Source organism: Enterobacter sp. AN-K1 (genome assembly GCF_020971765.1).
Taxonomy (GTDB): Bacteria; Pseudomonadota; Gammaproteobacteria; order Enterobacterales; family Enterobacteriaceae; genus Enterobacter; species Enterobacter hormaechei_C.
On sequence record NZ_CP087390.1, the window covers coordinates 2632127 to 2689226 of the forward strand.

The 57100-nt window shown below is 55.8% G+C and carries 53 protein-coding genes, 2 tRNA genes and 3 rRNA genes (1 of these 58 only partly in view); 21 read left to right on the plus strand and 37 right to left on the minus strand.

The window, feature by feature from the left end; translation table 11 throughout:
- The 13 genes from phnM to LOC22_RS12645 all read right to left on the minus strand — a co-directional run.
- A protein-coding gene (phnM, locus tag LOC22_RS12585) for an alpha-D-ribose 1-methylphosphonate 5-triphosphate diphosphatase (protein WP_063931919.1) crosses the window boundary here: on the minus strand, positions 1–481 show its 5' end (the start). 656 nt of this gene lie to the left of the window's left edge; 481 of the gene's 1137 nt are visible here — the first part of the coding sequence; it begins with the start codon at positions 479–481; the stop codon falls past the left edge of the window.
- Complete coding sequence (phnL, locus tag LOC22_RS12590; protein WP_017382651.1) at positions 478–1158, minus strand: phosphonate C-P lyase system protein PhnL; 681 nt, start codon at positions 1156–1158, stop codon at positions 478–480. The genes phnM and phnL overlap by 4 nt, the downstream gene beginning before the upstream one ends.
- Positions 1159–1265: 107 nt before the next feature.
- Positions 1266–2021: a phosphonate C-P lyase system protein PhnK gene (gene phnK, locus LOC22_RS12595; RefSeq protein ID WP_015570221.1), complete on the minus strand. Its 756-nt coding sequence runs from the start codon at positions 2019–2021 to the stop codon at positions 1266–1268.
- On the minus strand, positions 2018–2863 hold the full coding sequence (phnJ, locus tag LOC22_RS12600; protein ID WP_006810438.1) for an alpha-D-ribose 1-methylphosphonate 5-phosphate C-P-lyase PhnJ: 846 nt from the start codon (positions 2861–2863) through the stop codon (positions 2018–2020). Before phnJ ends, phnK begins: the two co-directional genes overlap by 4 nt.
- Positions 2856–3920, minus strand: a complete 1065-nt coding sequence (locus tag LOC22_RS12605; RefSeq protein WP_230238940.1) for a carbon-phosphorus lyase complex subunit PhnI — start codon at positions 3918–3920, stop codon at positions 2856–2858. Before LOC22_RS12605 ends, phnJ begins: the two co-directional genes overlap by 8 nt.
- Positions 3920–4504: a phosphonate C-P lyase system protein PhnH gene (gene phnH, locus LOC22_RS12610; RefSeq protein WP_003860219.1), complete on the minus strand. Its 585-nt coding sequence runs from the start codon at positions 4502–4504 to the stop codon at positions 3920–3922. The genes LOC22_RS12605 and phnH overlap by 1 nt, the downstream gene beginning before the upstream one ends.
- On the minus strand, positions 4501–4953 hold the full coding sequence (phnG, locus tag LOC22_RS12615; RefSeq protein WP_230238941.1) for a phosphonate C-P lyase system protein PhnG: 453 nt from the start codon (positions 4951–4953) through the stop codon (positions 4501–4503). Before phnG ends, phnH begins: the two co-directional genes overlap by 4 nt.
- The gene (gene phnF, locus LOC22_RS12620) at positions 4954–5679 is read right to left on the minus strand and encodes a phosphonate metabolism transcriptional regulator PhnF (protein ID WP_006810434.1); all 726 of its coding nucleotides are present in this window, start codon (positions 5677–5679) and stop codon (positions 4954–4956) included.
- A gap of 20 nt (positions 5680–5699) precedes the next feature.
- The gene (gene phnE, locus LOC22_RS12625) at positions 5700–6479 is read right to left on the minus strand and encodes a phosphonate ABC transporter, permease protein PhnE (RefSeq protein ID WP_230238942.1); all 780 of its coding nucleotides are present in this window, start codon (positions 6477–6479) and stop codon (positions 5700–5702) included.
- 102 nt (positions 6480–6581) lie between these two features.
- Complete coding sequence (phnD, locus tag LOC22_RS12630) at positions 6582–7598, minus strand: phosphonate ABC transporter substrate-binding protein (RefSeq protein ID WP_230238943.1); 1017 nt, start codon at positions 7596–7598, stop codon at positions 6582–6584.
- A 23-nt stretch (positions 7599–7621) separates the two neighbouring features.
- A complete protein-coding gene (gene phnC, locus LOC22_RS12635) occupies positions 7622–8410 on the minus strand; it encodes a phosphonate ABC transporter ATP-binding protein (RefSeq protein ID WP_003860210.1) in 789 nt (262 codons plus the stop codon).
- A gap of 137 nt (positions 8411–8547) precedes the next feature.
- A complete protein-coding gene (gene yjdN, locus LOC22_RS12640) occupies positions 8548–8985 on the minus strand; it encodes a VOC family metalloprotein YjdN (protein ID WP_039271992.1) in 438 nt (145 codons plus the stop codon).
- An 80-nt stretch (positions 8986–9065) separates the two neighbouring features.
- Positions 9066–9401 carry a zinc ribbon domain-containing protein YjdM gene (locus tag LOC22_RS12645; protein WP_003860206.1) on the minus strand — a complete coding sequence of 112 codons (336 nt, stop codon included), beginning with the start codon at positions 9399–9401 and terminating at the stop codon, positions 9066–9068.
- Between the two features lie 591 nt (positions 9402–9992).
- Between LOC22_RS12645 and crfC the strand changes: the two genes are divergently transcribed.
- Positions 9993–12347, plus strand: coding sequence for a clamp-binding protein CrfC (gene crfC, locus LOC22_RS12650; RefSeq protein ID WP_230238944.1), 2355 nt, complete (start codon positions 9993–9995; stop codon positions 12345–12347).
- Entirely contained in the window at positions 12344–13222 is an 879-nt protein-coding gene (locus tag LOC22_RS12655; RefSeq protein ID WP_015570229.1) for a diguanylate cyclase regulator RdcB family protein, read from the plus strand. The genes crfC and LOC22_RS12655 overlap by 4 nt, the downstream gene beginning before the upstream one ends.
- A gap of 33 nt (positions 13223–13255) precedes the next feature.
- Here the strand turns inward: LOC22_RS12655 and kdgT are convergent, their stop codons facing one another.
- Positions 13256–14248: a 2-keto-3-deoxygluconate transporter gene (gene kdgT / locus LOC22_RS12660; RefSeq protein WP_230239552.1), complete on the minus strand. Its 993-nt coding sequence runs from the start codon at positions 14246–14248 to the stop codon at positions 13256–13258.
- Between the two features lie 646 nt (positions 14249–14894).
- On the opposite strand from kdgT, the gene proP reads away from it, so the two are divergent.
- Positions 14895–16397: a glycine betaine/L-proline transporter ProP gene (proP, locus tag LOC22_RS12665; RefSeq protein WP_015570231.1), complete on the plus strand. Its 1503-nt coding sequence runs from the start codon at positions 14895–14897 to the stop codon at positions 16395–16397.
- Between the two features lie 33 nt (positions 16398–16430).
- Here proP and LOC22_RS12670 read toward each other — a convergent pair whose 3' ends face one another.
- Entirely contained in the window at positions 16431–17384 is a 954-nt protein-coding gene (locus LOC22_RS12670) for a nickel/cobalt transporter (protein ID WP_047364502.1), read from the minus strand.
- A 484-nt stretch (positions 17385–17868) separates the two neighbouring features.
- Here LOC22_RS12670 and LOC22_RS12675 point away from each other — a divergent pair.
- The 4 genes from LOC22_RS12675 (at position 17869) to rrf (ending at position 22966) form a co-directional block, all read left to right on the plus strand.
- A 16S ribosomal RNA gene (locus LOC22_RS12675) occupies positions 17869–19410 on the plus strand.
- 84 nt (positions 19411–19494) lie between these two features.
- Positions 19495–19570 (plus strand) — tRNA-Glu (locus LOC22_RS12680).
- Positions 19571–19752: 182 nt separating this feature from the next.
- Positions 19753–22658: ribosomal RNA gene (locus tag LOC22_RS12685) — 23S ribosomal RNA — on the plus strand.
- Positions 22659–22850: 192 nt separating this feature from the next.
- Positions 22851–22966, plus strand: a 5S ribosomal RNA gene (rrf, locus tag LOC22_RS12690).
- Together the 16S, 23S and 5S rRNA genes with 1 tRNA gene alongside form the textbook arrangement of a ribosomal RNA operon.
- A 107-nt stretch (positions 22967–23073) precedes the next feature.
- On the opposite strand, the gene LOC22_RS12695 is transcribed toward rrf, so the two are convergent.
- Together LOC22_RS12695 and LOC22_RS12700 are read right to left on the minus strand one after the other, a co-directional pair.
- Entirely contained in the window at positions 23074–23691 is a 618-nt protein-coding gene (locus tag LOC22_RS12695) for a DUF2238 domain-containing protein (RefSeq protein ID WP_015572442.1), read from the minus strand.
- 113 nt (positions 23692–23804) lie between these two features.
- A tRNA-Phe gene (locus LOC22_RS12700) sits at positions 23805–23880 on the minus strand.
- A 169-nt stretch (positions 23881–24049) separates the two neighbouring features.
- Here LOC22_RS12700 and LOC22_RS12705 point away from each other — a divergent pair.
- Both LOC22_RS12705 and LOC22_RS12710 read left to right on the plus strand, forming a co-directional pair.
- Complete coding sequence (locus tag LOC22_RS12705; RefSeq protein ID WP_017383974.1) at positions 24050–24895, plus strand: AraC family transcriptional regulator; 846 nt, start codon at positions 24050–24052, stop codon at positions 24893–24895.
- 37 nt (positions 24896–24932) lie between these two features.
- Positions 24933–25523, plus strand: coding sequence for a LysE family translocator (locus tag LOC22_RS12710; RefSeq protein ID WP_032104115.1), 591 nt, complete (start codon positions 24933–24935; stop codon positions 25521–25523).
- Here the strand turns inward: LOC22_RS12710 and LOC22_RS12715 are convergent.
- The 5 genes from LOC22_RS12715 to aspA form a co-directional block, all read right to left on the minus strand.
- Positions 25520–26095, minus strand: coding sequence for a transcriptional regulator (locus tag LOC22_RS12715; protein ID WP_017383972.1), 576 nt, complete (start codon positions 26093–26095; stop codon positions 25520–25522). The two genes, LOC22_RS12710 and LOC22_RS12715, sit on opposite strands and share 4 nt — an antisense overlap.
- A gap of 49 nt (positions 26096–26144) precedes the next feature.
- The gene (locus LOC22_RS12720; RefSeq protein WP_230238945.1) at positions 26145–27836 is read right to left on the minus strand and encodes a protein-disulfide reductase DsbD; all 1692 of its coding nucleotides are present in this window, start codon (positions 27834–27836) and stop codon (positions 26145–26147) included.
- Positions 27812–28135, minus strand: a complete 324-nt coding sequence (cutA, locus tag LOC22_RS12725; RefSeq protein ID WP_003855908.1) for a divalent cation tolerance protein CutA — start codon at positions 28133–28135, stop codon at positions 27812–27814. The genes LOC22_RS12720 and cutA overlap by 25 nt, the downstream gene beginning before the upstream one ends.
- Before the next feature lie 113 nt (positions 28136–28248).
- A complete protein-coding gene (locus LOC22_RS12730) occupies positions 28249–29550 on the minus strand; it encodes an anaerobic C4-dicarboxylate transporter (protein ID WP_003855921.1) in 1302 nt (433 codons plus the stop codon).
- A gap of 116 nt (positions 29551–29666) precedes the next feature.
- Positions 29667–31103, minus strand: a complete 1437-nt coding sequence (gene aspA / locus LOC22_RS12735) for an aspartate ammonia-lyase (protein WP_015572444.1) — start codon at positions 31101–31103, stop codon at positions 29667–29669.
- 335 nt (positions 31104–31438) lie between these two features.
- Between aspA and LOC22_RS12740 the strand changes: the two genes are divergently transcribed.
- Positions 31439–31903 (plus strand): FxsA family protein, encoded by a 465-nt coding sequence (locus tag LOC22_RS12740; protein ID WP_003855925.1) that lies wholly within the window; start codon positions 31439–31441, stop codon positions 31901–31903.
- A 23-nt stretch (positions 31904–31926) separates the two neighbouring features.
- Here LOC22_RS12740 and yjeH read toward each other — a convergent pair whose 3' ends face one another.
- Positions 31927–33174 (minus strand): L-methionine/branched-chain amino acid transporter, encoded by a 1248-nt coding sequence (gene yjeH, locus LOC22_RS12745; RefSeq protein WP_032646955.1) that lies wholly within the window; start codon positions 33172–33174, stop codon positions 31927–31929.
- Between the two features lie 178 nt (positions 33175–33352).
- Here yjeH and LOC22_RS12750 point away from each other — a divergent pair, with 178 nt between their 5' ends.
- Complete coding sequence (locus LOC22_RS12750) at positions 33353–33646, plus strand: co-chaperone GroES (RefSeq protein WP_003855929.1); 294 nt, start codon at positions 33353–33355, stop codon at positions 33644–33646.
- Between the two features lie 39 nt (positions 33647–33685).
- On the plus strand, positions 33686–35332 hold the full coding sequence (gene groL, locus LOC22_RS12755; protein ID WP_015572446.1) for a chaperonin GroEL: 1647 nt from the start codon (positions 33686–33688) through the stop codon (positions 35330–35332).
- Between the two features lie 65 nt (positions 35333–35397).
- On the opposite strand, the gene iadA is transcribed toward groL, so the two are convergent.
- From iadA to LOC22_RS12770, 3 genes are read right to left on the minus strand one after another with little or no spacing between them, the layout of a single operon-like run.
- The gene (gene iadA / locus LOC22_RS12760; protein ID WP_015572447.1) at positions 35398–36561 is read right to left on the minus strand and encodes a beta-aspartyl-peptidase; all 1164 of its coding nucleotides are present in this window, start codon (positions 36559–36561) and stop codon (positions 35398–35400) included.
- A gap of 10 nt (positions 36562–36571) precedes the next feature.
- Positions 36572–37033, minus strand: coding sequence for a YjiG family protein (locus tag LOC22_RS12765; protein WP_015572448.1), 462 nt, complete (start codon positions 37031–37033; stop codon positions 36572–36574).
- The gene (locus tag LOC22_RS12770; protein ID WP_048974247.1) at positions 37030–37677 is read right to left on the minus strand and encodes a nucleoside recognition domain-containing protein; all 648 of its coding nucleotides are present in this window, start codon (positions 37675–37677) and stop codon (positions 37030–37032) included. The genes LOC22_RS12765 and LOC22_RS12770 overlap by 4 nt, the downstream gene beginning before the upstream one ends.
- 233 nt (positions 37678–37910) lie before the next feature.
- Here LOC22_RS12770 and LOC22_RS12775 point away from each other — a divergent pair, with 233 nt between their 5' ends.
- A complete protein-coding gene (locus LOC22_RS12775; protein ID WP_003855938.1) occupies positions 37911–38264 on the plus strand; it encodes a DUF4156 domain-containing protein in 354 nt (117 codons plus the stop codon).
- A gap of 65 nt (positions 38265–38329) precedes the next feature.
- On the opposite strand, the gene epmB is transcribed toward LOC22_RS12775, so the two are convergent.
- Positions 38330–39358, minus strand: coding sequence for an EF-P beta-lysylation protein EpmB (gene epmB / locus LOC22_RS12780; RefSeq protein WP_023295789.1), 1029 nt, complete (start codon positions 39356–39358; stop codon positions 38330–38332).
- A 40-nt stretch (positions 39359–39398) separates the two neighbouring features.
- On the opposite strand from epmB, the gene efp reads away from it, so the two are divergent.
- The 3 genes from efp (at position 39399) to ecnB (ending at position 40409) form a co-directional block, all read left to right on the plus strand.
- Positions 39399–39965, plus strand: coding sequence for an elongation factor P (gene efp, locus LOC22_RS12785; RefSeq protein WP_003855940.1), 567 nt, complete (start codon positions 39399–39401; stop codon positions 39963–39965).
- 57 nt (positions 39966–40022) lie between these two features.
- A complete protein-coding gene (locus LOC22_RS12790) occupies positions 40023–40154 on the plus strand; it encodes an entericidin A/B family lipoprotein (protein WP_015572451.1) in 132 nt (43 codons plus the stop codon).
- Positions 40155–40262: 108 nt separating this feature from the next.
- A complete protein-coding gene (gene ecnB, locus LOC22_RS12795) occupies positions 40263–40409 on the plus strand; it encodes a lipoprotein toxin entericidin B (protein WP_003855942.1) in 147 nt (48 codons plus the stop codon).
- 37 nt (positions 40410–40446) lie between these two features.
- Here ecnB and LOC22_RS12800 read toward each other — a convergent pair whose 3' ends face one another.
- Positions 40447–41046 (minus strand): helix-turn-helix transcriptional regulator, encoded by a 600-nt coding sequence (locus LOC22_RS12800; RefSeq protein WP_047716192.1) that lies wholly within the window; start codon positions 41044–41046, stop codon positions 40447–40449.
- Positions 41047–41308: 262 nt separating this feature from the next.
- Between LOC22_RS12800 and sugE the strand changes: the two genes are divergently transcribed.
- Positions 41309–41626 carry a quaternary ammonium compound efflux SMR transporter SugE gene (gene sugE / locus LOC22_RS12805; protein WP_015572453.1) on the plus strand — a complete coding sequence of 106 codons (318 nt, stop codon included), beginning with the start codon at positions 41309–41311 and terminating at the stop codon, positions 41624–41626.
- Here sugE and LOC22_RS12810 read toward each other — a convergent pair.
- Together LOC22_RS12810 and blaACT are read right to left on the minus strand one after the other, a co-directional pair.
- Positions 41623–42153 carry a lipocalin family protein gene (locus tag LOC22_RS12810; protein ID WP_045911896.1) on the minus strand — a complete coding sequence of 177 codons (531 nt, stop codon included), beginning with the start codon at positions 42151–42153 and terminating at the stop codon, positions 41623–41625. The genes sugE and LOC22_RS12810 overlap by 4 nt on opposite strands.
- A gap of 158 nt (positions 42154–42311) precedes the next feature.
- Complete coding sequence (blaACT, locus tag LOC22_RS12815; RefSeq protein WP_230238946.1) at positions 42312–43457, minus strand: ACT family cephalosporin-hydrolyzing class C beta-lactamase; 1146 nt, start codon at positions 43455–43457, stop codon at positions 42312–42314.
- A 132-nt stretch (positions 43458–43589) separates the two neighbouring features.
- Between blaACT and ampR the strand changes: the two genes are divergently transcribed.
- Positions 43590–44465: a LysR family transcriptional regulator AmpR gene (gene ampR, locus LOC22_RS12820; protein ID WP_003855952.1), complete on the plus strand. Its 876-nt coding sequence runs from the start codon at positions 43590–43592 to the stop codon at positions 44463–44465.
- A gap of 29 nt (positions 44466–44494) precedes the next feature.
- On the opposite strand, the gene frdD is transcribed toward ampR, so the two are convergent.
- The 4 genes from frdD to frdA are packed head-to-tail and all read right to left on the minus strand — an operon-like array spanning position 44495 to position 47788.
- Positions 44495–44854, minus strand: coding sequence for a fumarate reductase subunit FrdD (gene frdD, locus LOC22_RS12825; protein WP_000609653.1), 360 nt, complete (start codon positions 44852–44854; stop codon positions 44495–44497).
- Between the two features lie 10 nt (positions 44855–44864).
- Entirely contained in the window at positions 44865–45260 is a 396-nt protein-coding gene (frdC, locus tag LOC22_RS12830) for a fumarate reductase subunit FrdC (protein WP_017383964.1), read from the minus strand.
- A 10-nt stretch (positions 45261–45270) separates the two neighbouring features.
- Positions 45271–46005 carry a fumarate reductase iron-sulfur protein gene (frdB, locus tag LOC22_RS12835; RefSeq protein ID WP_006810403.1) on the minus strand — a complete coding sequence of 245 codons (735 nt, stop codon included), beginning with the start codon at positions 46003–46005 and terminating at the stop codon, positions 45271–45273.
- The gene (gene frdA, locus LOC22_RS12840; RefSeq protein WP_230238947.1) at positions 45998–47788 is read right to left on the minus strand and encodes a fumarate reductase (quinol) flavoprotein subunit; all 1791 of its coding nucleotides are present in this window, start codon (positions 47786–47788) and stop codon (positions 45998–46000) included. Before frdA ends, frdB begins: the two co-directional genes overlap by 8 nt.
- A gap of 310 nt (positions 47789–48098) precedes the next feature.
- On the opposite strand from frdA, the gene epmA reads away from it, so the two are divergent.
- Together epmA and yjeM are read left to right on the plus strand one after the other, a co-directional pair.
- On the plus strand, positions 48099–49076 hold the full coding sequence (gene epmA / locus LOC22_RS12845; protein WP_015572459.1) for an elongation factor P--(R)-beta-lysine ligase: 978 nt from the start codon (positions 48099–48101) through the stop codon (positions 49074–49076).
- 177 nt (positions 49077–49253) lie between these two features.
- Positions 49254–50753: a glutamate/gamma-aminobutyrate family transporter YjeM gene (gene yjeM, locus LOC22_RS12850; protein ID WP_032646974.1), complete on the plus strand. Its 1500-nt coding sequence runs from the start codon at positions 49254–49256 to the stop codon at positions 50751–50753.
- A gap of 36 nt (positions 50754–50789) precedes the next feature.
- On the opposite strand, the gene mscM is transcribed toward yjeM, so the two are convergent.
- From mscM to rsgA, 3 genes are all read right to left on the minus strand, one after another.
- Positions 50790–54113, minus strand: a complete 3324-nt coding sequence (mscM, locus tag LOC22_RS12855) for a miniconductance mechanosensitive channel MscM (protein WP_017694680.1) — start codon at positions 54111–54113, stop codon at positions 50790–50792.
- Positions 54114–54132: 19 nt separating this feature from the next.
- Positions 54133–55101 carry an archaetidylserine decarboxylase gene (asd, locus tag LOC22_RS12860; protein ID WP_026080660.1) on the minus strand — a complete coding sequence of 323 codons (969 nt, stop codon included), beginning with the start codon at positions 55099–55101 and terminating at the stop codon, positions 54133–54135.
- 97 nt (positions 55102–55198) lie between these two features.
- Positions 55199–56251: a small ribosomal subunit biogenesis GTPase RsgA gene (gene rsgA / locus LOC22_RS12865; RefSeq protein ID WP_003855964.1), complete on the minus strand. Its 1053-nt coding sequence runs from the start codon at positions 56249–56251 to the stop codon at positions 55199–55201.
- Positions 56252–56358: 107 nt separating this feature from the next.
- Here rsgA and orn point away from each other — a divergent pair, with 107 nt between their 5' ends.
- Entirely contained in the window at positions 56359–56904 is a 546-nt protein-coding gene (gene orn, locus LOC22_RS12870; protein ID WP_023295796.1) for an oligoribonuclease, read from the plus strand.
- The last annotated feature ends 196 nt before the right edge of the window (positions 56905–57100 follow it).

Sequence of the window (57100 nt, forward strand, 5' to 3'; positions counted from 1 at the left end):
AAACCAGCGAGACCGGCTCGCGGCCCACCAGCTTCTCAAACAGCGGCAGGGTGGTGTGGTGCGGCAGCTCGCAGCGCAGGTGCAGGCGGTGCTCGGCGCGGTTGAGGCCGCGCTTTTGCGTCTCCTCCACGGCGTTGATCATCTTCTCCAGGTTCTCCAGGCGATCGCCGCCGTCGCGCACGTCGCCAATCGCCACCGCGTCCAGCACCGTGGTGATGCCGCTAGCGACCATCAGCGCGTCGTGGCTGCTCATCGCTGAATGAGCAGGCCAGTCCACCTTTGGGCGCGGGGTGAAGAATTTATCGAGATTATCGGTATGCAGCTCAATCAGCCCCGGCAGCAGCCAGCCGCCTTCGCCGTCCATCGCTTCAGGAGTGCGGCTCCGGGTTTCGGCAAAGGCGCGGATGACACCGTCCCGCACCTCAACCGAGCCGTTCACGACCTCATTTTCCAGCACCAGCCTGACATTATTGATAATCATACGTTTGTCCCCATCGGGTGCAGTCTGTCCGCCACGCGTTGGCGTACGGCGTCGTCGTGGAAGATCCCGACGATCGCCGCGCCGCGCGCTTTGGCCTGTTCGATCAGTTCCATCACCGCTGCGCTGTTCTTACTGTCGAGCGAGGCGGTGGGTTCATCCAGGAGTAAAATCGGGTAATCGACGATAAAGCCGCGGGCGATGTTGACGCGCTGCTGCTCGCCGCCGGAAAAGGTCGACGGGGCGAGGTGCCACAGACGCTCCGGTACGTTGAGGCGCGTCAGCAGGCTGGCGGCTTTAGCGGCGCAGGTTTCGCGCGGCACGCCGAGATCCAGCAGGGGTTGCATGACCACGTCCAGGGCGGAGATCCGCGGGATCACTCGCAGGAACTGGCTGACCCAGCCGATCGTCGAGCGGCGCACTTCCAGCACTTTGCGCGCGGGAGCCTGAACCAGATCGACCCATTCATTGTTATGGCGAATATGAATATGGCCTTCGTCCGGCAGGTAGTTGGCATACAGGGAGCGCAGCAGGGTGGATTTTCCGCTGCCGGAATGGCCATGCAGCACCACGCATTCGCCGTTGCTGACCTCTAACGAGGCATTTTGCAGTACCGGCAGGCGGACGCCGTTTTGCTGGTGGAGCACAAAGGTTTTACTTACGTTTTGTACGTGGATCATTTTGGCCTCGCGATTCGTTTTGCCGGGTGGCGGCTTCGCCTTACCCGGCCTACAAGGTGCGGTGTTCGTAGACCGGGTAAGCGCAGCGCCACCCGGCAACCGCGCCCTCAGTTCTGCAATACGGACGACACCAGCAGCTGGGTATACGGATGATGGGGATCGTCGAGCACGCGGTCGGTTAACCCACTTTCCACCACCTGACCCTGCTTCATCACCAGCAAGCGGTCCGCCAGCAGGCGCGCAACGCCTAAATCGTGGGTGACAATCACCACCGCCAGGTTTAGCTCCACCACCAGGCCGCGCAGCAGGTCGAGCAGGCGAGCCTGCACAGAGACGTCCAGCCCGCCGGTCGGTTCATCCATAAACACCAGTTTCGGATGGGTGACGAGATTGCGGGCAATCTGTAAACGCTGCTGCATGCCGCCGGAGAAGGTGGTCGGCAGGTCGTCGATGCGCGAGGCGGGAATTTCAACCTCTTCCAGCCAGTGCTGCGCCGTGGCGCGGATGTTGCCGTAGTGGCGCGCGCCGGTGGCCATCAGCCGTTCGCCGATGTTGCCCCCCGCCGACACCTGGCGGCGCAGGCCATCCATCGGGTGCTGGTGCACCACGCCCCACTCGGTGCGCAGCAGGCGGCGGCGATCGGCTTCGCTCATGCCATACAGCGACACGCCCTCATACAGAATGTCGCCATTCTGCGGCGTCAGGCGCGCGGAGATGGACTTCAGCAGGGTGGTTTTACCGGAGCCGGACTCGCCGACAATGCCCAGCACTTCGCCCGGCCACAGCTCAAACGACACGTCGCTAAAGCCTTTGCCCGGCGCATAAAGGTGAGTCAGGTTATTAACCGAAAGCAGCGGTTTCATTGGCTGTTCGCCTCGCTCTGTTGGCGGCAGTAATCGGTGTCGGAGCAGACAAACATCCGTTTGCCCGTGTCGTCCAGCACCACTTCATCCAGATAGCTATGCTTCGAACCGCAGATGGCGCACGGCTCGTCCCACTCCTGCACCGTAAACGGGTGATCGTCGAAATCCAGGCTCTCCACACGGGTGTACGGCGGCACGGCGTAGATGCGTTTTTCCCGTCCGGCGCCAAAAAGTTGCAGGGCGGGCATCATGTCCATCTTCGGGTTATCGAATTTCGGGATCGGCGACGGGTCCATCACGTAGCGGCCGTTCACCTTCACCGGGTAGGCGTAGGTGGTGGCGATATGGCCGAAGCGGGCGATGTCCTCATACAGTTTGACCTGCATGATCCCGTACTCTTCCAGAGCGTGCATGGTGCGGGTTTCGGTTTCCCGCGGCTCGATAAAGCGCAGCGGCTCCGGGATCGGCACCTGGAAAATCAAAATCTGATCTTCAGTCAGCGGGGTCTCCGGAATGCGGTGACGGGTCTGGATCAGCGTCGCGTCTTCGGTTTTTTCGGTGGTGTTGACGCCCGTTACGCGCTTAAAGAAGTTGCGGATCGACACGGCGTTGGTGGTGTCGTCTGCCCCCTGGTCAATGACCTTCAGCACGTCCGCTTCGCCAATCACGCTGGCGGTGATCTGAATACCGCCGGTGCCCCAGCCGTAGGGCATCGGCATTTCGCGGCCGCCGAACGGCACCTGATAGCCGGGGATCGCCACTGCCTTCAGGATGGCGCGGCGGATCATGCGTTTAGTTTGTTCGTCCAGATAGGCAAAGTTGTAGCCGCTTAAGTTAGCCATTGGCGCGCTCCCGTTGCAGGCGTTTCAGCAGTTCCAGTTCGGCCTGGAAATCGACGTAGTGCGGCAGCTTGAGGTGCGAGACAAAGCCGGCGGCCTCAACGTTATCCGCGTGGGCCAGCACGAACTCTTCGTCCTGTGCCGGGCCTGCAATATGCTCGCCGTAGTCCGGCGCCTGGAGCGCACGGTCAACCAGCGCCATCGCCATCGCCTTGCGCTCGCTCAGGCCATACACCAGCCCGTAGCCGCGGGTAAAGTGCGGATCTTCATTCTCTGGCGCGACAAAACCGTTGACCATTTCGCACTCGGTCATCAGCAGTTCGCCGATGTTCACCGCAAAACCCAGCTCTTCCGGCACGATTTCAATGTCGATATAACCGCTGCGGATCTCTGCCGCGAAGGGGTGGTTGCGCCCATAGCCGCGCTGCGTGGAGTAGGCCAGCGCCAGCAGATACCCTTCGTCACCGCGCATCAGCTGTTGCAGGCGGGACGAGCGCGAACAGGGATAGACCGGCGGCGTGTGGGTGATGTCATCCGGTGTGCTGCCGGTGTCCTCTTCCGCCTTCGCCAGCCCCTGGTTTGCCAGCAGGCTAAAGACGTGCGGGGAGGCGTCTTGTTCAGCGTCAGAGACGCTGAGCTGCGGTGTTTCACCGTTCGCCAGCAGAGTGAAGTCCAGCAGGCGATGGGTGTAGTCGTAGGTCGGACCAAGCAGCTGGCCGCCAGGAATATCTTTGTACACCGCAGAAATACGGCGCTCTAATCGCATTTCCGCCGTATTCACCGGCTCGCTAACCGCCAGCTTCGCAAGCGTAGTGCGGTAAGCGCGCAGCAGGAAGATGGCTTCCACGTTATCGCCGCTGGCCTGTTTCAGCGCCAGCGCCGCCAGTTCGCGGTCCGCGATGCCGCCTTCGGTCATCACGCGGTCGACGGCCAGGTTTAACTGCTGCTCAATCTGGGCGACGCTCAGCTCGGGAAGGGCGTCATCCCCCCGGCGTCTGTGCGCCTGCAAGGCATGGGCGGCGGCGATCGCCTTCTCGCCCCCTTTGACGGCAACGTACATCAGCACACCTCCACGTGAGTGGTTCTCGGGATCGCCAGCAGGCGCTCGCCGCAGGTCAGGATCAGGTCGATACCGAGCGGGAACGGATGCGGGCGCTCGGTCAGCTCATGAATGATGCACTCCGGCAGCTGGGGGGCGACCATCCGCTCGTCGGCAATCCCTGCACCCGTCAGGCGCAGCATGCGGCCACCGCTCAGGCTGGAGACCTGCAAAATCAGCGTGGCGCTGGTTTCCGGTGCGACGGCGCTGCCTTCGCTCAGGGCGTTAAGCTGTTCGTGGCTGATTTGCTCGTCGGCCACGGCGAAGACCGCCTGCTGGGGCTGCTCGACCAGCGGCGCGTTGGTGTGAAAGCGCAGGTTCTGGCTGGCGATATCGTTCAGCAATGCGCCTGACAGCCATACCGGGGTGTCGTTGTCCGCCAGGGTCAGCAGCACGCTGGTCGAGGCGAGGTTCAGCGGCAGCCAGCCCTGGGAGAGCTGGTGCAGCGAGACAATGACGCCCGGCTCGCTCATGGCTTTCAGCAGGCGACGGAAACTCTGTTGGGCATCCTGGACGGCCAGGGTAAAAGCAGGTTGAAGCGTCATGCGTTGTCTCCGCGAACGAGCGTAAAGAAGTCGACCCGGCTGGTATTCACTTCGGCCTGACGCGCGGCAAGGCGTGCGGCGCGGTCGGCTTCCAGCGGGGCAATAAGGGTTTCCATTAACGTCTGAAAATGCGGCTGTTCCTGTAAAAGCGCGTCGATCGCTGCGCAGCGCTCGGCGTGCGTTTTGTCGCGCCCAAGTACGTAGCCGTAGCCCAGCGTGCCGCTTTTCAGGCGGATCACCGCGCGGGTGAGGGTGGCATCGCCGGCGAAGAAGCGCTCGCCGGTGCCGCCCATGCGTGCCTGGATCTGCACCAGGCCGATCTCCGGCGCGCGGATCGTGTCGTAGTCCGGCGTCAGGCCGAGCGCGCTCATGCGGGCAGCCAGCGCATCAGGCTGGCTGTGGGCCAGCACGCGCATCCAGCGATGACGAGTGGAGGTTTCGAAGTGCATTCAGTGCTCCATGGTAAATTCAATCATGTCGGCGCGGGTCAGGCTGACGGAGTATTCCGTTGCGTTGACGTCGCCGTCACGGTGGTTGAGGGTGCGCACGCAGAGCAGCGGGGCCATGTTGGGGATCTCCAGCACCTTGCTCTCTTTCGCCTGCGCGCGGCGGGCGCTGATGCGCGTCTGGGTGCGTTTGAGCGCGATACCCGTCGCGTCCTGAAGAAAATCATGCAGGGAACCGCTGGCGAAATGTTGCAGCACGGGCCAGAGGGTGAGGTCCGCGAAGTAGTGGTCGATCTGACAGACCGCCACGCCGTTCACCCGGCGCAACGTGCGCAGGTGAACGACGTTGTCGCCCTCCTGAATCCCCAGCGCGTCCGCCACGTGGCGGGAGGCCGGGCGCAGGACTGACAGCAGCTTTTCGCTGGTGGGGTGGCTGCCCTGATCGAGCAGGTTCTGGCTAAAACGCGCCTGGGCATTGAGCGGGTAGTCGAACGGACGCATCAGCACCAGCACGCCGACGCCCTGACGGCGCTGGACCCAGCCGCGCTCCACCAGTTGATCGATGGCGCGACGCAGGGTGTGGCGATTCACTTCGTAGCGGTCGGCAAGCTGCTGCTCGGCGGGCAGGTAGTCTCCGCAGCGGTAGTGCGTGCGCAGCTCCACTTCGAGCTTTGCCGCAATCTCTTGCCAGCGGGTGGGGTAACTGGTCGGATGTCTGGATAAGTGCATACAAATCAAAGCCTCGCTTCTCAGATGAAGTGCTTACGCAAACGTTGAGAGAGGAAATCCAGCAGGCTGACGGTGACGATGATGAGCACCATCAGGGCGCAGGTTTGCTGGAACTGGAAACCACGAATGGCTTCCCACAGGGTGACGCCAATGCCGCCTGCGCCCACCATGCCGACCACGGTGGCGGAGCGAACGTTGGACTCGAAGCGGTACAGGGAGTAGGAGATGAGCAGCGGCATCACCTGCGGCAGGACGCCGTACAGGATCTCTTCGATTTTGTTCGCTCCGGTTGCGCGGATGCCTTCCACCGGGCCGGGCTCGATGGCTTCAACCGCTTCGGAGAGCAGCTTGGAGAGCACGCCGGTGGTGTGGATGAACAGCGCCATCACGCCCGCGAACGGACCCAGGCCGACGGCGACCACGAACAGCATGGCGAACACCATTTCGTTAATGGCGCGGCAGGCATCCATCAGGCGACGCATCGGCTGGTATATCCACCACGGCACGATGTTTTCGGCGCTCATCAGGCCAAATGGAATGGAGAGAATAACCGCAAGGGCGGTGCCCCAGACGGCGATTTGCAGGGTGATCGCCATTTCGCCAAGGTAGTCCTGCCACTGGCTGAAGTCCGGCGGGAAGAAGTCGGCGGCGAAGGTGGCCATGTTGCCGGAATCTTTGAAGAGCAGCAGCGGATCCATTTCCGCGCCCTTCCAGGAGATAACCAGCACCGCCAGCAGGATGGCCCAGCTGATGAGCGAGAACCAGCTGCGCTTTGGCGGTGGGAGGGTGATGGTTTGCATGTGTTACCCCGCGGGTCTTTGTGTGCCGGATGGCGCTACGCTTATCCGGCCTACGATCCAAAATGTAGGCCCGGTAAGCGCAGCGCCACCGGGCGAAAAGCGTTACTGCACCGCTTTATTCACGCTGGTCATTGCACCGAGCGCGGCGGTCAAGCGGTCGAGATCGTCCAGCTGGGCCTGAATTTCAGAGACTTTGCTGGTCTTCTCGTCTTCCTTAAGGCCTTTGTTGTCCTTCACGCCCTGCATCTGTTTGAACAGCGCCAGCTGGCGAATCGGAACCAGCTGCAGGTCGCTTGACGCGCGGAACGGTGCCCAGCCCAGATGTTCAAGAACCGCTTTCTCTTCCGGCGTTTTGCCATAGGTCATAAAGAAGTCGTACACCTTCTCCTTGGTGCTTTCGGTGAGGTTTTTACGCCACACGATCGGGTCGCCCGGGATCAGCGGCGATTTCCAGATAACCTTCAGCTCTTTCAGCTTGTCCGGCGCGGAGGTCTTCAGCTTGTCGAGGTTTTCGGTGTTGTTAGTGGCAACGTCCACCTGCTTGTTGGCCACGGCCAGGGCGTTGGTTTCGTGGCTGGCGTTGACGGTGCGCTTGAAGTCGCTGGCGGAGGCGTTGTTTTTGGCGAAGACGTAGTAGCCCGGGACGAGGAAGCCGGAAGTGGAGTTCGGATCGCCATTGCCGAAGGTCAGCTCTTTGCGCTTGGCGAGCAGGTCGTTGAGGTTGTTGATCGGGCTGTCTTTGTTCACGATCAGCACGCTCCAGTAGCCCGGAGAACCGTCTGCTGCGACGGTCTGGGCGAAGACCTGTCCGTTCGCGCGGTCTACTGCCTCCATGGCGGAGAGGTTGCCGTACCAGGCGATGTCCACTTTATTAAAGCGCATCCCCTGGATGATGCCCGCGTAGTCCGGGGCGAAGAAGGCGTTCACTTTGATCCCCAGTTTGGTTTCCATATCTTTCAGGAACGGTTCCCACTGGGTTTTCAGGTTCTGCTGTGATTCCGTCGAAATGATGCCAAAGTTCAGCGCTTTTTCCTGCTCCTCGGCCCAGGCCGGGCTTAACAGGGTGCTGATGCTGAACATGCTGGTGAAGGCCAGCGCGGCAACGGCTTTGTAGTTCATGTCCATTCCTCGTTATGGGGACGTTAAGCAGCCTGCGCGCGCTCTTCGACGCGGTTTACGCTGCGGTAGAGATGATCGAAACGTTCGTTATCAAACTGGTGGCTTGCGCCATCGAAGAACACATGGCCCTGACGCAGGGCGACGATGCGCTCGCAGTAGCGCAGGGCGTAATCCACCTGATGCAGCGTCACCACCACGGTGATGCCGTCGTTCTGGTTGATGTCGCGCAGGGTTTCCATCACGATGCGGGCCGATTCCGGGTCCAGCGAGGCGATAGGTTCATCGGCCAGAATGATTTTGGCTTTCTGCATCAGGGCGCGGGCGATGGCGACGCGCTGCTGCTGTCCGCCGGAGAGCGTGGAGACGCGCTGGTGGGCGAAATGCGCCATGCCGACGCGGGTCAGCGCCTGTAAGGCTTCTTGCTTCTGGGATGGGGAGAACCAGCGCAGGCAGGTGCGCCAGAACGGGGTGCTGCCGAGCGCGCCAATCAGCACGTTCTCGAGCACGGTCAGGCGGTTCACCAGGTTGAACTGCTGAAAGATATAGCCCGTCTGAGCGCGGCTTTTGCGAATATCGCTCGCCAGACGCCCCGCATGTTGCACGGTGTTCCCCAACAGTTCGACGCGGCTTTCCGGCGTTTTGTCACAGGTAATCAGGCCGCTCAAGTGACGAAGAAGGGTGGATTTACCTGAACCAGACGGTCCCAACAGCGCCACCATTTCGCCCTGCTGGACGGTCAGATCAACGGCATGCAGCGCCTTGTTGTGATGGAAGGTTTTGCTCAGTTTCTCGACGCGAATGACAGTTTGCATGTGCCGGGCCTCACGATAAATGTGGCCTCATGCTGGCGCATCAATATGACATTTGGGTTAAGTCTCGGTTGCGGGAATTTGAAGAGTTGAGGGGAGTTTGATGACAGGCGGAGGCAGACCGCCCACCGCCCGAAAAATTAGTGCTGCTGCTTAACGACGTTAATCATCCACGGCACGCCGTATTTATCGGTGACTTTCCCGAATCCGTGCGCCCAGAAAGTCTCCTGCCAGGCCATTTCGACATTGCCGCCATCAGAGAGGTTGTCGAACCAGCGTTTGCCTTCATCCACGTCCTGCGTGTCGAGCACCAGCGTAAATCCGGCGTACTGCGTGCTGCTACCGGGTGGCAGACCATCGCTCATCATGATATCGCTGCCGGCAATGCGGACATTAGAGTGGGCGATGGCGGTATCCGGGAAGTTCATGCCTGACGGACAGCCTTCTTCGCTGTTTTCGTCTTTGGGCATTTCGCCGAAGGTGATTTTGTAGAGGAGCTCTGCGCCGACGGCCTGCTGATAGAAGGCGGTCGCCTCCGCACAGTTGCCGGCGAAAGAGATGTAGGGACTTAACGGCATAATCTTTACCTCACGTAAGAAAAGCCCGTTAAGTGTAGTTCCCGAACGCCCGGTAAGCGAAGCGTCACCGGGCGGGACAATCAGTTCTTTTTCACGAACTCAGATTTCAGTTTCATCGGACCGAAGCCGTCAATTTTGCAGTCGATATTATGATCGCCTTCAACCAGACGGATATTTTTGACTTTAGTGCCGATCTTCAGCATGGAGGAACTGCCTTTTACCTTCAGATCTTTCACAACGGTAACGCTGTCGCCGTCTGCCAGCAGGTTGCCGTTCGCGTCTTTCACGATCAGCGCATCGCTGTCCTGTGCAGGCTCCGCATCGTTCCATTCATGGGCGCATTCCGGGCAAACGAACATGCCATTGTCTTCATAGGTGTATTCAGAATTGCATTTCGGGCAGTGTGGAAGTTGCATGTTGGTATCCTCAAAAGTGTTAACACGCTGGAAAACGCCAGCTAAATGACGGCAGTGTGCCGAAAAAGGCAGCGAGTATAACGCAAATCCCCACTTTTGTCGGTGATATTGTTTTATAAAAATAGCGCATAAATGCGTAAGCGATGACACGAACTGTCAGTGAATTAAGGGAAGCTTAAGCCCTGAACGGCAGAGATCGTAATCATGCTAAATGTATCGAATATTTTATTACAGCAAATTGCTACGCTGTGCCATTTCGGATAAGGTGAAGGAACAAGCCGTTATTTATCTATCCTCTTCTGACGCCATACATCTTTTGGCGCCAGGGAATACCTCTCTTTTTTGGTGGGTAAATAACGATGATATATCCTGATGTTTCCTGAAAATGCGTTTTGTCTATTCACTTTTGGCTTTCTGGCCAGGGGATGTTTTACACGTATTACGAGGGTGGTTTTTAAATTCTCATTATCTTCAGTTAGTTGTATTAAATGAACATGTTTTCCATACGTGATCATATAAGCCTGAAAAGTATAATTAAAACATCGTGGCTTAATAAAAGTAATAAATTTGCGTTAAGGGAAGGCTTTTATCATGCACACACAGACCATATTTGAATTAAGCCAGGAAGCTGAACGATTGTTACAGCTCGCTCTGAACAATCTTGATTCATTAAAATCTATGCCGATTGCAAAGCTGGATAGCACAGCCGCTGCGATGAGCGGCGTTAATAACAACGTTTTGCCGTTACATTTTAGCGCACGGGGTGTCGACGCTCAGCAGGCGATGCTGAATAACGAATTACGCAAAATAACCCGCCTCGAAATGGTGCTGGCGATTGTGGGTACCATGAAAGCGGGAAAATCGACCACCATTAATGCGATTGTGGGCACGGAAGTGCTGCCGAACCGCAATCGTCCGATGACGGCACTTCCCACGCTGATCCGCCATACGCCGGGCCAGAAGGAGCCGGTGCTGCATTTTTTGCACGTTTCGCCCATCGATACCCTGATTACCCAGTTGCAGAAAAAACTGTGCGATAAAGATCGCGGCAAGCTGGCGCGGCGTCTGGAAATCGACAAGGACATGAATACGCTGCTGGAGCGCATAGAAAGAGGTGAGGCGTTTGAAAAACATCACCTGGGCGCGGAGCCCATCTTTCATTGTCTGAAAAGCCTGAACGATCTGGTGCGGCTGTCTCAGGCGCTGGGCGTGGAGTTTCCGTTCTCTGAGTATGCCGCGATAGAACATATTCCGGTGATTGAGGTGGAGTTTGTGCATCTCGCCGGTCTGGATGCGCACCTGGGGCAACTGACGCTGCTCGACACGCCGGGGCCGAACGAGGCCGGTCAGCCGCACCTGCAAAAAATGCTCAGCGAGCAGCTGGCGCGCGCCTCCGCCGTGCTGGCGGTGATGGACTATACACAGCTTAAATCTATTTCTGATGCGGAGGTTCGTCAGGCAATTTCGGCTGCCGGGAAATCCGTACCGCTTTACGCCCTGGTCAACAAATTCGATCAGAAAGATCGTAACAGCGACGATGAAGAGCAGGTGCGGGCGATGATTTCCGGCACGCTGATGAAAGGAAATATTTCTCCGGGGCAAATTTATCCGGTCTCTTCTATGTGGGCCTATCTGGCAAACCGCGCCCGCTATGAGATGAACGTTCATGGGCGCCTTCCCGATCATCAGGATCAGCGTTGGGTACAGGATTTTGCCGAGGCCGCGCTGGGCCGCCGCTGGCGAACGGCCGACCTGGACGATATTGACCATATTCGCCATGCGGCGGATCTGCTGTGGGAGGATTCGCTGTTTGAACAGCCCATCCGCAAACTGATTTACGCGGCTTACGCCAACGCTTCGCTGTTCGCTCTGCGGTCGGCATCGCATAAGCTGCTGAACTATGCGCAAAATGCCAGAGAATACCTGGATTTTCGCCATCAGGGACTGACGGTCGCTTTTGATGAGCTGGAGCTGAATATTGCGCGTCTGGAAGAGGATATGACGTTGCTGCGTCAGCGGCAGAGCGTGGTGAGCGATGAGGTCCAGCATGAAGTTGAAGAGGCGCTCAACACAACGGATGCATTCCTGCTTCGCCAGAAAGGTGAACTTCACCAGGCGCTGGGCGACATTTTTAGCCGCCCGTCTATTCTTGATTTAGCAGGGCGCGAGCCATCCAGTTTGCGTGCAGACGACGCGGATGCGATCCAGCAGCTGGTGCTTGATGATGAAGGGCAGGCGCAGATTGTCCTGAGCAAGATCCGATCGTCATGCGAGCAGATTATGCTGAATGCGCAGAGCAGAATTGGCCGGGAGCTGGCGTTACGCTTCGATCAGCTGGAGTCTACGCTCGCCCGATCGTTGAATGAGGCGATGCGACCCATCGAGACGCGAATTAAGGAGCAGCTCAGTCATGCCGGATTTCGGGCGCGGATTAGCTTCCCGGCGTTTCAGGCAAACCAGCTTAATTTCAATACGCGCGGCTTATTTAATGATGCCATTGTGCAGGACACCCCTCCCGCCAGTCAGCCAGCAGGGGCAGGCAGCGTACGTAATACCGTCTCGCGCTGGCTCAATAATCCCGGCTGGGGCTGGGAAGAGTATGTCGTGACGCGCATACGCTATGTCATCGACATCGTTCAGCTTCATGGCAAATTTACGCAACATATCGATCAGTTTTGCGATCAAATACGTAAAGCTTTGGCCGCGCAGGTCGATGTCTCTGTTACGGCAGGTATGGCAACGTTCTTTGCAGAGTTTTCGTTGTGCCTGACCGGGTTACAGGAAAGCTTGCGTGATAGCCTTGCCGTGCGGCAGCAGAATGAACATTCAACCCGGGCGCTTAGCCAGTTGTTGAAGCAAAGTATGACTACTGCGGCGTGGATTCAGGAAGATACCCGACTGTTACGCGATGATATTCAAACCTTATTCGCGGCAGAGCAACCATGACAACACAGCTACTGGACGGTCCCGGGCGGACGCTGGAGTGTATTCATCCAAAATTTATGGTCGATTTGGTCCAGGGGGCGGACGCTGCACGTCACTCCCTCCTGGGGCCACAGCAACTGCAATTTCGTGAGCGTTTGACGCAGGAGATCATTACGCAGACCCGGCTGCGGCCGTGGGCAATGGCGGGAATGCTCAACGAAAATGCAGCGCTGCGGCTGGGTCTGGCGGAGAAACTGGCCGGTATGCTCGACCCCGGACACCTTGCGCTGACCCGTATGTCCGACAGGCTGGTAGCCCTGCGCCAGCAGGTGAATCCACGCCTCCCTCAACCGCCCGGATTGTTGCAACAGTACGAAGAGCTCTCCTCACATTTCAACCAGCGTGCCGCCTATAAAGAGAAAGCGCTCGCGCAGCGCGGCCTTACGGTTCAGGCGGGTGAGCACAGCGAGCAAATTTTTACCCGTTGGCGAGCCGGGCAGTATGACGGCTGGTCGCTGGCTGGCCGCTGCTTTATCGTGCTGGAAGAGTTGCGCTGGGGGGCGTTTGGCGATGCCTGTCGTCTGGCGAATAGCGATGTGGCGGCCATGCTGAAAGATAATCTGCGCAGCATGGCCGCAAACTATCTGGCACAGGGAATTAATGCTTCTCCCACCACCCGGCATTTTTACCATCAGTGGCTGACGACGCCCGCTTCTCCCGGTCTGATTGATTATAAAGATATGCTGGGCTGGCTGGGGGACTGGTGTCAGGCGGATAAACATCCGGTGAGCTGGTCAGTGACGCAGAGCTGGCAAACGGTCGCGCTGGGAATGCCGAGACTCTGTTCGGCAAAACGGCTGGTGGATGGCATGGTGGAAGAGATATTTGGTACGTGATTGCCCCCTCTTTTTAAGGAGGGGGCGAAAGGGTTAGTGGTGCATTTCTACCGCTTCAGGTTCTGTCCGGGACTCAGGCACATGCCCAAAGCGTCTGGCATACAGTGCCGTGATGACAGGGACCAGAATTGCCGTCACAATCACGCTGGCGGCAACCAGAGCCGTGGCGGAAGCGGCCACGGGTTCAAAGGCCGGGTTAATCTGGGCGATAATCACCGGGTTGGCTACCGCAGCGCCTGCGGCCGAAGAGGCGGCCACGCCCGCGGTTCCGTTGCCGCCTCCGATGACGCGGTCTGCAATAATCAGTGGAATACCCGTGATCACGATGACGGCAACACCCAGCACAATGCCCAGCAGGCCGGTTTCCAGAATCACGTTCAGGTTGATGGTATTGCCCAACGCGAAGCCGAAGAACGGGATCAGTACCGGGGTGGCTTTGCTGAAGAAATCACGCAGATCGTGATCGAGGTTGCCCAGCGCAAAACCAATCAGGAACGGCAGGATCGCCCCGACAAAATGGTGTGGTTCAAAAGAGGCAAGGCCGGCAGAACCCAGAATCAACATCGTCATCAGCGGACCCGACTCCAGGGACATCAGCACGAACGCGCCCGATTCTTCTTTGGTGCCATATTGATTCATCAGGCTGGCATAGAGACCGCCGTTGGTCATATCCATTGCTGAGACTATGGCCAGAACAGATAATCCGGCGAAGAAGCCGGTCTGAATTCCATTCTCCGGAATGAACATTGCACAGATCATGGCAACAACCCAGGCGACCGCAATTTTAGTAATGACCAGCGTCCCTGATTTACGTAATACCGTACCTGTTGCACGCAAGTTAATAGATGCGCCGATGCAAAAGAACCAGACTGCCAGAATCGGTACCGTTCCGCTAATCATACCTTTTGTAAAACCGCCAAAATAAGCACCGGTATTCGGGGCTAGCGTATTTAATATCGCGCCAAGTACCAGCGGGACCAGCATCATCCCGCCCGGGATGCGTTCTATTGTTGCTTTAATCTTCATCATTAACCCTCACATCTCGTCCGCATGGCTGGCGGAAAGCTCAAAAAATAGATCAACAAATTCAAACGATTGCCTTTTTTAGGGCCAATCGATTCGTTATTTATGCTGTAGAGCGAAATTCAGGTGTTCAGCATTCCTTCATTTGAAAGCCGCTGGGATATCGTGTTCGGATTTATCATGCGATCTTTGGAATTGTGATTCAATGAAAATAAAACGCTGTTTTAGTTATCTTCGTCACATATTGAATGTAAACAGGATTGCCCACTGTTAATAATTGAATTTTGTGTAAATTCGCTGTGAAAAAATGTGCTTGCATTTTGTTTGGGGAGGAATAATAACGGGCGTTAAGATCTGTTTGATAAGGGGGTTTAGAATGACCTTATTTATCGTGAATTGACAAAAGCTGAAGGCAACTTACGAACAGGAAAAATAAGTGTGAAGTTGATCACATATATAAACGCTGGTAGGGTAAAAAGGTCTTTAACTGCCCAGACAGGCGTCAACAGGTTCGGTTGTATTGAGGTAAAACGTCAATGTAAGTAAACCTGCTACGCTTGAATAAGGAGATTCGCATGGAGCGGATCTCTGGTTCACAGCTTGCAAAATGCGCTGTGAAACGGACGGGGCTGAGTCTACGAGGAAAGCTATGCTTAGAAGGAAAAAAGTAAAACCCATCACGCTGCGCGATGTCACCATTATTGATGACGCGAAACTGCGCAAAGCGATTACAGCGGCCTCGCTCGGTAATGCGATGGAGTGGTTCGATTTTGGTGTTTACGGCTTTGTGGCCTATGCACTTGGTAAAGTGTTCTTCCCTGGTGCCGATCCCAGCTTGCAGATGATTGCTGCGCTGGGTACGTTCTCCGTTCCCTTCCTGATTCGTCCTCTCGGTGGCCTTTTCTTCGGCATGCTGGGTGATAAATATGGTCGCCAGAAGATCCTGGCTATTACCATTGTCATCATGTCGATAAGTACATTCTGTATCGGCCTTATTCCGTCGTATGCAACTATTGGTATATGGGCGCCGATTCTGCTGTTGATCTGTAAGATGGCGCAGGGCTTCTCCGTTGGCGGCGAATATACCGGTGCATCGATTTTTGTCGCTGAATATTCTCCGGACCGTAAACGTGGCTTTATGGGCAGCTGGCTGGACTTTGGTTCGATTGCCGGTTTTGTCATGGGCGCGGGGGTTGTGGTTCTGATCTCAACCGTAGTGGGTGAAGAGAACTTCCTTGACTGGGGCTGGCGTATTCCGTTCTTCCTGGCGCTGCCGCTGGGCATCATTGGGCTTTATCTGCGTCACGCCCTGGAAGAGACGCCTGCGTTCCAGCAGCACGTTGAAAAGCTGGAGCAGGGTGACCGTGAAGGGTTACAGGATGGCCCGAAAGTGTCGTTCAAGGAGATTGCGACCAAACACTGGCGCAGCCTGCTGACCTGTATTGGTCTGGTGATTTCCACCAACGTGACCTATTACATGCTGTTGACCTACATGCCGAGCTACCTGTCGCATAACCTGCACTACTCGGAAGACCACGGTGTGCTGATTATTATCGCCATCATGGTGGGTATGCTGTTTGTGCAGCCGATTATGGGTCTGCTGAGCGACCGCTTTGGCCGTAAGCCATTCATTATTCTCGGCAGCGTCGCCCTGTTCGCACTGGCAATCCCGGCCTTTATTCTGATTAACAGCAATGTGCTGGGGCTGATTTTCGCCGGTCTGCTGATGCTGGCGGTGATCCTCAACTGCTTCATCGGGGTGATGGCTTCTACGCTGCCGGCAATGTTCCCGACGCATATTCGCTACAGTGCGCTGGCGGCAGCCTTTAATATCTCCGTTCTGATTGCGGGCCTGACGCCGACGCTTGCTGCTTCACTGGTGGAGAGCACGCAGAACCTGATGATGCCTGCTTACTATCTGATGGTCATTGCGGTGATCGGCCTGATTACCGGTATTACCATGAAGGAGACGGCGAATCGTCCGTTGAAAGGGGCAACGCCTGCGGCGTCTGATATTCAGGAAGCGAAAGAGATCCTGCGTGAGCACTACGATAATGTAGAGCAGAAGATTGAAGATATTGACGCAGAGATTGAGGCGCTCCAGACAAAACGCTCTCGCCTTGTCGATCAGCATCCGCGAATTAACGAGTGATAAAAAAACCCGCCGCTGGCGGGTTTTCTTTTATTAGCATCCTGCGGCAATATAGTCGCCGCCGGCGCTGACGGGGATCACCGTCAGGAACAGGATCGTCGCGAACAGTATCAGAACAACCCCTCCGGCAATTTTGACCATCGGCATTACCCAGTTCAGGGACGTGCCGCCGCCAAACCAGGTTACTGTGCGTTCACGCGCGTAACGTACTGCCAGCGACAGCCCCATAATCGACAGCGCCGTGCCCAGCGACATTGTCATCACAGCAGCAATCCCCCAGCTAATAATACCGAGCGCATTCGAGAACATCAGGATCATAATTGCCCCGCTGCACGGGCGTGCGCCAATGGCCAGCACCACGCCCAGACGGGTTTTCCAGTCGCTTTTAGTCAGATCCACCCCTACGCCGTGATGGCCGCAGCCACAGCGTTCATTATGCTGGTGAAGCGGCTTGATGGCGCTAATCGCCATTTTGCGCGGACGCAGGCTGCTGAGCGCCTGATAAATGATAAACGCGCCGAAGACGGCAATCAGCACGGCGCTGATTTTCTCGACGTACCAACGGCTGGTGCTGATATCTCCTGACGCGAGGTTCAATCCAACCGCCAGGATAAAGACAAAGACGATCGCGCTGACGCCCTGCATCATGCTACCGATAAACGGTACGACGCGCGCCGCGAGCTGGCTCTCTTTATTGGTGGTGAGATACGTGGTAACGATAAATTTGCCGTGCCCAGGTCCAACGGCATGGAGTACACCATAAAGAAACGCACCGGTTAACAACCATAGCCCACCGCTGTACTGATGATTATTAAGTTGCAGCAGATACATCACCAGATATCGGTGCAGGGTGATCTGGGTGGCGAGGCACCACTGAATAAAAGCATTCCAGTGCGTATGCAGTGCAAAACCTGCCATAAGTAACACCAGCATGGCGAGCCCGGCGGTTGGGATACGCCAGTCACGTTGAAGTTGTTGTGTCGTCATGAGGTTGGCCCGCGAGAGAATATTTGCCGCTAGTATAGTGTTCAAATCGTTGGATCACACCGGGATCGTCAATAGATTGTGGATAAGTCTGTGCGTAAAAAGGTATAAGGCGGGGTTTTGCTGGGGAATACAGCAGTCAGTCATTTTTTTGCAACTTTTCTGTTGCGGTCGCTCGGGAACTCCCTATAATGCGCCTCCATCGACACGGAACATGTGAATCACTTCACAAACAACCGGGTCGGCTGAAGAGAAAAAATCCTGAAATAACGGGTTGACTCTGAAAGAGGAAAGCGTAATATACGCCACCTCGCGACAGAGCGCTGAAGCGCGTCGCAACTGCTCTTTAACAATTTATCAGACAATCTGTGTGGGCACTCAAAGTGACATGGATTCTTAATGTCTTCGGACACTAAATGAATACCAAGTCTCAACGAGTGAACACGTAATTCATTACGAAGTTTAATTCATTGAGCATCAAACTTTTAAATTGAAGAGTTTGATCATGGCTCAGATTGAACGCTGGCGGCAGGCCTAACACATGCAAGTCGAACGGTAACAGGAAGCAGCTTGCTGCTTCGCTGACGAGTGGCGGACGGGTGAGTAATGTCTGGGAAACTGCCTGATGGAGGGGGATAACTACTGGAAACGGTAGCTAATACCGCATAACGTCGCAAGACCAAAGAGGGGGACCTTCGGGCCTCTTGCCATCGGATGTGCCCAGATGGGATTAGCTAGTAGGTGGGGTAACGGCTCACCTAGGCGACGATCCCTAGCTGGTCTGAGAGGATGACCAGCCACACTGGAACTGAGACACGGTCCAGACTCCTACGGGAGGCAGCAGTGGGGAATATTGCACAATGGGCGCAAGCCTGATGCAGCCATGCCGCGTGTATGAAGAAGGCCTTCGGGTTGTAAAGTACTTTCAGCGGGGAGGAAGGCGATAAGGTTAATAACCTTGTCGATTGACGTTACCCGCAGAAGAAGCACCGGCTAACTCCGTGCCAGCAGCCGCGGTAATACGGAGGGTGCAAGCGTTAATCGGAATTACTGGGCGTAAAGCGCACGCAGGCGGTCTGTCAAGTCGGATGTGAAATCCCCGGGCTCAACCTGGGAACTGCATTCGAAACTGGCAGGCTAGAGTCTTGTAGAGGGGGGTAGAATTCCAGGTGTAGCGGTGAAATGCGTAGAGATCTGGAGGAATACCGGTGGCGAAGGCGGCCCCCTGGACAAAGACTGACGCTCAGGTGCGAAAGCGTGGGGAGCAAACAGGATTAGATACCCTGGTAGTCCACGCCGTAAACGATGTCGACTTGGAGGTTGTGCCCTTGAGGCGTGGCTTCCGGAGCTAACGCGTTAAGTCGACCGCCTGGGGAGTACGGCCGCAAGGTTAAAACTCAAATGAATTGACGGGGGCCCGCACAAGCGGTGGAGCATGTGGTTTAATTCGATGCAACGCGAAGAACCTTACCTACTCTTGACATCCAGAGAACTTAGCAGAGATGCTTTGGTGCCTTCGGGAACTCTGAGACAGGTGCTGCATGGCTGTCGTCAGCTCGTGTTGTGAAATGTTGGGTTAAGTCCCGCAACGAGCGCAACCCTTATCCTTTGTTGCCAGCGGTCCGGCCGGGAACTCAAAGGAGACTGCCAGTGATAAACTGGAGGAAGGTGGGGATGACGTCAAGTCATCATGGCCCTTACGAGTAGGGCTACACACGTGCTACAATGGCGCATACAAAGAGAAGCGACCTCGCGAGAGCAAGCGGACCTCATAAAGTGCGTCGTAGTCCGGATTGGAGTCTGCAACTCGACTCCATGAAGTCGGAATCGCTAGTAATCGTGGATCAGAATGCCACGGTGAATACGTTCCCGGGCCTTGTACACACCGCCCGTCACACCATGGGAGTGGGTTGCAAAAGAAGTAGGTAGCTTAACCTTCGGGAGGGCGCTTACCACTTTGTGATTCATGACTGGGGTGAAGTCGTAACAAGGTAACCGTAGGGGAACCTGCGGTTGGATCACCTCCTTACCTTAAAGAACCTGCCTTTGTAGTGTCCACACAGATTGTCTGATGAAAAGTAAATAGCAAGGCGTCTTGCGATTGAGACTGTACGTCCCCTTCGTCTAGAGGCCCAGGACACCGCCCTTTCACGGCGGTAACAGGGGTTCGAATCCCCTAGGGGACGCCACTTGCTGGTTCGTGAGTGAAAGTCACCTGCCGTCATATCTCAAAACTGACTTGCGAGTCATGTTTGAGATATTTGCTCTTTAAAAATCTGGATCAAGCTGAAAATTGAAACGACACACAGCTCATGTGTGTTCGAGTCTCTCAAATTTTCGCAATCAGAAGTGAAACATCTTCGGGTTGTGAGGTTAAGCGACTAAGCGTACACGGTGGATGCCCTGGCAGTCAGAGGCGATGAAGGACGTGCTAATCTGCGAAAAGCGCCGGCGAGGTGATATGAACCTTTGACCCGGCGATGTCCGAATGGGGAAACCCAGTGCAATCCGTTGCACTATCGTTAACTGAATACATAGGTTAACGAGGCGAACCGGGGGAACTGAAACATCTAAGTACCCCGAGGAAAAGAAATCAACCGAGATTCCCCCAGTAGCGGCGAGCGAACGGGGAGCAGCCCGGAGTCTGAATCAGCTTGTGTGTTAGTGGAACGGTCTGGAAAGTCCGACGGTACAGGGTGATAGTCCCGTACACGAAAATGCACATGCTGTGAACTCGAAGAGTAGGGCGGGACACGTGGTATCCTGTCTGAATATGGGGGGACCATCCTCCAAGGCTAAATACTCCTGACTGACCGATAGTGAACCAGTACCGTGAGGGAAAGGCGAAAAGAACCCCGGCGAGGGGAGTGAAAAAGAACCTGAAACCGTGTACGTACAAGCAGTGGGAGCCTACTTGTTAGGTGACTGCGTACCTTTTGTATAATGGGTCAGCGACTTATATTCTGTAGCAAGGTTAACCGTATAGGGGAGCCGAAGGGAAACCGAGTCTTAACTGGGCGTTAAGTTGCAGGGTATAGACCCGAAACCCGGTGATCTAGCCATGGGCAGGTTGAAGGTTGGGTAACACTAACTGGAGGACCGAACCGACTAATGTTGAAAAATTAGCGGATGACCTGTGGCTGGGGGTGAAAGGCCAATCAAACCGGGAGATAGCTGGTTCTCCCCGAAAGCTATTTAGGTAGCGCCTCGTGAACTCATCTTCGGGGGTAGAGCACTGTTTCGGCTAGGGGGCCATCCCGGCTTACCAACCCGATGCAAACTACGAATACCGAAGAATGTTATCACGGGAGACACACGGCGGGTGCTAACGTCCGTCGTGAAGAGGGAAACAACCCAGACCGCCAGCTAAGGTCCCAAAGTCATGGTTAAGTGGGAAACGATGTGGGAAGGCACAGACAGCCAGGATGTTGGCTTAGAAGCAGCCATCATTTAAAGAAAGCGTAATAGCTCACTGGTCGAGTCGGCCTGCGCGGAAGATGTAACGGGGCTAAACCATGCACCGAAGCTGCGGCAGCGACACTTATGTGTTGTTGGGTAGGGGAGCGTTCTGTAAGCCGTCGAAGGTGTGCTGTGAGGCATGCTGGAGGTATCAGAAGTGCGAATGCTGACATAAGTAACGATAAAGCGGGTGAAAAGCCCGCTCGCCGGAAGACCAAGGGTTCCTGTCCAACGTTAATCGGGGCAGGGTGAGTCGACCCCTAAGGCGAGGCCGAAAGGCGTAGTCGATGGGAAACAGGTTAATATTCCTGTACTTGGTGTTACTGCGAAGGGGGGACGGAGAAGGCTATGTCAGCCGGGCGACGGTTGTCCCGGTTTAAGCATGTAGGCGGAGGTTCCAGGTAAATCCGGTACCTTGTTAACGCTGAGGTGTGATGACGAGGCACTACGGTGCTGAAGTGATAAATGCCCTGCTTCCAGGAAAAGCCTCTAAGCATCAGGTAACACGAAATCGTACCCCAAACCGACACAGGTGGTCAGGTAGAGAATACCAAGGCGCTTGAGAGAACTCGGGTGAAGGAACTAGGCAAAATGGTGCCGTAACTTCGGGAGAAGGCACGCTGATGTGTAGGTGAAGCCCCTGCGGGCGGAGCTGAAATCAGTCGAAGATACCAGCTGGCTGCAACTGTTTATTAAAAACACAGCACTGTGCAAACACGAAAGTGGACGTATACGGTGTGACGCCTGCCCGGTGCCGGAAGGTTAATTGATGGGGTTAGCGGCAACGCGAAGCTCTTGATCGAAGCCCCGGTAAACGGCGGCCGTAACTATAACGGTCCTAAGGTAGCGAAATTCCTTGTCGGGTAAGTTCCGACCTGCACGAATGGCGTAATGATGGCCAGGCTGTCTCCACCCGAGACTCAGTGAAATTGAACTCGCTGTGAAGATGCAGTGTACCCGCGGCAAGACGGAAAGACCCCGTGAACCTTTACTATAGCTTGACACTGAACACTGGTCCTTGATGTGTAGGATAGGTGGGAGGCTTTGAAGCGTGGACGCCAGTCTGCGTGGAGCCGCCCTTGAAATACCACCCTTTAATGGCTGGTGTTCTAACGTAGACCCGTAATCCGGGTTGCGGACAGTGTCTGGTGGGTAGTTTGACTGGGGCGGTCTCCTCCCAAAGAGTAACGGAGGAGCACGAAGGTTGGCTAATCCTGGTCGGACATCAGGAGGTTAGTGCAATGGCATAAGCCAGCTTGACTGCGAGCGTGACGGCGCGAGCAGGTGCGAAAGCAGGTCATAGTGATCCGGTGGTTCTGAATGGAAGGGCCATCGCTCAACGGATAAAAGGTACTCCGGGGATAACAGGCTGATACCGCCCAAGAGTTCATATCGACGGCGGTGTTTGGCACCTCGATGTCGGCTCATCACATCCTGGGGCTGAAGTAGGTCCCAAGGGTATGGCTGTTCGCCATTTAAAGTGGTACGCGAGCTGGGTTTAGAACGTCGTGAGACAGTTCGGTCCCTATCTGCCGTGGGCGCTGGAGAATTGAGGGGGGCTGCTCCTAGTACGAGAGGACCGGAGTGGACGCATCACTGGTGTTCGGGTTGTCATGCCAATGGCACTGCCCGGTAGCTAAATGCGGAAGAGATAAGTGCTGAAAGCATCTAAGCACGAAACTTGCCCCGAGATGAGTTCTCCCTGAGACTTTAAGTCTCCTGAAGGAACGTTGAAGACGACGACGTTGATAGGTCGGGTGTGTAAGCGCAGCGATGCGTTGAGCTAACCGATACTAATGAACCGTGAGGCTTAACCTTACAACGCCGAAGGTGTTTTGGCGAAGAGACAGACACGATTTTCAGCTTAGATTCAGAGTCCGAAGGATTTTGCGCTGAGACAAGGCGGCAAACGAAGGAAAGGAAGGAGCATACTGAGGTATGTGACTGACTTTACGAGAGCAGCCAACGCAGTATCAGTGCGAAAGACACAGGACAGAGCACAAGAATTTGCCTGGCGGCTTTAGCGCGGTGGTCCCACCTGACCCCATGCCGAACTCAGAAGTGAAACGCCGTAGCGCCGATGGTAGTGTGGGGTCTCCCCATGTGAGAGTAGGGAACTGCCAGGCATCAAACAAGTGAAGAGGCCATCCGGAAGGATGGCCTTTTTGCGTTTGTTTGTTGAAAAACGGCAGGCCGGGTAAGGCGAAGCCGCCACCCGGCAACTCAGAGCGTACTATCCCTGACAAACATTCAAACGAAGCAATTGCCGCTGATGGAAACGCCCAAGGATCAGCACCGTCGTTAACGCACCAAGCAGCGCGCAAAACATATCTGACTGGGTATCCCATGGATCGCCCTGCGTCCCCAGAAAATCATCCGCACCCTGTCCCATTGCCAAAGCTGCCCACCACTCAATGAGTTCATAGGTGGCGCTAATGGCCAGAGCAACACAGCACACCAGAAATCCCGTCATCTTATGTCCACGAACATACCCACCGCGCAGCAGAATTTCTCGCGCTGCCAGTGCGGGAACCAGCCCCTGGAAGAAGTGACCGAGCTTGTCATACGGATTTCGGCTAAGCCCGAGCATCTCCTGAACCTCAAAACCAACCGGAACCTTTGCATAGGTGTACATACCACCAACCATCAGAATGATGGCGTGGAAGAAAATCAAGGTATAGAGAAGGGGAGTCAGGGGGTATCGCCGGTGCGTGGCAAGCAGAAGTGGGATGATGATAATGACGGGCGTCACCTCCATCAGCCAGGTGATGCGATCGCTCGTGAACAGGCCGGTATAAAACAGGATCAACAGCAGGAGCAGTGACCCGACTTTTAAAGCAGATAAGGTCATATCATTTTCATTGTCAGGGGAAAAAATCACTATTACCTGACAGAAGGGAAAATTCAATGCGTAGCGGATACAGAAAAGCAAAAACCCAGCCGTAGGCTGGGTTCTTTAAATAGTGGTGCCCGGACTCGGAATCGAACCAAGGACACGGGGATTTTCAATCCCCTGCTCTACCGACTGAGCTATCCGGGCAACGGAGCGCATTAAACCGCAATCGCGCGCGATCGTCAACATTATTTCGGGAAAAGCTGTTCAACTGCTTAAGTTTGCGGCAATCTGTCCGTTTGTGCCCTGGAATTGCACAAATCTTCCAGACAGTTCAGGCAAGATGTGACAATGCTGACGGTAAGAGGAGGGCAGTATGGCAAACGACTGGCTTGAGCTGCGTCAGCATGCAGAAACAGGTATTGAGACAATTAAGGCGCATTTCGAAGGACATGCCTTTGATCCCCACTGGCATGATAGCTATCTGGTCGGAATAACCCTTTCCGGCACCCAGCAGTTCCACTGTCGCCGTGAACGCCACCGTAGCCAGCCGGGCGATGCTTTTTTACTTGAGCCCGGGGAGATCCATGACGGTGATGCGCCGATAGAGGGGGGCTTTACTTATCTGACCTTTTATCTGGATGAACACTGGCTCACCCGTACGCTTCAAGGGCTGTACGACTCTACTCCCGGGAGCTACACCCTCCACTTTGCCCAAACGCTGACGCGAGAGCCTCAGTTGGTGCGCGCTATCGGTGATACATTTGCCTCGTTGCATAACGATGAAATGAAGATCGTCCAACAGAGCACAATGGATAACCTGCTCTCTCAGATCACTGCCCACTGCCACTGGCGTAAGAAACTCCCGTTGCAGTTACAAAGCTCCGCCGTGGCGCATCGTGCCCGCGACTATCTCTATGCGCATATCGGCGAGAACGTGGGGCTGTCAGACCTTGCCCGTGAGACGGGTACGGACCGCTTTACGCTCACCCGCTGTTTTAAGCGCGAATTTCACCTGGCACCGCACGCCTGGCTTATCCAGCTGCGCCTGGCAAAGGCCCGACAGATGCTGGCGTGTGGGGAACTGCCTGTTGATGTTGCGGCGGCAGTGGGTTTTGCCGATCAAAGCCATCTTGGTCGCTGGTTCCAGCGGGCATACCGTATTTCTCCGGCACACTACCGTCGGTTGTGCACAAACCTTCCAGACGTTTCCAGAAAATAACGGCACATTCGTGGCTCTAATAAAAAAGGAGTCACCTGTGAATTTATTACCCTTCCTGTTGTTTGCATTTGTCGCCTCGATTACACCGGGGCCAACCAATATTCTGGTACTGGCTAACAGTCAGCACTTTGGCGTAAAAAATACGTTTCCTGCGATCCTGGGCGGGTGTATTGCCGCCAGCGCTATTGTTCTGGTTTCAGGTGCTGGGGCAGGAGAAGTGTTACGCCAGTATCCGCTGATACGTCAGGTAATGAGCTGGGCGGGCGTGCTGTGGCTTTCCTGGATGAGCTGGCAGCTGTTTAGCGCCCCGGCCGCGAATCTCTCCTTCAGACGCCATGTCCGGTTTACCGCGCGGGCGGCGGCGTTATTACAGGTTGTAAACCCAAAAACGTGGATGATGGCGCTGGCAGTTGTCAGCTTGTTTGCTCCGGCAAGCGACCATGCATTTCGGGATGTTGCGCTGATGGCGCTATGGTTTCTGGCGATCTCCGTGGCTTGTTTGTTGTGCTGGGCGTGGCTGGGGAAGGCGGTGAACCGGATTTTCCGCACCACCGTGGCGATGGTGCGATTTCAGCGCGCGATGGCGCTGTGCTTGTTTATTTCCGCCTGGACGGGAATGCTGGCTTAGGTCAGAGCACCACCCATACGACACTGCGCAAACCGCAAAATATCTTCCGCCAGACGGTGCGCCGTATCCACATCCGCCTGGCTACGGTTCACCAGCATGCGGCTCAGGCAACCTTCCAGCACCAGCTCCATCTGCTTCGCGACCATTGCCGGATCATCCACTTCAAGTGTGGTCAGCAGCTCGTGTGTGAACTCGTGCGCGGCACGTTTTTGCTGATCTGCCAGTTGATGGATGGGGTGTCCGGGATCCGGATAGTAGGTGCAGGCGGCGATAAACAGACAGCCTGGGTAACGGTTGTTGGTTACACACTCCGTCAGTGCGGTATAGCGCGCCAGCAGCTTTTGCTCGGTGGTCAGCTCTTCATTCAGCATCAGCTGCCTGCGCCAGATATCCACCTGCTGGCTGAGATAGCGCAGGGCATCGTACAGCAGCGCCTCTTTATCCGGCCAGAAGCGCTTAAGTTCATCCAGAGGGTAATCGATACGGTCGGCGACCATCTCAAGCGTGGTGCTGGCGATCCCTTGAATCTCAAGCAATTGCAGGGCTTGTCCCAGTACGTCTTCGCGTTGCACGGTTATCTCCTCCGCTATTCCCAACGGTTTGTCCCGTCTAAAGTGTTGTTTACGGTTGGCGATTGCGCAAATGCGCGTTGAATGTCGTCGCGTCCATAAACCCGGTTACACGCTGCGTCGGCTGTTCTTCCCCCTGTTCATTGAAGAACAGGATGGTAGGCAGCCCGAGCACATTAAGTTGCTTCAGTAGAGCCTTATCCTGCGCGCTGTTGGCGGTAACGTTCGCCTGGAGCAGAACGGTATCGCTCAGCGCATGTTGTACCAGCGGATCGCTGAAGGTGTATTTTTCAAACTCTTTGCAGGCCACGCACCAGTCGGCGTAGAGATCGAGCATGACCGGTTTGCCTTTCGCCTGCGCCAGGGCGCGGTTAAGGTCATCCACGTTCTTAATCTGTATAAAATTCAGATGAGCCTGCGTTTGACCTGCCGGGGTGCCAAACGCCCAGTCCTGTAGTGGACGGACGCTCACCAGCGCGGCCGCCAGCAGAAGGATCTGTAGCAGGCGCATCCACGGTTTCTTCGCCCCCAGACTCACGATAAACGCCCAACTGAAGAAGGCCACGCCGAGCATCGCCCACAGACGTGTACCCCACACATCACCAATGATGCGCTCCAGCAGGAATACCGGTAGCGCCAGAATGACAAAACCAAACGCGGTTTTCACCGTCTCCATCCACGGTCCGCTCTTCGGCAGCAGACGATTGCCAAACACCGTCACCAGGATCAGCGGCAGGCCCATGCCGAGCGCGTAGAGGTACAGCGTGCCGCCGCCGAGCCACAGGTTGCCGCTCTGAGCAATGTATAACAGGATGGCGCTCAACGGCGCGGTGGTGCAGGGGGAGCAAATCAGCCCGGCGATGGCACCCATGGCGAACACGCCGCCCGCAGAGCCACCCTGCTGACAGTTGCTCATTAGCGTCAGACGGGTTTGCAGGGAAGAGGGCAGTTGCAGGGTGAACAGGCCAAACATCGACAGCGCCAGCAGAATAAACACCGCTGACAGACCGATAAGCACATAAGGGTGCTGAAGGGCGGCCTGGAACTGCAATCCGGCAGCAGCGACCACGAGGCCGAGCGCCGTATAGGTTAACGCCATGCCCTGCACATAGATAAAGGCCAGCAACAGCGCGCGGGTAGTGGAAAGGCGTTGTTTACCGCCCAGCACGATGCCAGAGATAAGCGGGTACATGGGCAGTACGCAGGGCGTAAAGGCGATGCCGATACCAATCAATAACGCCCAAAGCGCTGAGAACGGAAGGTCTGAAGCGGCTTTGCCTTCACCCCTCTCCCCTGAGGGGTGAGGGGAGGCAGCCGCTTTCACTTCGCTAAGCGGAACGACCTTTGTTTCAGGTGGGTAACAGAATCCCGCATCGGCGCAGCCCTGATACGTCACCCTCAGGGTAGCGCCTTTATCCGCCTGATTCACCGTGACGGGCACGCTTAAGCGCTGGCGATAAATTTCGCTCTTACCGTAGAACTCGTCCTCGTGCCACTCGCCAGCGGGCAACTGCAATGCGCCGACGTTCGCCTTTGCCGGCGTGATGCTGACCTGCTTGCGATAGAGGTAGTAACCCTCTTTCACCTGCCAGGTGAGACTGAGATCGTGCTGGTTTTGCTGAAAGTCGAAAACGAACGCCTGGTCGGCAGGAATAAAGTTCGAACGGCCGGGTGCGTCAAACAACCCGGCAAAAACTGACGTGCTGCACAGCAGCAGGATCAGCGTAATGAAGCGTTGAGCCATGAGAGATAATCGTTATCGCCGTGGACCACTGGCAGAACCAGCAGCTCCGGGGTTTGGTATGGATGATGAGACTTGAGGCAGTCGAGGAGCGCCTGCTGGTTTGTCAGGTTGGTTTTGAGCAACATCTGGACTTCGTACTCTTGCTCCAGCTTGCCTTCCCAGTAATAAAGGGAGGTGGCGCCGGGAAGAAGTGTGACACAGGCAGCCAGTTTTTCGGCCAGCACTTTGGCGGCCAGATCCTGGGCAGAAGCTTCATCAGGGGCGGTGCACAGTACAACAACAGCATCAGGCGTGTTCACAAGTCGACCTCCTCATCACGAAAGTCTTCACTATATCACGCAAGGCGGTTGGTCATTAATGAAACGGGCCGCAGAGCGGCCCGATTTTAACTATTTTTACAACGGCTAATCGTTTACAGCACAATGCCGCCGATGATAAAGCCGAGGATCACGCAGAGCGTAATCGCCACCACGCCCGGGATGAGGAACGCGTGGTTAAACACGTACTTACCAATACGGGTTGAGCCGGTGTCATCCATCTCAACCGCGGCCAGCAGGGTTGGATAGGTGGGCAGCACGAACAGGGCGGAAACCGCTGCAAAAGAGGCAATCGCCGTCAGCGGCGTCACGCCCAGCATCAGTGCCGCAGGCATCAGCGCTTTGGTGGTCGCAGCCTGGGAGTACAGCAGCGTCGCGGCAAAGAACAGCACTACCGCCAGCAGCCACGGATAGTTGTGCAGCAGGTCGCCTGCAACGGTCTGGATATCGCTGATGTGCGCTTTCACAAAGGTATCGCCGAGCCACGCCACGCCCAGCACGCACACGCAGGCGCTCATACCGGATTTGAAGGTGCTGGCGTTCAGCACTTCGCTGGTGTCGATTTTACAGGTGATGCTGATCAGCGTCGCGATGGTCAGCATAAACACCACAATGGCTTCGTTACGCGGCAGAACCGGGTTCTGGATCAGACCTACCGTATCGCTGATGGCGGTCGCATAGAACATTACGGCGACGATACCAATCAGGAACAGCAGCACGGAGCGTTTTGCATGCGGCTTCAGCTCGAAGACCTGGCTACCGCGCAGGCTCACTTCACCTTTTGCCAGACGCTCCTGGTAAACCGGATCGTCTTTCAGCTCGGCGCCGAGGAAGTTACACAGCACGGCAGTGATCATTACCGCAATCAGCGTGACCGGAATACAGATTGCCAACAGCGTCAGGTAGCTTACGCCCATCGGCTCAAGGATACCCGCGAAGAAGACCACCGCCGCGGAAATAGGCGAGGCGGTAATCGCAATCTGGGAGGCGACCACGGCAATAGAAAGAGGGCGAGACGGGCGAATACCCTGCTCTTTCGCCACTTCGGTGATTACCGGCAGCGTGGAGAAAGCGGTATGGCCAGTACCGGCGAGAATGGTCATAAACCAGGTCACCAGCGGGGCAAGGAAGGTGATGTATTTCGGATGGCGACGCAGCATACGCTCCGCCAGGCTCACCAGGTAGTCCATACCGCCCGCGACCTGCATGGCCGCGATAGCAGCAATAACCGCCATGATGATTTCGATAACGTCAAAAGGGATTGCGCCGGGTTTAATCTGAAAGATCAGGGTAAGTACAAGCACTCCGAGACCGCCAGCAAAACCGATGCCGATACCCCCGAGTCGTGCGCCCAAATAAATCGCCAACAGGACGATGACGAGTTCTGCTCCAAACATAAAGACCTGCCTTGCTCATTAACAAGTTGATATTGAATTGTTGTGTTTTGGTAACGCCCATAAAGAAAAAAGGCACGTCACAAGTGACGTGCCTTTCGGAAGCTTAGCCTGAACGGTTACTGTTCGCTTTCATCGGTATATCGTTTCGCTTTATATGCCGGGTGCATCAGGTTCTGGGCGGAGAAGATATCGTCCAGTTCGGCTTCGGTCAACAATCCTCGCTCGAGAACCACCTCACGCACGCTCTTACCGGTTTCGGCACAAATCTTCCCGACGATATCGCCGTTGTGGTGGCCGATGAACGGGTTGAGGTAGGTGACGATGCCGATGGAGTTATAGACGTAGCCTTCACACACTTCTTTATTCGCGGTGATGCCGTTGATGCATTTTTCCAGCAGGTTGTAGCAGGCGTTGGTCAGAATATGGATAGATTCAAACATCGCCTGGCCAATCACCGGCTCCATCACGTTAAGCTGGAGCTGACCGGCTTCGGAGGCCATGGTGACGGTCGTATCGTTACCAATAACCTTGAAGCAAACCTGGTTCACCACCTCTGGCACCACCGGGTTCACTTTAGCTGGCATGATGGATGAACCCGCCTGCAACTCTGGCAGGTTGATTTCATTCAGGCCAGCGCGCGGACCGGAGGAAAGCAGGCGCAGGTCGTTACAGATTTTGGACAGTTTCACCGCCAGACGTTTCAGTGCGCTGTGCACCATCACGTAGGCGCCGCAGTCTGAGGTAGCTTCAATCAGGTCTTCCGCAGGCACAACCGGCAGGTTGGACACTTCAGCCAGCTTCTGTACCGCCAGCTGCTGATAGCCATCTGGCGTGTTCAGGCGTGTACCGATGGCGGTTGCGCCCAGGTTCACTTCCAGCAGCAGTTCGGACGTGCGCAGCAGGTTTTTGGTCTCTTCGTTCAGCAGCACGTTAAACGCGTGGAATTCCTGTCCGAGGGTCATTGGCACCGCGTCCTGCAACTGGGTACGGCCCATTTTCAGGATGTCCTGGAACTCAACGGCTTTACGCTGGAAGCCATCGCCCAGCTGATTAATCGCGTCGACCAGTTTGACGATAGAGGCATACACCGCGATGCGGAAGCCGGTTGGGTAGGCGTCGTTGGTGGACTGACATTTGTTAACGTGGTCGTTCGGGTTCAGGTACTGGTATTCACCTTTCTGATGACCCATCAGCTCCAGGCCGATGTTTGCCAGCACTTCGTTGGTGTTCATGTTGACGGAGGTGCCCGCGCCGCCCTGATAGACGTCGACCGGGAACTGATCCATGCATTTGCCGTTGTTCAGCACCTCATCGCACGCGGCGATAATCGCATTTGCAGCGCTTTTAGGAATGGTTTGCAGCTCTTTGTTCGCCAGAGCCGCGGCTTTTTTTACCATCACCATGCCACGCACAAATTCAGGGATGTCGCTGATTTTGCTGTTGCTGATGTAGAAGTTTTCAATCGCTCTCAGAGTGTGAACACCATAGTAGGCATCCGCTGGAACTTCCCTGGTACCCAACAAATCTTCTTCGATACGAATGTTGTTTAACATGTGAACCTTCTTTTCAAGCTGCCGATGGATTGTACTAAACACACAGTATATATGTGGTTTTGAATATTTTATGACCGACGATTATTCCCTCAATCGGCCAGATGTTCGAGATCATATGCTGATGATAGCGAATTGCCGTAAGCTGGATCACTTATTATCGACCCGATTTCATGATAATTATTAATCTGTGAAATATGTCACCGCTTTAATATTTCCAGAAAAAATATCCGTGCAAACCGATTGAAATTTGGCTAACCGTCACCATCTCTTATCTACGCGCTTCGCGAACACATTCAGTCAGGGGCCAGAAGGCACCTGCCATACAGGAGATGCCAGTGCGCTGGATACCATTTATTGCTTTCTTTCTTTATGTTTACATTGAAATTTCGATTTTCATCCAGGTTGCCCATGTGCTGGGCGTCCTGCTGACGCTGATTCTGGTGATCTTCACCTCCGTCATCGGCATGTCGCTGGTGCGCAATCAGGGTTTCAAAAATTTCCTGTTAATGCAGCAGAAGATGGCCGCAGGCGAAAGCCCTGCCGCCGAGATGATCAAAAGCGTGTCGCTGATTATTGCTGGTTTGCTGCTGATCCTGCCGGGCTTCTTTACCGACTTCCTCGGCCTGCTGTTGCTGTTGCCGCCGGTGCAGAAGCACCTGACCATGAAGCTGCTGCCGCATCTGCGTTTCAGCCGTATGCCAGGCGGTGGTTTCAGCACCGGTCCGGGGGATACCTTTGAAGGGGAATACCAGCGTAAGGATGAGCAGCGCGACCGGTTAGATCATAAAGACGATCGGTAAGTTTCTGGCCCGGTGGCGCTCGCTCACCGGGCCTGAGGATCTTGCCGCTTCGGTAAAAACACCCACAGCCCCGCCAGCATGACGATGGCGTACACACTCTTCCATCCCACCATCGCCAGCAGCATCAGGCACAGGACACACCCGACAGCCGCCAGCGCCTTAAAGCGACCTTTCAGCAGCCGACAGCCCGCCAGCATGCACAGCAGGTAGATCATGATGAAAATACCGTTGGCGTAGACAATCAGCGCGTCAAGGTTGATGTCGAGGAGATAAATGGCCAGGGAACTCACCACGCAGCAGCCCAGTACGGTATTCAGCGCATTCACCGGAAGCTGACGCTTTGACAGGCGTGAGAGGGGGCTATCCGGTTTATAAAGTGCCTGAGACCACACCAGCCGGGCGAAGCTCTGAATATAGATGTTGAGGCTGGCAAAGCAGGCGAGATAGCCAATCACGCAGGCTACCCACAGGGCTTTAACGCCAAACAGCTGCACCACGATGCCCGGCAGCGACGCGGCGGCGGCTTTCTCTTCACCGAATGCGTTGAAGTGCAGCACCAGTACGGTACAGGCCCAGTACACGGTCCCCGCCAGCAGCAGGCCAATCATCAGGGCGCGGGGAAAATCACGCTCGGGCTGTTTAAATTCGGATGCCAGATGAGCGAACGCCTCCAGACCGACGAAACACCAGAACATGACGGATAGTGCAGCGAAAAGCTGTGCGTGGTCGATGTCGTTAATCGCGGGGAAAGGAATATCCGCCACGGTAATGTCACCCGCAAACCAGATGGCGACGATCAGCGCGACAATTAACACGGCGACCAGCGTTTGCAGATTGGCGCTGGAACTGGCCCCGCGCGAGCCTACCCACCAGACAATCGCCAGCGTACCGAGTTCAGCCAGCAGCAGCTGTTCATCGTGCCAGCCAAACAGCGCCTGTCCGAAGCCGGTTGCGATATGCAGGGCTGCCGGAAGGCCAACGGGTATCACCGACAAAAATAGCCAGCCGGTGACGCGCTCCATCCGCGGCCCAAACGCCATGCCGACAAAATGCGCTACGCCGCCTGCGCTCGGGAAGTGCCGCCCGAGTATGGCAAAGACAATCGCCACCGGAAACACCAGCACGATCAGCACCGGCCATGCCCAAAGACTGTTATTGCCGGCAACCAATGCCGCCAGCGCGGGAACCGCAAATACCCCCGTGCCTAATAAAGACGTTGAGAGTAAGCCAATGCCCTGCGCCAGCCCCAACTCCTGCCTGAGTCCACTCATTTACCTCGTCCCGCGACCATCAAAAGAGAGTGGATGGTAACACTTTCGCAAATTTTTTTTCGATTACCCCTTGAAGGGGTAAAAAGCTATCCCCATCTCTCAGGGCACTAGCCGGAAAACCGCATGCGGACCGGCGTCATCCATAACTGATAATGACTTTCTCAAAGGAGAGCTATCAATGAGTATTCGTCCGTTACATGATCGTGTGATCGTCAAACGTAAAGAAGTTGAAACCAAGTCTGCTGGCGGCATCGTTCTGACCGGTTCAGCAGCAGCAAAATCAACGCGTGGCGAAATCATCGCTGTCGGTAAGGGCCGCATCCTGGAAAACGGAACTGTGCAGCCACTGGACGTTAAAGTTGGTGACATCGTCATTTTCAACGATGGCTACGGCGTGAAATCCGAGAAGATCGACAATGAAGAAGTGTTGATCATGTCCGAGAGCGACATTCTGGCAATTGTTGAAGCGTAATTAACGCACGAAACTGTACGAATTTGAGGAAATAAGAACATGGCAGCTAAAGACGTAAAATTCGGTAACGACGCTCGTGTAAAAATGCTCCGCGGCGTAAACGTACTGGCAGACGCAGTGAAAGTCACTCTGGGCCCGAAAGGCCGTAACGTAGTGCTGGACAAATCCTTCGGCGCGCCAACCATCACCAAAGATGGTGTTTCTGTTGCACGTGAAATCGAGCTGGAAGACAAGTTCGAAAACATGGGCGCACAGATGGTGAAAGAAGTTGCCTCTAAAGCGAACGACGCTGCCGGTGACGGCACCACCACCGCGACCGTACTGGCGCAGGCGATCATCACCGAAGGCCTGAAAGCCGTTGCTGCGGGCATGAACCCAATGGATCTGAAACGTGGTATCGACAAAGCTGTCGCCTCTGCTGTTGAAGAACTGAAAGCGCTGTCCGTACCGTGCTCTGACTCTAAAGCCATTGCTCAGGTTGGTACTATCTCCGCTAACTCCGACGAAACCGTAGGTAAACTGATCGCTGAAGCGATGGATAAAGTCGGTAAAGAAGGCGTGATCACCGTTGAAGACGGTACTGGTCTGGAAGACGAACTGGACGTGGTTGAAGGTATGCAGTTCGACCGCGGTTACCTGTCTCCATACTTCATCAACAAGCCAGAAACTGGCGCTGTTGAGCTGGAAAGCCCGTTCATCCTGCTGGCTGACAAGAAAATCTCCAACATCCGCGAAATGCTGCCAGTGCTGGAAGCCGTTGCGAAAGCAGGCAAGCCGCTGGTAATCATTGCTGAAGACGTTGAAGGCGAAGCGCTGGCGACTCTGGTGGTTAACACCATGCGTGGCATCGTGAAAGTGGCAGCGGTTAAAGCACCTGGCTTCGGCGATCGTCGTAAAGCGATGCTTCAGGATATCGCTACCCTGACTGGCGGTACCGTGATCTCCGAAGAGATCGGTATGGAGCTGGAAAAAGCGACCCTGGAAGACCTGGGCCAGGCGAAACGCGTTGTGATCAACAAAGACACCACCACCATCATCGACGGTGTGGGTGAAGAAGCTGCTATTCAGGGCCGTGTTGGTCAGATCCGTAAGCAGATCGAAGAAGCAACTTCCGATTACGACCGTGAAAAACTCCAGGAGCGCGTAGCGAAACTGGCAGGCGGCGTAGCGGTAATCAAAGTCGGTGCGGCTACCGAAGTTGAAATGAAAGAGAAGAAAGCACGCGTTGACGATGCCCTGCACGCGACCCGTGCTGCGGTAGAAGAAGGCGTGGTTGCTGGTGGTGGTGTCGCGCTGGTGCGTGTAGCCGCTAAACTGGCTGGCCTGACTGCTCAGAACGAAGACCAGAACGTGGGTATCAAAGTTGCGCTGCGCGCGATGGAAGCTCCTCTGCGTCAGATCGTGTCCAACGCCGGTGAAGAGCCGTCTGTGGTTGCGAACAACGTGAAAGCGGGTGAAGGTAACTACGGTTACAACGCGGCAACTGAAGAATACGGCAACATGATCGACTTCGGTATCCTGGATCCAACTAAAGTGACCCGTTCTGCACTGCAATACGCGGCATCTGTAGCTGGTCTGATGATCACGACCGAGTGCATGGTGACCGACCTGCCTAAAGGCGACGCGCCTGACTTAGGTGCTGCTGGTGGTATGGGCGGCATGGGTGGCATGGGCGGCATGATGTAATCATGCTGTTCTGAACCTCTCAGAACGAACCCCGGGCAGCAATGCCCGGGGTTTTTTATTGTCTTCTACTCAAACGTGCCTTTCACGCACACCACGCCTTCACGCACCATCTGGCGGCCTTTCGCCCAGACCTCACGGATCTTCAGGTCATCCGTCAGCACCAGGAAATCGGCATCGCATCCGGGCGCGATCCGCCCTTTATGCTCCAGACCGAGAAACTCCGCCACGTTACGCGTAAATGGCAGAAGCGCCTCCTCCAGCGGCAGGTGATATCGGCCGACCAGCTGCTGTAGCGTCTCAAGCAGGGACTCAAAACCCGCCACGCCAATGCCAACAAGATTACCGTTTGCGTCAAAATTCGGCTGGCTGCCGTTGCCATCCGAGCTGAGCGTGAGCCGGTTAAACGGCACCTGCGCGTCACGGGCCGTCGCGATGGCGGTAGCGGCATCAATGGGCTCACTGATGCTGGTGGTGATGTCGATGTACCCCCCTTCGCGGGCATAGTCCAGTGCGGCGTGGAACAGTGCCTGGGCGCGGTTGACGTGGGTTGGCAGCAGCTTCGTGCGGGGCACGTCGGCGTTATTCAGGATGTTAAGCAGTGGCTCCAGCCGTTTCGGGCTGTTGCCGAGGTGAAACACGGATATCCCCGCTTTGGCGCCCAGCAGCCCGCCGACGCGTGACTGGGCGGCCATATTCGCGAGCTGGTCATCTGCCGGAGCGGAAGAGCGATGGTCGGAAATCGCGCATTTCACGCCAATGATTTTATCAATCAGCGCCACATCCTTTTCGATACTGCCGGTAATCGTCGGAGAAGGCAGGCCATACGCGCCTGTCAGCATCCACGTGCTGATCCCTTCATGCTCAAGCGCCCGCGTTTTCGCCAGCAGCGACTCGGGATGGCGGGTCACGCCGTCGGTGCCCAGCAGGCCAACAACGGAGGTGATGCCAGCCGCCACCAGCGCAGACAATCGCACCTCTGGCGTCCGGGTGTGGGGACCGGCTTCACCGCCGCCGCCAATCAGGTGTACATGCTGATCGATAAACCCCGGACAAACCACCGCTCCGGCGAGATCGCTTTCAGGACAGTCTGGCCTCGTTGTGGCGTGGCCCGCTTTTTCGACTGCGACGATTTTTCCTCCGGCAATTAGCAGATCGCAATGCCCAAGATCCTCGGGAGCGTAAAGCTGCGCATTGCGGAAAAGGTGCGGTTCCAGCACTGAAAAATCCATTTTTATCTCCTCAGAAGAGTAGCTGCATCACCCACATTGAGAGCAGGGCGTTAATGACGCAGATAGTGATGATGTGCGGATAATACTTCGGGTTGACGCCTGCGGTGCCAAGGCAACGGCCCGTGTTTTGCACCGGATTACCCATCAGATAGATGGCGGGCAGCAGGATGGTGGCATCGTGACCGTTGAGCGTGCCGGCAGCGACCAGACTGGCGCAGACCCCCACACCGCCGCCCATGCTCATTACCGAGGCCAGAAGAACCGTTGCCGCCGCACCCGGAAGCCCCCACAGGGCCATGATGGGCTCGCATACCCTGCCGACAATATCCAGCAGGCCGGTTACCTTGAGCGCCTGAATGATGACAAACGCCATGACCACGTTCGGCAGCAGGCTGGTGGTGGCGATGGTAAAGCCGCGGCGGGCGCCATCGATAAACAGGTCCATGATATTTTTACGCGGCTGGGCGATCATTTTTCCTCCTGAAGGCGGCGAACTTCCATGTGGGCGATCCACAGTCGCAGGAAGTTCGCGCCAACAAATTTGAACACCAGAATGACGGCAAGCGGCGTGATCACCGGGACGGTAATAAAGGTAAAGAGTGCGGCACCGGAAGAAAAATAGTTGGTAATAATGGCGCTACCGCTGGTCTGGAAGGTGGCGAAAATGGCGCGTTCATGGTCAGTAATCGCCCCTTCGTCAGTCAACTCTTTGGTCATCCCTGCGGCTGCATCGGTATTTTGCAGGTTGGCGATAAGCGCCAGAGAGCAGATGCCCGGCACGCCGAGCAGCGGGCGCAGAATGGGCGTCATGAGCTGTTGTGCGGCGCGCAGCCCGCCCAGCCCCTCGGTAACGGCAATAATCCCGAGCGATAAAATGACCGAGGGCGCCAGTTCAAGGGCAAATAAAAAACCGTCTTTCGCTCCTGTGCCGCCCTCACCGCGAAACGTTAGCGCGCCGTTCACCGGTCCAAAGCTGCCGTTCAGCACGGTGAAATCCAGCACGCGCCACCATTCGGTACTTTTGGCGAAAAAACCTGAGAAAAATACGATGGTGAGCACGAACGCCAGATAGCCCACCCAGGTTACTTTTTCCTCTCCTGAGGATGATGCACTCATGAAACCCCCTTTTTTGAGTCGCGTACAAAAGTTGTACGTCGCATCACTAAAAACGATCGGGGGCTAAAACACGATATCCCAAAGGTTATTATCAGAATTCATTTAAGATGTCGGAGGAGTGCCAGCGGAATCTGGCTCGCAGAAATGCTCAGCATTTTTCTTTTGGTCATCTTTTTAGTATAAGGTTTACACGCGGACAACTACTGTCCAGCTTATTGAAAACGAGGAATAACATGCGCATAAAAGTCTGTGCAGGGATTGTAGGTGCAGCATTGCTGCTGGCGGGTTGTAGCACCAGCAATGAGCTGACGGCAGCGGGCCAGAGCGTTCGCTTTGTGGAAGATAAGCCGGGCAGCGAATGCCAGCTGTTAGGCACCGCCACTGGCGAGCAAAGCAACTGGATGTCGGGGCAGCACGGCGAAGAGGGCGGCTCTATGCGCGGTGCGGCCAATGCCCTGCGTAATCAGGCTGCGGCAATGGGCGGCAACGTCATTTACGGGGTGAGCAGCCCGACGCAGGGGATGCTGTCCAGCTTTGTGCCAACCGCCAGCCAGATGAACGGCCAGGTCTATAAGTGCCCGAACTGATATAACTTTTTGATGGCGCTGCCGCTTTATCTCCAGGGCAGGTAAGCGTAGCGCCACCTGCCTTTTTACTGCTGCCGCAGCTGCAAATCCAGCGGCGTCTTACTCGGCTCTCCGCCAATCTCACGTGCCAGCTTCGGCACCATATAACCCGAAACCAGCGTTAACAGCTCGCGCATAATCTTCCGGGCCTCTTCATCTGTCACCATGAAGTGCGCCGCGCCCTGGACGCGATCCAGAACATGCAGGTAATAGGGCATTACGCCCGCATCAAATAAGGCATTGCTGAGATCGGCCAGCACGCGGGCGCTGTCGTTCACGCCGCGCAGTAATACGCTCTGGTTGAGCAGCGTCACGCCTGCCTTTCGCATACGCGCCATCGCCGCACGAAAGTCCGCGTCAATTTCATTCGCGTGGTTGATATGGTTCACCAGCAGCACCTGCAAACGGGACTGCTCCAGGCGCGTGACCAGGGCGTCGGTGATACGCGCCGGGATGACGATCGGTAAACGGCTGTGAATGCGCAGACGCTTAATGTGCGGGATGGTCTCAAGCTGAGTCAGCAGCCAGTCCAGCTCATGATCTTTTGCCATCAGCGGGTCGCCGCCGGAAAAGATGATTTCATCCAGCTCCGGGTGCGCCGCGATGTAGTCCAGTGCCACCTGCCAGTTGCGTTTATTGCCCTGATTTTCGGCGTACGGGAAGTGGCGACGGAAGCAATAGCGGCAATTTACCGCGCAACCACCCTTAACCAGCAGCAGGGCGCGATTACGGTATTTATGCAGCAAACCCGGTACGACACTGTTTTGCTCTTCCAGCGGATCGGTGCTGTATCCGGGGGCGGTAATAAACTCATCCTGAGAGGTAAGCGTCTGTTTTAATAATGGATCATCAGGGTTACCCTTTTCCATTCGGGCAACAAACGCGCGGGGAACGCGCAGGGCGAAAAGGCGCTTCGCCTCACGACCTGCACGCAACGCTTCGTGCTGTTCGAGGTCTAAAAGACGCAGCAATTCATCAGGACTGGTGATTACATCGGCAAGTTGCGATAACCAATCTTCTCTGGACGGGGTGTTTAGGGTTACAATATGCGCCATTTTGTGGCTTAGCTACCAGTTAACAAATTTAGAGGGCCTTATGGCAACGTACTATAGCAACGATTTTCGTGCTGGTCTTAAAATCATGATGGACGGCGAACCGTACGCGGTTGAAGCCAGCGAATTCGTTAAACCAGGTAAAGGCCAGGCATTCGCACGCGTTAAGCTGCGCCGCCTGCTGACCGGTACCCGTGTTGAGAAAACCTTCAAATCTACTGACTCCGCTGAAGGCGCTGATGTTGTCGATATGAACCTGACTTACCTGTACAACGACGGTGAGTTCTGGCACTTCATGAACAACGAAACCTTCGAGCAGCTGTCTGCGGACGCGAAAGCGATTGGCGACAACGCCAAGTGGCTGCTGGATCAGGCTGAGTGCATCGTTACCCTGTGGAACGGTCAGCCTATCGCGGTTACGCCTCCGAACTTCGTTGAGCTGGAAATCGTTGAAACCGATCCAGGTCTGAAAGGTGATACCGCAGGTACTGGCGGCAAGCCTGCCACCCTGTCTACCGGCGCGGTGGTTAAAGTGCCACTGTTCGTACAGATCGGTGAAGTGATCAAAGTGGATACCCGCTCCGGCGAATACGTATCCCGCGTGAAGTAATTTACGTCATGATTAAAGGCGCAGCGCCCGCTGCGCCTGATTTTGCAGGCAGGGAAGATGAAACGTACCGTTAAAATTCTGCTTCTGTTAGCGTTCTCCAGCGCAATTCTCTCCGGTTGCAACACCGCGCGTGGCGTGGGCGAAGATATTCAGGATCTCGGCCATATCATTTCCCATGCGGCCAGCTAATTCCGTCTAATTTTCCTAAAAATTCTTCCTTTTCCGTCAAACGACAAGATCTTGTCTATTCTTAAGTTGCTATACACAAAATAACTTTGGCTATAAAAGGAAGATATTATGGTTAAGAAAACAATTGCAGCGATCTTTTCTGTTCTGGTGCTTTCTTCGGTACTGACTGCATGTAACACCACCCGTGGCGTAGGGGAAGATATCTCCGACGGTGGTAACGCGATTTCTGGCGCAGCAACTAAAGCTCAGAACTAATGAAAGCGACGGTACGGCAGCTAACTTCACCGTACCGTCAATTTTCCACTTCCTGTAGCGATAAAAACGGGGAGTAACGCGTATCCATATGCAGCTTCATGCGGATATTGCGTTTGTACGTATACACCGTTTTTCCGTTAATGCGCAGATTGCTGGCAATTTTCTGGTTGCTCGCACCATCCATCCACAGGGTCAGTACTCTCTCTTCCTGACGCGTCAGTAACGGTGCCGCCATTTCCGGAAGCTCCGCGCTTACGCATGTCGTTAGCGCGTCGTTTATCACCGCCGCCAGTTTTTCCAGATCGGTATTTTTGGAAAGTGAAGACCATATCGGGAACTGCGCCAGATAATCTGTCATCGCCTGCTCCTGCCCCGATTGCAGCATAATAAAAGGCAATGTTTCGCTGGCAATAAGCAGGGAAGATAGCTGCTGAAAATGGTGTAAATCCTGCCGGAAGCCCGATAAATCAGCGATGACCAGCGCAGGTTTCCATTGCAGGATATGCTCTCTGGCGAGGAAAAGATTATTTACCCCGGTTACGACGAAATGACCCGAAAACAGGTCTGAATGATTGAGCCAGGCTTCAAATCCCGTGCGGGTGAAGTGACAACGGTCAATCAAAAGAATTTTGAACATATAATTTTCGCAGTCGGCTAGTGGTTTGGCTTCCTGCCATCAGAAAGCCTATCATCATAGAGAAGTCGGATGAGTCATAAATGCCTGAACTCCGTGCCTTACTGAGGCTATTTCTTGCCTTAACGTGTTCAGCAGAAAAAGTTTGAAAAAAAATTCCATGCTAACCAAAATATAAGGCGCAACCTCAGCCTTGCGGGACGACCCGTAAGCGCTTCATTCATCGGGGACGGCCCCAACTTGTCGTTAAGTTAAGGAGCCTGATATGTCCTGGATCGTTCTTGTTATTGCCGGTTTGCTCGAAGTGGTATGGGCAATTGGCCTGAAATATACCCACGGTTTTACCCGCCTGACGCCCAGCGTCATCACTATCGCCGCAATGATTGTCAGTATCGTCATGCTGTCATGGGCGATGCGAACCTTGCCAGTCGGAACGGCTTACGCTGTCTGGACTGGAATTGGCGCGGTAGGGGCTGCCATTACCGGCATTCTGCTGCTGGGGGAGTCTGCGAGTCTGGCGCGCATCGCCAGCCTCGCGTTAATCGTCGCGGGTATCATCGGGTTAAAACTCAGTACGCACTAATGCAGCTGTTTTACCCAGATTAATTTCGTCACGTCAAACCCTTGCCGGGTCGCTATGTCCAGCATCTGCTGTTTCATTTCCGTCGAGATCGTTGGCGTGCGGGAGAGGAGCCATAGATAGTTGCGATCCGGCCCACACACCAGCGCATGGCGGTACTCTCTGTCCAGCGCAATGACGTTATACCCGCCATAGAATGGGCCGATGAAAGAGACTTTCATGGCCGCGCGGTTAGACGCGCCGGTGAAATAGGCCTGACCAACTGACTGCTGCCACATCTGGCGATCCGGGTTATAGCCGCGGTTAATGACCCGGATCCCGCCGTCATCCATCGCGCTGTAGCTGACCGTGACTTTTTCTAAGCTCCGTTCGAACTGATGGTCCATTCGGGCGATTTCATACCAGGTGCCGAGGAAGCGCTGTGCGTCGAAATTACTGACTACCGTGACGCCAGGCGGAGGAGTAGGGGAACTGCAAGCAACCACTAAAAACGCGGCTGTTACTGCGGCAATAACAGGCAGAATGCGCATAGGAGTTTCCTTACTGTTTTTTGTTAAGTGTAGATGACAGCAGGGAAAATGCGGGAGATTGTGTAGGGTGTTTTGCCGGGTGGCGGCTTCGCCTTACCCGGCCTACAAAGTTCACGCGTTGTATAGGTCGGGTAAGCGCAGCGCCACCCGGCAATGTTTTACTGTAGCGCCTCGAGGATATGGTATGCCGCCTCAACGCGTGCCGGGTTCGAATAGCTTGTATTCGCGAGCATCACAATACCGATCTGCTTTTCAGGAATAAAGGCCACGTAGCTGCCAAACCCGCCAGTAGAGCCCGTTTTATGGACCCAGGACGCTTTGACCGGGGGAGCCGGTGGATTCACTTCTGCCACGGGCAACGGCGCCAGCGCTACCTTACTGTCGCTGCCCTCGACCACCGTGTTGGCCTCCACGGGCCAGTTGAGCATCTCCCAGCCCAGACCCTGATACATTGACCCGATACGCCAGTAGCGCGACTGCGCCAGCGCGATGCCCTGCTTAAGTGAGGCATCAGCAACGTTCTCCGGCGCCATGTTTGCCATGACCCAGTTCGCCATATCCTGCACGTTGGTTTTCACGCCATAGGCTTGTGCATCCAGCATACCCGGCGAAACGCGCACCGCTTTACCGTCACGATAGCCCCAGGCGTAATGCGCCTCTTCCGCTTTCGGCACGTTAATCCAGGTATGGTCCAGCTTGAGCGGCTTAAGGACCCGCGTCGTCATGGCCTGCTCATAGGGCATGCCAGAAGGTTTGACCGCCAGCGCACCAAAAAGACCGATGCTGGCGTTGGCGTAAAGACGCGTTGTGCCAGGCTTCCACTGCGGCTGCCAGTTTTGATAAAAGCGCAGCAGGGAGGCGTTATCCGTGACCTCATCCGGTACCTGTAGCGGCAGGCCGCCAGCGGTGTAGGTGGCGAGATCCAGCATACGAATACCCTGCCACTGCTTGCCCGTCAGCTGTGGCCAGTATCTGGTCACCGGATCGTCCAGCGAAATTTCACCGCGAGCAATGGCATCCCCACCTAAAACGCCGGTGAAGGTTTTACTTATAGAACCCAGCTCGAACAGGGTCTGAGGCGTAACGGGTTTATTCGCCGCGATATCGGCCTTGCCAAACGTGTAATAGTGCGGTTTTCCCTGATAAATAACGGCCACCGCCATGCCTGGAACAGACTGGGCTTTCATCAGCGGGGTAATCGTATTCGCGACCACCTCCGCCAGCTGTTTTTCTGACACTGGCGTGGCGAGAGCAGAGCAAGAGATGCCGAGCAGCAGGGCGCAGCAAAGGGATTTTTTCATCATCAGTAATCTTCCGTAATAGCGAGTCAAGGGGATGTCCGGGCCCGTCAGACAGGCGTAGTCTGTTGGATTTGACTGTGCCTGACAAACGGTTAAATTTAGCATTAGCTGTTAATTTTTCTAACGGAAGCGACCATGACGCGAAGCTATCTACCCCTCAATTCGCTTCGGGCTTTTGAGGCCGCCGCAAGACATCTCAGCTTTACGCATGCGGCCATTGAACTGAACGTGACGCATTCGGCTATTAGCCAGCATGTGAAAACGCTGGAGCAGCACCTGAACTGTCAGCTGTTCGTTCGCGTGTCGCGCGGGCTGATGTTGACTACCGAGGGCGAAAATTTACTGCCGGTGCTGAATGATTCGTTCGATCGTATAGCCGGAATGCTGGATCGCTTCGCTAACCATCGTGCGCAGGAGAAGCTGAAAATCGGCGTGGTGGGTACGTTTGCCACCGGGGTCTTATTCTCGCAGCTGGAGGATTTTCGCCGTGGCTACCCACACATCGATCTTCAGCTTTCCACCCATAACAACCGCGTTGATCCGGCTGCCGAAGGGCTTGACTATACGATCCGCTACGGTGGCGGGGCGTGGCACGGTACCGAGGCTGAATTTCTTTGTCATGCGCCGCTCGCGCCGCTGTGTACGCCTGATATTGCCGCCAGTCTGCACAGTCCGGCCGACATCCTCAGGTTTACGCTGCTGCGCTCCTACCGACGCGACGAGTGGACCGCGTGGATGCAGGCGGCCGGCGAGCATCCCCCTTCGCCAACGCACCGCGTGATGGTATTTGATTCGTCCGTGACCATGCTGGAGGCCGCTCAGGCAGGGGTGGGTATTGCTATTGCGCCTGTCGATATGTTTACCCATCTGTTAGCCAGCGAGCGCATTGTGCAGCCCTTTGCGACGCAGATTGAGCTTGGCAGCTACTGGCTGACCCGATTGCAGTCCCGGGCAGAAACGCCAGCCATGCGCGAATTTTCCCGGTGGCTGGTGGAGAAGATGAAAAAGTAAAAAGCCCGCCGGATGGCGGGCCTGTTCAGTCAGATGGTGACCACGGCAATCAACGTGACGACCGTCAGAATGGTCGCCAGACCGTAGAAGACCCATTTACCGCTTGGCACATGGATTTTCAGATCGTGCATCGCATGGTGGATACGGTGCAGACCACACCACAGCGGCAGGACGATCATCAGGAAGATGAACACGCGGCCAATAAAGCTGCTCGCAAAGGCCAGTACGCGCTCATAGCTCAGCGCATCGCCCGGGAACAACCCCAGCGGCAGCATGATCCCGACCAGCAGGATAATGACCGGGGCAATAATGGCGCTCCACATGCCGCCTGCGCCAAACAGCCCCCAGAAGACCGGCTCGTCTGAACGTTTTGGATTTGGATTGATCACAGTAGTCTCCTTACCAGAACAGTGCGACAAACAGAATGACCACAGAGACAACTGCCGTCACTGCCCAGAGCCCTTTAATGACCGGCTCTGGCCCCATTTTTTCGCCTTTTACAATGATGTTCGCTGCTTTTGGCGCCAGTTCAAACCAGGTTTTGGTATGAAGCAGCGCGGCGGCGAGCACAATCAGGTTCAGCACAACGATGATTGGGTTTTGCAGGAAGCCCACAAAACTGGCCCAGGCTTCCGGGCCGTGCTTGAGGGCATAAACCCCGTACAGCAGTTCGAGGCTGAACCAGACCGCGGGAACAGCCGTGCCTTCACGCAGCATATAGAAGCGATAAAACGGCAGTTTTTTCCACCAGGTGGACGGCATTGGTCGCACGTAGGCTTTGCGTTTAGTCGTCATCATGCACTCCTTAGCGTGGTTTCAGGGTAGCGATAAGAAAGTCTTTCGAGCTTTCCACCTTTCCCTGCTGAATGGCGGCGGCCGGGTCGACATGCTTCGGACAGACTTCGGAGCAGTAACCGACAAACGTGCAGGTCCAGACCCCGTTCTGGCTGTTCAGCTGGGCCATACGTTCTTTTTTGCCGTGGTCGCGGCTGTCTTCGTTATAGCGGTGCGCCAGGGTAATGGCGGCCGGGCCGATAAACTCAGGGTTCAGGCCAAACTGCGGACAGGCGGCGTAGCACAGGCCGCAGTTGATGCAGCCGGAGAACTGATGGTATTTCGCCATCTGCGCGGGCGTCTGGGTGTTTGGCCCCTGATCCGGCGTGCGCGGGTTGCCGATGATGTACGGCTTAATCGCTTCGAGGCTTTCGATAAAGTGGGTCATGTCGACCACCAGATCGCGCTCAATCGGGAAGTTGCCCAGCGCTTCAACCTTGATACCTTTGGTGTAATCACGCAGGAAGGTTTTACACGCCAGCTTTGGCACCTTGTTGACCATCATGCCGCAGGAGCCGCAAATTGCCATGCGGCAGGACCAGCGGTAGCTCAGGTCTGGGGCCAGGTTATCTTTGATATAGCCGAGCGCATCCAGCAGGGAGGTTTGCTCGTCGTAAGGGACTTCATAGAAAGCGCTGTGCGGCGCGGCGTCCACTTCCGGATTGTAGCGCACCACTTCAATTTTCAGTTTTTGCATCTCAGCCATTCGCCTTCTCCTTCTTATCGGCGGCTTCTGCTTCTGCACCGTACACGCGTTTCGCCGGTGGCAGCGTGGTGATTTTCACGTCGCTGTAGTCCAGTTGCGTAGTGCCATCCGCATCGCGCCAGGCGAGAGTGTGTTTAAGGAAATTGACGTCGTCACGTTCGGTGCAGCCCTCATCCAGGCGCTGGTGCGCACCGCGGGACTCTTTACGCGCCAGGGCGGAATGGGCCATACATTCTGCGACGTTCAGGCCGTGGCCCAGTTCAATGGTATAAAGCAGATCGGTATTGAAGACGCTGGAGGTGTCGGTGATGCGCACGCGTTTGAAGCGCTCCTGCAACTCGGCCAGCTTGTCGACGGTTTTCTGCATCAGCTCTGGCGTACGGTAGATCCCGCAGCCTTCTTCCATCGACAGCCCCATTTCGTCGCGGATCTTCGACCAGTTTTCGTTACCTTCCTGGTTCACCAGGTCTTTCAGGCGTTTTTCGACGTCTGCAACCTGCGCATCCAGCACCGCGCTGTTAGCTTCACCTGCCGTTGCGGCACGCTCCATCGCGCGTTCGCCCGCCATGCGACCAAAGACCACCAGCTCAGCCAGCGAGTTCGAGCCCAGACGGTTTGCGCCGTGCAGACCGACGGAGGAACACTCGCCCACCGCAAACAGCCCTTTGATGCGGGTTTCGCACTGCTGGTCGGTTTCGATACCGCCCATGGTGTAGTGCGCGGTTGGACGCACCGGGATCGGCTCTTTCACCGGATCGACGCCCACATAGGCTTTCGCCAGCTCGCAGATAAACGGCAGACGCTCCAGCAGTTTCTTCTCGCCGAGATGACGCAGGTCGAGATGCACCACGTCGCCGCGCGGCGTTGAGATGGTGTTGCCTTTGCGCCACTCGTGCCAGAAAGCCTGAGAAACTTTGTCGCGTGGGCCGAGTTCCATGTATTTGTTTTTCGGCTCGCCAAGCGGGGTTTCCGGACCCATGCCGTAATCCTGCAAATAGCGATAGCCGTTTTTGTTGACCAGAATACCGCCTTCACCGCGGCAGCCTTCCGTCATCAGTATGCCGGAGCCCGGCAGGCCGGTTGGGTGATACTGGACGAACTCCATATCACGCAGCGGGACGCCGTGGCTGAGTGCCATGCCCATACCGTCACCGGTGACGATGCCGCCGTTGGTGTTGTAGCGGTATACGCGACCCGCACCGCCCGTTGCCATCACCACCGCGTTAGCGCGGATCTGGACAAGCGTGCCTTCCATCATGTTCATTGCCACCAGTCCGCGCGCATGACCGTCGTCGACCAGAATGTCGAGAACGAAATGTTCATCAAAGCGCTGGATTTGTGGGAACTGGAGGGAGGTCTGGAACAGGGTGTGCAGCATGTGGAAGCCGGTCTTATCGGCGGCAAACCAGGTGCGTTCGATCTTCATGCCACCGAAGCGGCGGACGTTGACGCTCCCGTCCGGACGGCGGCTCCATGGGCATCCCCACTGTTCCAGCTGGGTCATCTCCGTTGGGCAATGGTGCACGAAGTAATCAACGACATCCTGTTCGCAAAGCCAGTCGCCCCCTGCAACCGTGTCGTGGAAATGGTATTCGAAGCTGTCATGATCCTGCGCGACGGCGGCGGATCCTCCTTCTGCGGCTACCGTGTGGCTGCGCATCGGATAGACTTTTGAAATCAATGCGATTTTAGCGTTCGGATTGGCTTGTGCCGCAGCAATTGCAGCGCGTAATCCAGCCCCGCCAGCGCCTATTACGGCAAGATCGGCTTGAAAAGTTTGCACGACATTCCTCCAGATTATTGTTTTCCCGCAACGGGATGAACTAAAGGACGTTCACCTGCCCGAACGGGCGATTGCGGAAGCGATTCCACTGCTCCTTTATGGGTAAAACAGTATAACCGCGTAGAAGTGAGGGAAATTTGACGTGTTCGATTTTTTTGCTGTTCTGTGCGGTGATTTATCATCGTGATTAATGAATGGTGTCACAGTATTTCTCTGTGCAATGAAAAGGGACTTTTACTGTGCAAAATTTGTCTCTGCCCCGGCTTACGAGTAGACTTCGTGCCCTTGTCTGAAAACGGAGAAATAACTCATGAGCGAAACGGCCACCTGGCAGCCGAGCGCATCCATTCCAAACCTGCTAAAGCGCGCAGCAATTATGGCGGAGATCCGCCGCTTCTTTGCGGATCGCGGCGTCCTGGAGGTGGAAACGCCGTGCATGAGTCAGGCGACGGTCACGGATATTCATCTGGTCCCGTTTGAAACCCGTTTTGTTGGCCCAGGCCACTCTCAGGGCATGAATCTGTATCTGATGACCAGCCCGGAATACCATATGAAGCGTCTGCTGGCGGCCGGGTGTGGTCCGGTCTATCAGCTGTGCCGTAGCTTCCGTAATGAAGAGATGGGCCGACACCATAATCCGGAATTCACCATGCTGGAGTGGTACCGCCCGCACTACGACATGTATCGTCTGATGAACGAAGTTGACGATCTGCTGCAACAAGTGCTGGATTGCGCGGAAGCTGAAACGCTCTCCTATCAGCAGGCCTTCCAGCGCCATCTGGAAATCGATCCGCTGTCGGCTGATAAAACACAGCTGCGTGAAGTGGCGGCAAAACTGGATCTGAGCAACGTGGCGGATAACGAAGAGGATCGCGACACGCTGCTGCAACTGCTGTTCACCTTTGGTGTTGAACCGCAGATTGGCAAAGATCGTCCGACGTTTGTCTATCACTTCCCGGCCAGCCAGGCCTCACTGGCGCAGATCAGCACCGAAGATCACCGCGTGGCGGAGCGTTTTGAGGTGTATTTCAAAGGCATCGAGCTGGCGAACGGTTTCCACGAGCTGACCGACGCGCGCGAACAGCAGCAGCGTTTCGAGCAGGATAACCGCAAGCGCAACGCGCGCGGTCTGCCGCAGCAGCCGATTGATACTCATCTGCTGGAAGCGCTTAAAGCCGGTCTGCCGGACTGCTCCGGCGTGGCGCTGGGTGTGGATCGCCTGGTCATGCTGGCGCTGGGTGCCGAGCACCTGGGCGATGTGATTGCCTTTACGGTCGATCGCGCCTGAAAAAATGCCGGGTGGCGCTGCGCTTACCCGGCCTACTCAGTCATTTAACTCTGCCACATTAAAAACTGCTCATTTCTCTCTATACGGGTCTTTTTCTTAATTTGACTCGGATAGCCACATTGTTTGTCTGGTCATCTGCTACCATCCGCGCAGTTTAATTCCGTTTCGGATGGTTATATGTCTCACTCACTCAAAAAAATGACCCTTACCGGGCTCATTCTGATGATTTTTACGTCAGTCTTTGGCTTTGCCAATAGCCCGTCCGCGTTTTATCTGATGGGCTACAGCGCGACGCCGTTTTATATCGTTTCCGCTCTGTTCTTCTTTATCCCGTTTGCGCTGATGATGGCGGAGATGGGCTCGGCGTACCGGAAAGAAGAAGGCGGCATCTATTCGTGGATGAACAACAGCGTCGGTCCGCGTTACGCGTTTATCGGTACGTTCATGTGGTTTTCATCCTACGTCGTCTGGATGGTCAGCACGGCGGCCAAGGTTTGGGTGCCGTTCTCAACGTTTCTCTTCGGTGCGGATAAAACGCAGGTCTGGTCTCTGGCGGGGCTGAGCTCCACGCAGGTGGTCGGTATTCTGGCAGTGTGCTGGATGGTGGTGGTCACCCTGGTGGCCTCGAAAGGCATCAACAAAATTGCCCGTATCACTGCCGTTGGCGGTATTTCCGTGATGTGCCTGAACCTGGTGCTGCTGCTGGTCAGCATCGCCATTCTGTGCCTGAACGGCGGGCATTTCGCACAGGAAGTCAACTTCGTTTCATCGCCTAATCCGGGTTACCAGTCCGGGCTGGCCATGCTCTCCTTCGTGGTGTTTGCCATCTTTGCTTACGGTGGAATTGAAGCCGTGGGCGGGCTGGTCGACAAAACCGAAAATCCGGAAAAGAACTTCGCCAAAGGTATTATCTTTGCCGCCATCGTCATTTCCATTGGCTACTCACTGGCGATTTTCCTCTGGGGCGTCAGCACCAACTGGCAGCAGGTGTTGAGCAATAACACCACCAACCTCGGCAACATTACCTACGTGCTGATGAAAAGCCTGGGGGTGACGCTGGGCAACGCCATGGATCTCGCGCCGGAAACGTCGGCCACCCTGGGGATCTGGTTTGCGCGGATTACCGGCTTGTCGATGTTCCTCGCCTATACTGGCGCATTCTTCACGCTGATCTACTCGCCGCTGAAAGCGATTATTCAGGGGACGCCAAAGGCGCTGTGGCCCGCACGTATGACGCAGCTGAACGCTGCCGGTATGCCTGCCAACGCGATGTGGATGCAGTGCCTGCTGGTGTGCGTGTTCATTCTGCTGGTGTCCTTCGGCGGTGATACCGCGTCGGCGTTCTATAACAAGCTGACCCTGATGGCGAACGTATCGATGACGCTTCCGTATCTGTTCCTGACCCTGGCGTTCCCGTTCTTTAAGGCGAAGCGGGATCTGGAGCGGCCGTTTGTGATCTTCAAAACCCGCGCGGCGACGCTGCTGGCGACCACTGTTGTGGTGCTGGTCGTCGCGTTCGCCAACATCTTTACCGTCATTCAGCCCGTGGTTGAGGCAAATGACTGGAACAGCACGCTGTGGATGGTTGGCGGACCGATCTTCTTCTCGCTGCTGGCAATGGGGATTTATGAGCATTACCGTCGTCGCTCGACGGCCTGTGTAGCAGAAGTGGCGTAAAGGATTGACCCCCTCCCGACGGGGAGGGGGAAAGGATTACAAACTTCCCGCCGGGCGCGTACGCGCCGCTGACGTCAACGTTCTTCCCGTCTTACGTCCGTCCAGCGTTTCCAGACGCATCTGGAACGGTGGGAACGGCATATCAATTCCGTGCTCGCGGAAGCCAGCCAGAATCAACTGGTGGATCTCATGGCGCAGCGGCATACGGTGTCCCATCTCGGCGGCGTAGATACGCAGCTCGAAAATCTGGATCCCCTGCTGCAAATCAACCAGGAACACTTCCGGCGGCGGGTTGTCGATTACCAGCGAACAGCGTTCAGCAGCCGTATAGAGGATCTGCGTTACCTCTTCGCTGTTGGCATCCGACGGAGCGGGTACGGTCAGCACCACACGCGTGACGGAGTCGGACAGCGACCAGTTGATAAACTGCTCGGTGATAAACGCCTTGTTCGGGACGATGATCTCTTTACGGTCCCAGTCGCTGATGGTGGTGGCGCGGGTGTTGATCCTGGTGACGCTGCCGGTGAGATCGCGGATGGTCACCGTATCGCCAATTCGAATCGGCTTTTCAAACAGAATGATCAGACCAGAAACGAAGTTGGCAAAAATCTCCTGTAAACCAAAGCCCAGGCCTACGGTCAGGGCGGCAACCAGCCATTGCAGTTTTGACCATTCGATACCAATCATCGAGAAGCCAACCAGCCCACCAAACAGCATGATTAAATACTTGGTGATGGTGGTGATCGCATAGCCTGTGCCGGGGGTTAAATCCAGATGCTGCAACAGCGCCAGCTCCAGCAGGGCAGGGAAGTTACGGATCAGCTGCGTGGTGATGATCAGCACCAGAATCGCAATCAGCACGGCCCCTAAGGTGATGGGCTCCAGACTTTCGACCCCCTGCACCGTGGACGTCACATCCCATAAAGAGATGTTCTCCAGGAAGCCAAACGCGGAGTGGATTTCCGACCACAGGAAGATCACCGACAGCAGGGCAACCAGCATCAGAATTGAGCGTACCAGCCGCAGGGACTGGGTACTGATCGCATCCAGATCCAGTTCGACGTCATCGGCGTCTGTGGTCCCTTCGGTGCTGTTGACGTGGTTCGGCTCTTCTTCACCCCGCGCGCGCTGGGCCAGAATTTCTGCGCGACGGTGTTTGGCACGGTCAAACGCCAGACGACGACGCTGGATCAGCATGCCGCGGCGAATAACATGGTAGACCACCAGCAGCAGGAACCAGATAGCCACCGACGTTTCCAGTCGGGCAAGCAGCGCCTGCGCCGTGGCGAGATAACCGACCGCTGCCGCCAGCATCGCCGCCAGCGGCGCGCTGAGCAGCAGGTTCCACAGCAGACGGTTAAACATGTTATCGCCGCTGCCGGTCTTGTCGAGATAGAGCGGGATCCCGGCGCGTTTCAGGCTGAGCGTCACTACCGCTAACGCTCCGCAGATCAGCATAAAGCACAGCCGTCCCAGCGAGCCGGAGAACTCCCGGTCATTGAGATTATCGAACATGATCAACGCCATAATCAGCGGCACAATCAGCCCGATACTCATCAGGTAGTAACGCATCGCCCGCGCAACGCGATTACGCGGCCAGCCAAAGTGAGCGATGAACAGACCATTTGGCCGCGCAAACGTGGCGCAAATCATCACCACCCACAGCAGCGGAACGGTGGCGGTCACGCCATCGCCAATCGCGACGGCAAGCGGGTAGGGCCAGGCTTCACGCAGGCCGTATCCGAGCGTCATCCACAGCACCGGCAGCGGAGACGCGACCAGAATTGACCAGAACACCGTACGCAACGTCAGCCAGAAGTGATCCTGGGTTACTTTTCCCACTCGGGCGCTGGAGCGCTCAAGGAAACGGGTGAAGTGACGACGGGAATAAATACTGAAGCCCACCAGAATCAGCGCCCCCAGCAGCGGGAAGATGGTCTCCTTGCTGGTTATCATCATTACGCTGGCGAGGCCCAGCTGGCTGAAGGTGTCCAATGAAATGAGGCGGCGCAGATCCTGCACAATCTCAATCGGCCAGGCGAAGGTCATCGGCCGCACGTCGGACGTCCAGAAAAGGTAACGGTGAGTGGCTTCGTTGACCTCTTTCAGCGCATCCTCCAGCTGGCTATTCGAGACTTTCAGCTTGGTCAGCTCAAGGATCAGCGTATCGCCTCCCTGCAACAGGGAATTGAGCAGTTCGCGCTGGGTGCGCAGCTGCGCTTCCAGAATACGACTTTGCTCGCCGGTGAGCGGCTGTCCGTCAGCCTGACGGATCTGGCGGATTTGCGGCTGCTTGTTGAGGAGATCTTCATAATGAAGACGCTGAACGCGCAGCTGCGCCATCTCCGTATCAAGCTGCTGCGGTTTTGGCATCTCTGGCAGACGAGCCACCTGCGCGCGTAACGCTTCGCCCAACAGGTTAGACGAGCCAAGCCACTGGGACTGTTCACGCAGCGTGTTAAGCGCCTGACGAACCTGGAGGGTTTGATTGGTGGCCTGACGCTGCTGCGAGGCCACCAAATCCATGCGCTGCGCCTGCTGATTCAGCGCGGCAGAAAGCTCGCGGTTAACCTTAAATTGGGCGACGATGCTGTCGGGCAGGTTAGCACTGTTTTCGGCCAGTAACTCGGTGCTTTCCAGCGCACGTTCAGCTTCACGCTGACGCTGGCTGTTGAGTTGATTTCTCAGCGCCTGGAGATATGCATCCAGCTGCTGGCTCTGCTTCTGCGCCAGCTCAGAACGCATCCGCGACAGCTCCTGGCGGTTGTTAGCGGAAAGCTGCGCCAGCTCCAGTTCATCAACCAGCGCTTTTAGTCTGGCGGATTCCGCCTGTAACCCAAGATTTTGCGCCTGATTCTGCGGTGTGCTGCCTGTCTGCGTCCCGATGCGACGTTCCACCTCATTTAACTGACGGCGGGCATCGGTTTGCTGCTGTGGAAGCTGGCTGAGGGAATCGGCAATTTCACGCGCCCGTTCCTGCTCCTGCTGCGCCAGACGGCTTTTTTCCAGCAGCTGGCTGCTGACTTGCAGGATCTCCTGATTCAGCGCCTCGGACGTCATCCCCGCGGGGACCTGGCGTGGTTCATCGCGCAGGTTGTTTAGCTGCGAGCGCAGGGTCTGAGAGAGTTTGGGGAAGTTGTCGATAACCTGCTGATACTGCTGCGCGCGCTCAAGGGAACCCTTTCGTTCCTCAAGCGCGTTCAGTGCAGACTGGAGTGACTCAACGGTCTCCGGCTGAGCGGGTTTCGCCGCTTTTGCCTGCTCCAGCTCCTGGGTTATCTGTTTGGCGTCGGGGGCCGTCGCTGCGTACGCCCCCATGCTGAGGCACCAGGCCATCAGTAATACGATAATCGGGCGCACGTCAGCGATCCTTCTGTTGTTAGCCTTCGTCTTTTTTGTCGTCAACCAGCGGGCTGGCGTCGTGCTCGGCTTTTATCTCTTCTTCCGGCAACGGGGCAGGCGCAACCTCTGGCGTCACAAAGACCTCCGTCGATACTGCCAGAGGCTGGCCGAGTTTGGTCACGGACAGGCTTTCCAGCTCGTCGACCAGGTTAACTTTGCCCGGTGCGAACAGGTTGATGACCGTTGAGCCCAGCTTGAAGCGACCCATTTCCTGACCTTTCAGCAGGGCCACAGAACCTTCTTCTTCGCCGGCAGGCCAGGTCCAGCGCTTGATCACGCCTTCGCGCGGCGGCGTAATGGTGCCCGCCCAGACGGTTTCGATGCTGCCTACAATGGTAGCACCCACCAGAATCTGCGCCATTGGGCCAAATTCAGTATCAAACAGGCAGATGACGCGCTCGTTACGGGCAAACAGGTTAGGAACGTTTTGCGCCGTCAGGTGGTTTACGGAGAACAGATCCCCCGGCACGTAGATCATCTCGCGCAGAATACCATTACACGGCATATGCACGCGGTGGTAGTCGCGTGGGGAGAGATAGGTGGTCGCGAAAGTCCCGTTCCGGAACAGATCGGCCATTATGTAGTTACCGGCCAGCAGCGCTTCCAGGCTGTAGTTATGGCCTTTCGCCTGCAAAATTTTGTCGTCTTCAATTTTACCCAGCTGGCTGATCACGCCGTCCGCTGGCATCACCAGCACGTTCGGGTCGGTATTCAGCGGGCGCACTTCGTCGCGCAGCGGACGCACAAAAAATTCGTTGAAGGTGCGGTAGCTTGCCGTATCCGGCTTCTGCGCTTCTTTCATGTCGACCTTGTAGTATTTCACGAACAGGTCGATGACCAGTTTGGTCAGCCAGCCCGCTCGTTTGCTCGCGCCCCAGCCCGCCAGGCGAGTGAGCCACAGTTTCGGCAGAATGTATTGAAGCGAAAGTTTAAATGAGTTTAACAAGGTAGCCTCCAGGCCATTGTTTTGTCGTTCCTGATCCGGCATGACGCTGCCGGAACCTGAAAAAAGGGGACGATTTTAGCGACGCTTAGCTTAGTTGTCAGTTATCAGAATCAGAAAAGTTTTTACGCGTTTTTACCTGGTCCATGCTTTCGAGAATACGGTGGTAATTTTCGAAACGGGTTTCCGCAATTTCACCGTTCTCCACCGCTTCGCGGATGGCGCAGCCCGGATCGTTGTCATGTTTACAGTCGCGGTATTTGCAAGCGCCTAAATAGTCATGGAATTCGACAAATCCGTTAAAGATTTGTTCCGGCTCGAGGTGCCAGAGACCAAATTCACGCACGCCCGGGGAGTCAATCACATCGCCGCCGTGCGGGAAGTGATAGAGACGTGAGGCGGTGGTGGTGTGCTGGCCCAGGCCCGAGACGTCAGACACATCGTTGGTCAGGATCTCCTGCTGAAGGCCGAGCAGGTTGTTAAGCAGGCTCGATTTACCTACGCCGGACTGCCCCGCAAAGATGCTGATGCGGTCGGTCAGCGCATCTTCTAACGGCTTCAGGCCATCTTTGGTGCGGCTGGACACCATCAACACGCGATAGCCAATGTTGCGGTAAATATCCATCTGCTCATTGACAAAGGCCATGGCCTCGTCATCCAGCAGATCGATTTTATTCAGCACGATAAGCGGTTCAACCTGTAGCGTTTCGCAAGCCACCAGATAACGGTCAATAATATTGAGTGAAAGCTCAGGCAAAATCGCCGAAACGATCACGATCTGGTTGATGTTGGCGGCAATGGGCTTCACGCCGTCGTAGAAATCTGGACGGGTCAGAACCGACGTGCGTTCATGCACGGCTTCAACGATACCTTTAACCGTTACCCCTTCCGCCGCCTCTTTGCCTGGACGCCAGACCACGCGGTCACCGGTCACCAGGGAACGGATGGTGCGACGGATATTGCAACGGTGGATATCCCCGTCGGCGGATTCGACATCGGCGTGCATGCCGAAGCGGCTAATCACAACGCCTTCTGTCGCTTCGCCAAACAGGTTGTCGTCGTAATCGGGCTTCTCCGTAGTGGTTTTAAGACGGCGCTGGTGATTTGCATTCACGCGGCGCTGCTGCCCTTTGGAGAGTTTATTTTTACTCAATCGCGCTGGCTCCTGGTCGCCCGTAGCGGGCAAAACCTCTATGATACACTCTAATTAATACTAGTTAACCTGCTACTGCCGGTTATGCGAGAAGGGTGGAAAATAACATGAGCGCGGACGAAAACAACCTGATTTGGATCGATCTGGAGATGACCGGCCTGGATCCCGAGCGCGATCGCATTATTGAGATCGCCACACTGGTCACCGATGCCAATCTCAATATTCTGGCGGAAGGCCCAACGATTGCCGTGCACCAGTCCGATGACCAGCTTGCGCTGATGGATGAGTGGAACGTGCGTACCCATACCGGCAGCGGGCTGGTGGAACGCGTGAAGGCCAGCACCCTGGGCGACCGCGAAGCGGAGCTGGCGACGCTTGAATTTCTGAAGCAGTGGGTGCCGCCAGGAAAATCGCCTATCTGTGGCAACAGCATTGGTCAGGATCGTCGTTTCCTGTTTAAGTACATGCCGGAGCTGGAGTCCTACTTCCACTACCGCTATCTGGATGTGAGCACCCTGAAAGAGCTGGCCCGCCGCTGGAAACCGGAAATTCTCGACGGCTTCACAAAGCAGGGGACGCACCAGGCGATGGACGACATCCGTGAGTCTGTTGCGGAGCTGGCGTACTATCGCGAAAACTTTATTAAGCTCTGATTTTGCGATCCGGCGCCTTGCGTGGCCGGGTTTTTGTCGCTAAATTGTTCAGCTTGCCGATTAAATAAGCACTTGAACTGAATTTCAAAAAAATCGCTTTGAGGGGGGTTGCAGCTAAACGGATTTCTCGTATAATGCGCCTCCCGTAACGACAGAGAATTACACGTTACGACAGCAACAAAAGCAGTACAGATTT

Bases quoted from the DNA above. Each gene is read 5' to 3' on its own strand.
- LOC22_RS12730 (WP_003855921.1), bottom strand. From the start codon at position 29,550: ATGTTTGGAGCAGAACTCGTCATCGTCCTGTTGGCGATTTATTTGGGC.
- LOC22_RS12605 (WP_230238940.1), bottom strand. From the start codon at position 3,920: ATGTACGTTGCCGTCAAAGGGGGCGAGAAGGCGATCGCCGCCGCCCAT.
- LOC22_RS12655 (WP_015570229.1), top strand. From the start codon at position 12,344: ATGACAACACAGCTACTGGACGGTCCCGGGCGGACGCTGGAGTGTATT.
- LOC22_RS12790 (WP_015572451.1), top strand. From the start codon at position 40,023: ATGAAACGTACCGTTAAAATTCTGCTTCTGTTAGCGTTCTCCAGCGCA.
- frdB (WP_006810403.1), bottom strand. From the start codon at position 46,005: ATGGCTGAGATGCAAAAACTGAAAATTGAAGTGGTGCGCTACAATCCG.
- LOC22_RS12770 (WP_048974247.1), bottom strand. From the start codon at position 37,677: ATGAGTGCATCATCCTCAGGAGAGGAAAAAGTAACCTGGGTGGGCTAT.
- LOC22_RS12800 (WP_047716192.1), bottom strand. From the start codon at position 41,046: ATGTTCAAAATTCTTTTGATTGACCGTTGTCACTTCACCCGCACGGGA.
- yjeM (WP_032646974.1), top strand. From the start codon at position 49,254: ATGTCTCACTCACTCAAAAAAATGACCCTTACCGGGCTCATTCTGATG.
- phnD (WP_230238943.1), bottom strand. From the start codon at position 7,598: ATGAACTACAAAGCCGTTGCCGCGCTGGCCTTCACCAGCATGTTCAGC.
- yjeH (WP_032646955.1), bottom strand. From the start codon at position 33,174: ATGAGTGGACTCAGGCAGGAGTTGGGGCTGGCGCAGGGCATTGGCTTA.
- LOC22_RS12720 (WP_230238945.1), bottom strand. From the start codon at position 27,836: ATGGCTCAACGCTTCATTACGCTGATCCTGCTGCTGTGCAGCACGTCA.
- efp (WP_003855940.1), top strand. From the start codon at position 39,399: ATGGCAACGTACTATAGCAACGATTTTCGTGCTGGTCTTAAAATCATG.
- yjdN (WP_039271992.1), bottom strand. From the start codon at position 8,985: ATGCCGTTAAGTCCCTACATCTCTTTCGCCGGCAACTGTGCGGAGGCG.
- kdgT (WP_230239552.1), bottom strand. From the start codon at position 14,248: ATGAAGATTAAAGCAACAATAGAACGCATCCCGGGCGGGATGATGCTG.
- phnJ (WP_006810438.1), bottom strand. From the start codon at position 2,863: ATGGCTAACTTAAGCGGCTACAACTTTGCCTATCTGGACGAACAAACT.
- LOC22_RS12775 (WP_003855938.1), top strand. From the start codon at position 37,911: ATGCGCATAAAAGTCTGTGCAGGGATTGTAGGTGCAGCATTGCTGCTG.
- ecnB (WP_003855942.1), top strand. From the start codon at position 40,263: ATGGTTAAGAAAACAATTGCAGCGATCTTTTCTGTTCTGGTGCTTTCT.
- phnH (WP_003860219.1), bottom strand. From the start codon at position 4,504: ATGACGCTTCAACCTGCTTTTACCCTGGCCGTCCAGGATGCCCAACAG.
- phnF (WP_006810434.1), bottom strand. From the start codon at position 5,679: ATGCACTTATCCAGACATCCGACCAGTTACCCCACCCGCTGGCAAGAG.
- LOC22_RS12765 (WP_015572448.1), bottom strand. From the start codon at position 37,033: ATGATCGCCCAGCCGCGTAAAAATATCATGGACCTGTTTATCGATGGC.
- epmA (WP_015572459.1), top strand. From the start codon at position 48,099: ATGAGCGAAACGGCCACCTGGCAGCCGAGCGCATCCATTCCAAACCTG.
- proP (WP_015570231.1), top strand. From the start codon at position 14,895: ATGCTTAGAAGGAAAAAAGTAAAACCCATCACGCTGCGCGATGTCACC.
- iadA (WP_015572447.1), bottom strand. From the start codon at position 36,561: ATGGATTTTTCAGTGCTGGAACCGCACCTTTTCCGCAATGCGCAGCTT.
- blaACT (WP_230238946.1), bottom strand. From the start codon at position 43,457: ATGATGAAAAAATCCCTTTGCTGCGCCCTGCTGCTCGGCATCTCTTGC.
- LOC22_RS12670 (WP_047364502.1), bottom strand. From the start codon at position 17,384: ATGACGACACAACAACTTCAACGTGACTGGCGTATCCCAACCGCCGGG.
- sugE (WP_015572453.1), top strand. From the start codon at position 41,309: ATGTCCTGGATCGTTCTTGTTATTGCCGGTTTGCTCGAAGTGGTATGG.
- frdC (WP_017383964.1), bottom strand. From the start codon at position 45,260: ATGACGACTAAACGCAAAGCCTACGTGCGACCAATGCCGTCCACCTGG.
- LOC22_RS12705 (WP_017383974.1), top strand. From the start codon at position 24,050: ATGGCAAACGACTGGCTTGAGCTGCGTCAGCATGCAGAAACAGGTATT.
- phnK (WP_015570221.1), bottom strand. From the start codon at position 2,021: ATGAAACCGCTGCTTTCGGTTAATAACCTGACTCACCTTTATGCGCCG.
- phnE (WP_230238942.1), bottom strand. From the start codon at position 6,479: ATGCAAACCATCACCCTCCCACCGCCAAAGCGCAGCTGGTTCTCGCTC.
- LOC22_RS12695 (WP_015572442.1), bottom strand. From the start codon at position 23,691: ATGACCTTATCTGCTTTAAAAGTCGGGTCACTGCTCCTGCTGTTGATC.
- LOC22_RS12810 (WP_045911896.1), bottom strand. From the start codon at position 42,153: ATGCGCATTCTGCCTGTTATTGCCGCAGTAACAGCCGCGTTTTTAGTG.
- groL (WP_015572446.1), top strand. From the start codon at position 33,686: ATGGCAGCTAAAGACGTAAAATTCGGTAACGACGCTCGTGTAAAAATG.
- orn (WP_023295796.1), top strand. From the start codon at position 56,359: ATGAGCGCGGACGAAAACAACCTGATTTGGATCGATCTGGAGATGACC.
- LOC22_RS12645 (WP_003860206.1), bottom strand. From the start codon at position 9,401: ATGCAACTTCCACACTGCCCGAAATGCAATTCTGAATACACCTATGAA.
- ampR (WP_003855952.1), top strand. From the start codon at position 43,590: ATGACGCGAAGCTATCTACCCCTCAATTCGCTTCGGGCTTTTGAGGCC.
- phnC (WP_003860210.1), bottom strand. From the start codon at position 8,410: ATGCAAACTGTCATTCGCGTCGAGAAACTGAGCAAAACCTTCCATCAC.
- aspA (WP_015572444.1), bottom strand. From the start codon at position 31,103: ATGTTAAACAACATTCGTATCGAAGAAGATTTGTTGGGTACCAGGGAA.
- phnG (WP_230238941.1), bottom strand. From the start codon at position 4,953: ATGCACTTCGAAACCTCCACTCGTCATCGCTGGATGCGCGTGCTGGCC.
- epmB (WP_023295789.1), bottom strand. From the start codon at position 39,358: ATGGCGCATATTGTAACCCTAAACACCCCGTCCAGAGAAGATTGGTTA.
- LOC22_RS12750 (WP_003855929.1), top strand. From the start codon at position 33,353: ATGAGTATTCGTCCGTTACATGATCGTGTGATCGTCAAACGTAAAGAA.
- crfC (WP_230238944.1), top strand. From the start codon at position 9,993: ATGCACACACAGACCATATTTGAATTAAGCCAGGAAGCTGAACGATTG.
- phnL (WP_017382651.1), bottom strand. From the start codon at position 1,158: ATGATCCACGTACAAAACGTAAGTAAAACCTTTGTGCTCCACCAGCAA.